Here is a 53,943-nt window from a genome sequence, read left to right on the forward strand (position 1 = left end):
GCTACCGAGGCCGGCGCCCCATCGCCGCCACAACACCCGAAATCACCCAACTCAACCCCACGTGACTCCAATCAGGTTGACAGCTTCCGGTGGACGAAAATCGCAGGTACGCACGGGCCGCTGTGGGGCGCCCGGGCGGCTTTGCCGGCCCCGCCACCGTCATCACCGCATGCTCGCGTGACGTCGCACAGCCGAACTAGCGAGTCCGCTTCATCCCAGACATGCAGATCGCCCCGCCCTTCCAGAGGAAGGGCGGGGCGATCTTTGGTGCGAGTGATCAGATGGCGTGCTCGCCACTGAAGTATTCGAACGTCCACAGCACGACTGCAACGCAGACAAGCGGAGCGGCGATGAACACGATCCACCAGCCGACAGCCATCCCGAACGCGAGCAGCGCAATCGCAGCGGCGAGCCACAGCGGCGTCCACGAGTAGGGCGAGAAGAAGCCCTGCTCGCCGGACACTTCGCTGATCTCGCCCTCGGGGCGGTCGCTCGGGCCCGCACCCAGCTTGCGGTCGGTGACCGCGAAGTAACCGGCGATCATGAGGCCGAAGCCGGTGCTGAGCGCGAGGCCGACGACACCCACTGGCTCGTCCCAGTGGCTGAAGTGACCGTAGATGAAGATCAGCGGCAAGTAGAAGAGGCCGAGCACGAGGAAGAGCTTGTATGACGTCTTCATGCGGTGTGAGCCTTTCCACCCAGCTGGTCAACCGTGTCCTGCGCCGGCAGGACGGAGAAGACCCCGACCTCCGGGTGGTGCAGGTCGAACGCGGGGCGCTCGGAACGGATGCGCGGGATGCTGTTGAAGTTGTGACGCGGCGGCGGGCAGGACGTCGCCCACTCGAGCGAGGCCCCGAAGCCCCACGGGTCGTCCTCCGTGACGAGCGGCGCCTTCTTCCACGTGATGTACACGTTGTAGAGGAACGGCAGCATCGAGGCACCCAGCAGGAACGAGCCAACGGTCGAGACCTGGTTCAAGGACTGGAACCCGTCCTCCGGGAGGTAGTCGGCGTAACGACGGGGCATGCCCTCGACACCCAGCACGTGCTGAACGAGGAACGTCAGGTGGAAGCCGACGAACAGCAGCCAGAAATGGATCTTGCCGATCGTCTCGTTCAGCATGCGGCCGGTGAACTTCGGCCACCAGAAGTAATACCCCGCGAACATCGCGAACACGACGGTGCCGAAGACGACGTAGTGGAAGTGCGCCACGACGAAGTAAGAGTCGGACAGGTGCAGGTCGAGCGCCGGGCTGGCGAGGATGACACCCGTCAGACCACCGAAGAGGAAGGTCGCGAGGAAGCCGAGCGCCCACAGCATCGGAGTCTCGAAGGTGAGCGAGCCACCCCACATGGTGCCGATCCAGTTGAAGAACTTCACGCCGGTCGGGACGGCGATGAGCATCGTCATGACGGCGAAGAAGGGCAGGAGCACCTGGCCGGTCGCGTACATGTGGTGAGCCCACACCGAGACCGACAGCGCGCCGATGGCGATCGTCGCGAAGACCAGTGTCTTGTAACCGAAGATCGGCTTGCGCGAGAAGACCGGCAGGACCTCGGAGATGATGCCGAAGAACGGCAGCGCGATGATGTACACCTCGGGGTGCCCGAAGAACCAGAACATGTGCTGCCAGAGCATGGCTCCGGCCGTTTCCGAGTCGAACACGTGCGCATTCATCGTGCGGTCGAGGCCGAGGCCGAACAGCGCAGCGGCGAGGACCGGGAAGACGAGCAGCACGAGGATCGAGGTGATGAGCACTGTCCACGTGAAGATCGACGTGCGGAACATTGTCATGCCGGGAGCGCGCATGCAGACGATCGTCGTGACGAAGTTGACCGCACCCATGATCGAGGCGAAACCGGTCAGCGCGAGGCCGTAGACCCACAGGTTGCCGCCGAGACCGGGGCTGTAGGTGGTGCTCGACAGCGGCGCGTACGCGAACCAACCGAACGAGGCCGCACCCTGCGGCGTCAGGAAGCCGGCCACTGCGATGAGGCTGCCGAAGAGGTAGAGCCAGTAGGCGAACATGTTGAGTCGCGGGAAGGCGACGTCGGGCGCGCCGATCTGCAGCGGCATGAGCGCGTTCGCGAAGCCCGAGAACAGCGGCGTCGCGAACATCAGGAGCATCACCGTGCCGTGCATGGTGAACAGCTGGTTGAACTGCTCCGGGTTGTCGACGATTTGCAGGCCGGGCGACCACAGCTCGGCACGGATGACCAGAGCCATCGCACCACCGAGCAGGAAGAAGATGAACGACGTGATGAAGTACAGGTTGCCGATGACCTTGTGGTCGGTCGTCGTCAACCACTTGACGATGGTTCGGCCCGCGTTGAAGTCCTCAGGACGCCGTGCCTCGGGGCGCTGCTGAAGGCCTGCGGCGGGAGTCGTAGCCGTAGCCATTACTTACCCTCCTTGACGATGTCCGACGCGCCGACACCCTCGGGCAGGTACTGCTGGTCCTGCGGGGCGACGCTGGAACGGTTGAGGGAGTTCGACAGGAAGCCGGACTTGCCCTGCTTGCGCAGGTCGTCCATGTGCTTGTCGTACTCCGCCTGCGAGACGACCTTCACGTTGAAGAGCATCTGAGAGTGGTACGCACCGCACAGCTCGGCGCACTTGCCCTTGAAGGTGCCCTCTTGCGTCGTGTCGACGGCGAACTTGTTCACCTTGCTCGGGATCATGTCGAGCTTCTGCAGGAACTGCGGCACCCAGAACGTGTGGATGACGTCGCGCGTCGTCAGCACGAACTCGACGCGCTTGTTCACGGGCAGGTACAGCGTCGGCAGTCCGGCCTCGGCGCCCGGCTTGCCGGCCTTCATGTCACCCATGACGCCGGTGTCGTAGGTCTTGGCGTCGACGTAGTTGAAGTCCCAACTCCACTGCTTGCCGACGACGTTGATCGTCACGTCGGGCTTCGGCTTGGTGTCGAGCAGCTTGTTCTCCAGCCCGACCGTCTTGCCGAACAGCACGGCGACCATGAAGATCGGCACGACCGTGTAGAGGATCTCCATCGGCACGTTGTACTGCATCTGCGCCGGGAAGCCCGTGTCGCTCTTGCGACGGCGGTAGCGCAGGATGCACCAGAGCATGAGGCCCCAGACGAGCACGCCGACGGCGAGCGCCCAGTACCAGGTGTCCACCCAGAAATCGATCACATGGTGGGAGTTCTCGGTGACGCCCTCGGGCAGCCAGCCGCGGCTGACCTCTCCGGAGCACGCGGTCAGCGGCAGTACCGCTCCACCGACACCGACAGCAGCAATTCGACGACGCCACGAGGGGCTCGTCTTCCGTAAGGGCCGACGCACAGCGTCCACCTTCCTCAGATCCATACCAGGCACATTCAAACCTTATCCCAGGCTCAGACTTCGCCAAGGGTCGGGGGGTATCTCCTGGCTCTAACGATTGCCTAACGGCACCCGCGCGCCCGGCACCAGACCGGTGATCGGCGGCGAGGTGACGAGGTGCGCGACGGCGTCGCGGTACGCCGAACGCTCCATGGTGGTGATGCCCAGGCTCGCGAGGTGGTCCGTGCGCCACTGCACGTCGATCAGACGCGGCCCGGGCTCGGCGAACACGACCTCGCTCAGCGCCCACAGCGCCACCTTCGATGCGTCAGTCGCGACGTGGAACTTCGACTCGCCGGCGAACAACCCACCGAGCGCGAGCCCATAGAGGCCGCCGACGAGTTCGCCGTCCTGTCTCACCTCGATCGAGTGCGCCACCCCGAGGCGGTGGAGTGCGCCGTAGGCCGAGGCGACGGCGGGGGTGATCCACGCGCCGTCACGGCTCGGGTCGGCGCAGGCGGCGACAACGTCGTCGAACGCGGTGTCGATGCTCACCTCCATCGTCCGGCCCGAGCGACGCAGGCTGCGGGAGACGTGGAAGTCACCGCGACGCAGGACGCCGCGCTCCAGCGGCGACCACCAGCCGAGCGGTTCGCCGCCGCCCTCCCCCAGACCCATCGGGAAGACGCCCTGGGAGTACGCCCCGACGATCGTCGCCGGTTCGAGGTCGGCGCCGAGGGCGACGAGGTCGTCATCGGCGTCGAAGTCGGCGTCGGCGAAGTTCCACCGGCACTCGAGCTCGAGCGGGTTCACGACCGCCGATCACGCAGGCGCGCCGCCACCTCGCCTGCCGCGGCGTCACCGTAAGCCGCGCGGAAGCGGTCGAGGAAGGCGGGCGCCTTCAGCACGTACTCCTGGGTGCCGACGGTCTCGATGACGTGAGCGGCGAGCACCGAACCCAGCTGGGCGCAGCGCTCCAGCTCGAGCTGCCACGACAACCCGGCCAGGAATCCAGCGCGGAAGGCGTCGCCGACGCCCGTCGGGTCGACCGCCTGCGCGATCTGGGCGACGGGCACGTCGATCGTCGGCTCACCGCGGCGGTGGATGCTCGCGCCGTCCTTGCCGCGGGTGATGACACGTACCCCGACGCGGTCGAGGATCTCGTCGGCGCTCCAGCCCGTCTTCTGCTCCGTGAGGTGCGATTCGTACTCGTTGGTGAACAGGTACTGCGCGCCGTCGATGATGTCGCGGATGAACGCGCCGTCGCCGAAGGCCAGCTGCTGGGAGGGGTCCGCGACGAACGGGATGCCCCGACGCCGGCACTCCTGCGTGTTGCGACGCATGCCCTCCGGGTCGTGCGCGCCGATGAGGACGAGGTCGAAACCCCCGTGGCGCTCGGCGATCGGGCCGAGTTCGACCTCGCGCCCCTCCGACATCGCACCCGGGTAGAACGACGCCATCTGCGCCATGTCGTTGTCGGTCGTGCAGACGAAACGCGCGGTGTGCTGCGTCTGCGAGATGCGCACCTCAGAGGTGTCGACGCCATGACGCTCCAACCAGGAGCCGTAGTCGGCGAAATCGGCGCCCACGCACCCGATGAGGATCGGGCGCAGGCCGAGGTTGCCGAGGCCGAACGCGATGTTGCCCGCCACGCCTCCGCGGCGGATCTGCAGGTCGTTCACGAGGAACGAGACCGAGATCTTGTCGAGCTGCTCGACGACGAGCGAATCGGCGAAACGCCCGTCGAACGTCATGAGATGGTCGGTTGCGATGGAACCCGTCACTGCGATCTTCACCGCATCAACCTACCGTGAAACGCGTTCGGCGCCCACGCTGCCATCGCAGCAGTGGGCGCCGAGGCGGAGCCGATCGGATCAGCTGAAGCTGTCACCGCATGCGCAGGAGCTGCCCGCGTTCGGGTTGTCGATCGTGAAGCCCTGCTTCTCGATCGTGTCGGCGAAGTCGATGGAGGCGCCGTCGAGGTACGGCGCGCTCATGCGGTCGACCACGACCTCGACGCCACCGAAGTCGCGCACGAGGTCACCGTCGAGGGTGCGCTCGTCGAAGTAGAGCTGGTAGATGAGGCCCGAGCAGCCGCCCGGCTGCACGCCGACGCGCAGGCGAAGGTCGTCACGGCCCTCCTGCTCGAGCAGGCTCTTCACCTTGGCTGCGGCGACGTCCGTCAGAATGACGCCGTGGGTGGCCGTCTCGGCCTGGGTGTTCGTCTCCACCGTCATCGTGGATCGATCCTCTCTCACGTCTTCGGTCCTGGTGGTCTCCAGGCCGTTCTTCGTGCAACACCGCGGCGGCCCGCCGTGTTCCCGCCCCACCTTACGCGCCGCCGAGGCGCGCCAGTGACGAGCGGACCGGCTCGAGCACTCCGACGACGGCGGCAGCCGCCGTCAGGCACGCAATGGCGGCGAGCAAGAACACGAACCGCCAGACGAACGCAGGGACGTGACCGACGCGCGCGAGCTCCATCGCGTCGTCACGCCCGACGTGGGGGCGGAACAGCTCGAGCGCGGAGCGCAGCCCGCCGACGAGCAGGAACCACGACGCGCTCGCCACGACGACGTTCGTGACGGGATCGGAGGCCCAACGTAGCGTCGCGACGAGCAACGCCCCGACGCACGCGATGACGACGACGCCGAACGCGTTGCGCAGGAGCAGTGCCATGAGTGCGACGACAACGGCGCCGGCGACGAGCCAGATCCGCGCCTGGTCTGCGCGCAGGGCGACCAGACCCCCGAGCCCGACGATCCCGGGCGCCGGGTACCCGGCCAGGAGGGTCAGCACGACGCCGAGCCCACCCTGTCGGCCGACGCTTACCGCCTCACCTGACGAATCACGGTTGAGCCGCACCGAGCGGACGCTGCGCCCCGCGAGAAGAGCGACGAGGGTGTGCCCCGCCTCGTGGACCGCGGTCACGGCATGACGCAACGGGCCGAACAACCAGCCTGCCAGCGCGCACACGGCACCGACGACGGCGCTCAGCAGCATGAGGTCGTCATTCATGTCCCGACATCGCCCCCTCGGGATGGATGAGGCTCTTGACCCCGGCCTTCACCACAGGCACCCGACAGCGGGTGAGGCCACGCGCCATCACGCAGGCCTCACCCGTCGTCGTCGAGCGCCCAGTGTCACGCGCCGTCCGAGGCCTTCGCGACGCGCTGCAGGAGAACCGCCTCGGCGAGGCAGACCTTCGCGAACTCGCCGAGGTGCAGCGATTCGTTCGCGCCGTGCGCGCGGGTGTCGGGGTCTTCGACACCGGTGACGAGCAGCGCAGCGTTGGGCATCATCTCCGCGAACAAGGAGACGAACGGGATCGAGCCGCCGATGCCGACGTCGACGGGGTCGCTGCCCCAGGCGTCACGGAAGGCGGCGCGGGCCTCGTCGTAGAGCGGGCCGGTGGCGTCGGCGTCGAAACCGGAACCGATCTCCTCGAGCTCCACCTCCACCTGCGCACCCCACGGTGCGTGGGAGCGCAGGTGCTCGGCGAGCGCCTCGTAGGCGGCCTGCGGGTCCTGCCCGGGGGCGACGCGCAGCGACAGCTTGGCTCGCGAACTCGCCGCGAGCGTGTTGCTCGCGACGTCGACGCCCGTCGCGTCGAGCCCGATGACGGTGATGCTCGGCCCACGCCACAACCGCGCGGTCAGCGGGCCCGTGCCGATGAGCTGCGTGCCCTCGAGCATGCCGGCGTCGCGGCGCAGCTCCTCGGGCGTGTAGTCGATGTCGACGTTCTCGTCGGAGTCCAGCCCGGCGACGGCGACGCTGCCCGCGTCGTCATGAAGCGTTGCGAGCAGGCGGCACAGCGTCGTCAGCGAGTCGGGGACGGCGCCCCCGAACATGCCCGAGTGCACCGAGTGCGCCAGGGTGCGGACGGTGACGACGGCGCGGACGGTGCCGCGCAGGGTCGTCGTCAGCGCCGGCGTGCCGACGGCCCAGTTCGCTGAGTCGGCGAGCACGAGGACGTCGGACGTCAGCTCGTCCGCGTACGTGCGCAGCAGTGCGGGCAGGGAGTCGGAGGCGATCTCCTCCTCCCCCTCGATGAAGAGGGTGACGGTGCAGGGCAGGTCGTCGCCCCAGGCGCGGATCGCGGCGATGTGCGCCATGACACCGGCCTTGTCGTCGGCCGCGCCGCGGCCGTAGAGGCGACCGTCGCGCTCGGTCGGTTCGAACGGCGGGCTCTGCCAGTCGGCGTCGTCACCGGGGGGCTGGACGTCGTGGTGGGCGTACATGAGGACACGCGGCGACCCTGCGGGTCCTTCCTTGTGCGCGATGACGGCCGGGCGGCCGCCCTCGGAGACGACCTTGACGTCCATCCCCTCGGCCTCGAGCAGCTTCGCGACGGCGCGCGCGGAGTCGTCGACGTGCTGTTGGTCGAACGATCCGAGGGAGACGCTGGGGATGCGCGTGAGGGCCTTGAGGTCCTCGACGACGCCGGGCATGAGGGTGGCGATGCGCTGGCGGAGATCCTCCGGGGCGCCCGCGTTCACGGTGGCAGTCACAGCCGCCACGGTATCCCCCGCGCGCCCGTGTCGGGGATGGGAGGCGCGCGGGCGTGACGTAAAATGGCGCGGGTGCGAGCAGTGAAGAAGAAGACGAGCAGCGGCGCCACCGCCGTCGGAGCCACCGCGGTCGAGAAGGATGCGACGCGCGAGCCGGCCGCCCCGACGAATGATGCGGCGCACACTCCGCGCCCCGGTGCGAAGAACCGCCCGACGCCTAAGCGCAGGGACCAGGAGGCCGCTCGTCGGCGCCCCCTCGTCGAGACCGACCGCAAGGCAGCCAAGGCGGCAGAGAAGGAGCGCGCACGCGAGGCGCGCGCCCAGCAGCGCGCAGCCGCCGATCGTGGCGAGGAATCCGCGCTGCCGCTGCGCGACCGCGGCCCCGAGAAGCGCTACATCCGTGACCGCGTCGACGCCCGCCTCAGCCTGGGCGAGGTCGCGATGCCGCTCATGTTCATCCTGATCTTCTCGTGGTTCCTGCTGCCCAAGCTGGCCGCCATCACCCTGGCGCTCGTGTGGGTCATCGTCCTCGCGGGCCTCATCGACTCTGCCCTGCTGTGGCGCGGCATCAAGAAGGACCTCATCGCCAAGTTCGGTGCCGTGCCGCGCGGCGGCGCCCTCTATGCGGTGACGCGCTCGATGCAGATGCGCCGCCTGCGCTTCCCCCGTCCGACGGTGAAGCGGGGCGACACGGTCGCCTGACGCGCCTCACCTCGGCACGTCCAGAACGAACGCATGACGAAGGGGGTCGCACCATCCGGTGCGACCCCCTTCGTCATGTCGTCAGAGGAGACGCCGCCGAGGCGGGAGGCGCTCATCGCGTCAGCTGCTGCGCGTCTGCACCTCGACGAACGGCGGCTTCGTGACGACGGCCTCGAGCATGCGACCACGCACGTCGACGACGACCTGGTCGCCCTCGGCGAGCATCGGCGAGACGAGCGCGAGCGCGACGCCCATGCCGAGGGTCGGCGAGAACGTCCCGGACGTCACCTCGCCGAGTTCAGCGCCCTCGGCGTCACGCACGATGCAGTGCGCGCGCGGGATGCCGCGGCCGGTGAGCTTGAGGCCACGCGAGATGCGACGCGGGCCCTCGGCCTTCTCCTTGGTCAGGGCGTCCTTTCCCCAGAACGCGTCCTTCTTCCAGCCGACGGCCCAGCCGGAGCGCGCCTGCACGGGCGTGATGTCGAGCGAGAGATCCTGCCCGTGCAGGGGGTATCCCATCTCGGTGCGCAGGGTGTCGCGCGCCCCGAGGCCGCAGGGCAGACCCTCGTAGGGGGCCGCGGCCTCGACGAGGGCGTCCCACAGCGCGAGGGCGTCGTCCCAGCGGCAGACGAGTTCGTAGCCGCGCTCACCGGTGTAGCCGGTGCGGCACACGGTGACGGGGCGGCCCTGCCAGTCGGCCTCGTCGAAGCTCATGTAGTCGTGGTCGACGGGCAGAGCGAGTGCGGAGACGACCTCGTCGGACTTGGGACCCTGGACGGCGAGCACGGCGTATTCCTCGTGCGCGTCGGCGACCTCGATACCCTCCGGCGCGGCCTCCTCGAGGCGGCGCACGACCTCGGCCGTGTTCGCGGCGTTGGGGATGAGGAACAGATCGTCCTCGGCCTTGACGTAGACGATCAGGTCGTCGACGACCCCGCCGCTCTCGTCGCAGCACATCGTGTACTGGGCCTGGCCGGGCCCGATCTTGCGCAGGTCGTTCGTCAGGCACGAGTTGACGAAGTCGAGCGCGCCGGCACCCTTCACCGTCGCCTTGCCCAGGTGGCTCACGTCGAAGATGCCGACGCGCTCACGCACCGCTGTGTGCTCGCGCACGACACCTCCGCCCGGATACTCGATGGGCATGTCCCATCCTCCGAAGTCGGCCATCTTCGCCCCGAGGGCGCGGTGACGCTCGTCGAGGGGCGAGAGCTTGTTCTCAGTCATGCCTCGAACCTACCGCGCCCACCACGTCCTACGGGCCGTTAAGCTCGCCCCAGCAGCACGCACGCCGATGACCTCGGCATCACCCACGAAAGGGGCCCCACATGGTCGACATCACCCTCAGCGACAAGAGCGCGGACGCCATCGCAGCCGACGCCACCGTCGTCCTCACCGCACCGACGAAGGACGGCGCCCGCGTCATCGACCCCGTCGGAGTCTCCCCCGCCGCCGTCAAGGCGCTCAACGAGGCTCTCGCGACGCTCGAGGCGAAGGGTCGCGCCGACGAGGTGCTGCGCCTGTCGGGTGCCGGCGACCTGAGCGGCCTCGTCATCGCCGTCGGCTCGGGCGTCGACGCCGAGCAGGCGCCGACGAAGGCCTCCGCGCTGCGTGACGCCGCCGGCGCCGCCGCGCGTTCGCTCACGGGCACCTCGAGCGCCGTCTTCGCCTTCCCCGCGGTCGCCGACGACCTCGTCCAGGCCATCTGCGAGGGCATCGCCCTCGGCGCGTACGCCTACACCGCGTACAAGAGCAAGCCGAAGGACGCCCTCGCCAAGGCAACGCTGCTCGTCACCGACGCGAAGTCCTCCGGCGCCCTCGCGGGCGTCGAGACCGCGGCGGCCGTCGTGACCGCGCAGAACTGGGCGCGCGACCTCGTCAACATGCCGCCGCTCGACCTCAACCCCGCCTCGTTCGCCGACATCGTCCGCAAGCGCATGTCGGGCACCAAGGTCAAGGTCGACATCATGGACGAGAAGGCCCTCGCCAAGGCCGAGTGCGGCGGCCTCATCGGCGTCGGCCGCGGCTCGGCGCGTCCGCCGCGCCTCGTGACGCTGACGTACAAGCCCGCGAAGGCGACGAAGCACATCTCCATCGTCGGCAAGGGCATCACGTTCGACTCCGGCGGCCTGTGCATCAAGCCCGCCAACGGCATGGCGACGATGAAGTGCGACATGGCCGGCGCCGCCGCCGTCGCGGCCTTCCTCGAGGCCGTCGCCGCGCTCGAGCTGCCGGTCGCCGTCACGGGCTACCTGTGCCTCGCCGAGAACATGACGGGCGCCGACGCGCAGCGTCCCGGCGACGTCATCCGCATGCACGACGGCACGACCGTCGAGATCGACAACACCGACGCCGAGGGGCGCCTCGTCATGGCTGACGGCCTGTGCTACGCCACCGAGGAGGAGCCCGATCTCATCATCGACATCGCGACGCTCACCGGCGCGGCCGTGCTCGCGCTCGGCAACCGCACGGCGGCGATCGTCGGCAACAACGACGAGGTGCGCGACGAACTGATCGCGGCCTCCGAGCGCGTCGACGAGCACATGTGGCCGATGCCGCTGCTCGAGCACCTGCGCCCGAGCATCGACTCCGAGGTGGCCGATCTCAAGCACACCGGCGAGCGCATGGGTGGGCTCATCACCGCGGCGATGTTCCTCAAGGAGTTCGTCGGCGAGAAGAACGGCGAGCAGATCGACTGGATCCACATGGACATCGCGGCGCCCGCGTTCAACGAGGGCAGCCCCTACGGCGTCAACCCCAAGGGCGGCACCGGTTTCGCCGTCCGCACCCTCGTCGAGCTGGCTCGCGCCTGATCGAGCAGGCCCGCGGGTGGGCACAGCCGCTTTCCTACCCGCGGGTATTCGGGGCGGGTTTCCGCAACCCCGTCCGCGAGTGACAAGATGGCCTTGATCGGGGAGATCCGCTCGCTGCGAAGTGCCCCGGAGTTCACAACTTCATCCGCGAAACCAAAGTGAATTTTGGATTGAGGAGACCTCCACCCATGTCTGACCGCGTGACCATGCCGGCCCTCGGCGAGTCGGTGACCGAAGGCACCGTGACCCGCTGGCTGAAGAACGTCGGCGACACCGTCGCCGTTGACGAGCCGCTGCTGGAGGTCTCCACGGACAAGGTCGACACGGAGATTCCGTCGCCGATCGCCGGAACGCTGCAGGAGATCCTCGTCGAAGAGGATGAAACGGTGCCGGTCGGCGCCGACCTCGCCGTCATCGGTGACGGCGACGCTCCCGCGTCGTCCGACTCCGGTTCCGACTCCTCCTCGGACGACTCGCAGGAGGCCGAGCCGCAGGCCGAGGCCGACGAGAAGAAGGACGAGGCCGCCGAGAGCGCGTCGCAGGCGTCCGAGAGCTCGAACTCCTCGAACGACTCCGCCGGTGAGGTCTCCGGCGGCGAGAAGGTGACGATGCCCGCGCTCGGCGAGTCCGTCACCGAGGGCACGATCACGCGCTGGCTCAAGTCCGAGGGCGACGACGTCGCCGTTGACGAGCCCCTGCTCGAGGTCTCCACGGACAAGGTCGACACCGAGGTTCCCTCCCCCGTCGCGGGCAAGCTGACGAAGATCCTCGTCGCCGAGGACGAGACGGTTCCGGTCGGCGCCGACCTCGCCGTCATCGGCGGCTCGGCCGGCTCGAGCTCCTCCGACGACTCGGCCGAGGCCGAGAAGGCGGAGAAGAACCAGGACGAGGTCGACTCGAAGAAGCAGGACGAGGCCGTCGAGGCCGCGGAGTCGAAGAACGAGACGCCGGCCCCGGTCAAGGACGACGAGGCCGCCGAGAAGGAAGCCCCGAAGGCCGAGTCGTCGGCGAGCGAGGCGCCGAAGGACGAGGCCCCCAAGGCCGGCGCCGGCTCCGACAAGCAGCAGGAGACGTCGACGAAGGTTGACAACTCCGGCACCTACGTCACGCCTCTCGTGCGCAAGATCGCGGCCGAGAACAACATCGACCTGTCGACGATCACGGGCACCGGCGTCGGTGGCCGCATCCGCAAGCAGGACGTCCTCGACGCTGCGAAGAAGGCCCAGGAGCCGAAGCAGGAGGCCGCCCCGGCTGCGTCCGCCGCGGCTCCGGCAGCATCCTCCACCCCGGCCGCGTCGACGACGACGCCGCAGCCGTCCGCCGAGGCTCAGGCCAAGCGCGGCACGACGGAGAAGATGTCGCGTCTGCGCAAGGTCATCGCGCAGCGCATGGTCGAGTCGCTCGCCGTCTCCGCGCAGCTGACGGCCGTCGTCGAGGTCGACCTGACGAAGGTCGCGAGTATCCGTGCGCGCAACAAGGAGAGCTTCAAGTCTCGCGAGGGCGTCAACCTCTCCTACCTGCCGTTCATCACGACGGCTGTCGTCGAGGCGCTCAAGGCGTTCCCGCAGGTCAACTCCTCGGTCGACGGTGACAACATCGTCTACCACAACGCCGAGCACATCGGCATCGCGGTCGACACGCCGCGCGGCCTGCTCGTGCCCGTCATCAAGGACGCGGGTGACCTGTCGATCGCCGGCATCGCGAAGAAGATCGCCGACCTCGCCGCTCGCACGCGTGACAACAAGGTGACGCCGGACGAGCTGGGTGGCGGCACGTTCACGATCTCGAACATCGGCTCGAACGGTTCGCTCATCGACACCCCGATCATCAACCAGCCGCAGGTCGCCATCCTCGGCACCGGCGCGATGGTCAAGCGTCCCGTCGTCGTCACCGATGAGTTCGGCAACGACTCGATCGCGATCCGTCAGATGATGAACCTCGTCCTCACCTACGACCACCGCGTGGTCGACGGCGCCGACGCCGGTCGCTTCCTCTCGGCCATCAAGGCTCGCCTGGAAGAGGGCGCCTTCGAGGTGTGATCGTCGCGGGCTAGTCTGACCGCATGACTGGACAGCGCATCGCCATCACCGGTTCCTCCGGAGTGATCGGCGGTGCGCTGTCATCATGTCTGCGTCGCCGCGGCGACACCGTCATCCGGATCGTCCGACGACCGGCGGTCGCACCGGGCGAGGTGACGCTGCCCGAGGCCCGCAGCTCGAACAGCCGATTCGTCGAGACGCTCGTCACCGTCGATGCGGTCGTCAACCTGGCCGGGGCGGGCGCCGGCGATCATCGGTGGAGCCGCGCGTACAAGGACACGATTCGCGAGTCGCGGATCGAGACGACGTCGACGCTCGCCGACGCGCTGGCGGAGGTGCCCCAACGGATTCGTCTCGTCTCGGGTTCGGCGATCGGCTTCTACGGCGATCGCGGTGACGAGGTGCTCGACGAGACGAGCGCACCCGGGGAAGACTTCCTCGCTCGCGTCTGCATCGAGTGGGAAGCTGCGGCGATGAGGGCTGCGAAGCGCCACGACGTCGCCCTCGCGCGCACCGGTCTCGTCATGACGGGCGAGGGCGGAGCGTTCGCTCCCTTACTCACGACGACGCGGCTGTGCGCAGGGGGCCCATTGGGTTCGGGGCGGCAGTGGTGGAGCTGGATCACGCTGCGTGACGAGGTGCGCGCGCTGATGTTTCTCCTCGACCACCCCGACGTCGTCGGGCCCGTCAACCTCGTCGCACCGCGCGCGAGTCGGCAGGCCGATCTCGCGCAGGCACTCGCGCGCTCGCTGCGGCGCCCCGCTGCCCTGCGCGTACCGAAGAGTGCATTGCGCTTCGTCCTCGGTGAGATGGCCGACCAGGTGACCGCGTCGACGCGGGTACGCCCCCACGTGCTCGAAGCTGCCGGGTTCGACTGGCAGGACGAGAACCAGGACCAGGCGCTCGACCGGCTCGTCGCGTCGGCGCTCTGACCGGCGCGCGTCGGGAGGCTGACCGGGCGCGTGGCGCGCTCTCGTCCGGTTCGTGACGTAGACATGATGCGCCTCAGCCCGCTGACCAGGACGCGATGCGCCAGCCCCTGCCGTCGTGGCTGACGACGAGCCGGACGTCATCGTGACGCGCAGCAACACGCTCGCTCGCGGTCTTGGTGCGGACGTCGTACCCCGACGTCGTGATTCGGCTCGTCAGGCACACCTGGCCACCGCTGCATGACGCCGGCGTCAGCGCGCCGATCGCGTAGCCGAGGCCGTCGTACGACGCGCCCTGCGCGCTCGCCCGCGTGAAGGCCTGCAGGTCGTGCGTGTGAGCAGCCGAGCCCGGCACGAGGCACCGGCCCAGGCCTTCTCGATCCAACGTCGACCAGGCCTTGGCCCGGCAGTCGAGCAGCGCGACGACCTCCTGACGCGTCGGAGCCGTCATCGTGGGCGTCTTCGCACCGGACGCGGGCACCGCCGTCCCCGCCTCCGGGTTGGTCGAGGGCGACACCGCGTTCGGCATCGCCTTCGACGGCGGTGCGGGCGTCACCGTCGTCGAGGACGACGCCGAGTTCGCCGGTGTCACACCAGGGTTGGCGCGCGCGTAGGCCGCGCTCGTCGAAGATCCGGCGTCATCCGCCGAGTCTCCGCCTGCGTGAACGGGCCACATCGCTGCTGCTGCGACGACGCACGCCCCCAGCAGCGCCGCGGGCACCCAGCGACCAACTCTCCAGCGCGCGCCCGCCGCGTCAGCACGTCGCCCAGCGTCGACGGCCCCTGGACGCCACGTCCGTCTTCCCCCGACCTCGCCGCGGGTTTCAGCGCCACGACGCCCCCGTCGCCCACGACGTCCGCCCCTGAGTGACGACCCATGGCGCTCCGCGTCGGCCGGCTCGAGGAACTGCCGCCGCTGCGCCTCGTCCCGCAGTCGTCGCGTGATCGACTCACCAACGGCAGGGGTGTCACTCCCCTCGCCAATCGGCACGGCGGTCGGCACGGGCACCGGGCGTGCGGTGGCGACACCGCGCAGCCGGGTCGCCAGCTCCGCGGCGTGCGGGCGCGACGACGGCGTCTGTGCGAGGCACGCCGTGATGAGGTCGACGAGCGCGTCCGGCGCGTCGGGCAGGACGTCGACGAGGTGCGGCCGCAGCGCTGCGACGGGCGGCGGCGTCCCCAGGAGACAGAACCAGGCGAGCGCCCCGAAGGAGTACACGTCGGCCGCAGCGCTGGGCGGTTCGCCGTCGACGATCTCGGGAGCGACGAACCCGTAGGTGGCCCAGTCGGCCCCGTCGGCGCGTGCCGCGACACGCGTGGCCCCCAGGTCTGCGATCGCAGGGCGTCCCTGGTGGTCGAAGAGAATGTTGGACGGGGTGAGGTCGGCGTGCACGCATCCTCGGTCGTGGAAACCCGCCATGGTCGCCGCGACCGGAGCGAGCGCCGTCACGCACTCGCCGACGGTGAGTCCGCCGCGTCCTCGCACGACGTCGTCGAGCCTGCCGCCGGCCATGTACTCGAGCACGAGCGCGCTGTGGCCCTCGGCGCTCGTCGTGAGATCGAGGGCCTCGACGACGTGGGGCCCCGCGTGGCGCCGCAGCATCCGCCATTCCGAACGCGCGGTGATCGCGGGTTCCGTGCCGACCTTGATCGCGACGGTGCCCTGCGGCCCGGTGGCGCGCCACACCGACGAGCTGCCGCCCTGCCCGATGCGCGCTTCGATGGTGTATCCGGCGATCGTGGGTGCGGTGGCGTCGGGCATGGTGACTCCTGGGTTCGGCGTGCGAGGGGCGCCGCGGTCGGCGTCACTGGTTCCACTGTCGCCCAGGAGGGCCGAAGCGTGCGTCGAGTTATCCACAGGCAGGCCGGCGGCCGTCGCGGCGTGTCGGAGAGTAGGCTCGGGGGATGCGTATCCAGCACCTCGGCTTCGCCCCTGACTTCGTCGACTACGAGCAGGCGTGGGAGGTGCAGCGTCAGGTCCACGCCGACGTCGTCGCGGGCGGCGAGGACACGGTTCTGCTGCTCGAGCACTCCCCCGTCTACACGGCGGGCAAGCGCACCGAGGCGCACGAGCGTCCCTTCGACGGCACGCCCGTCGTCGACGTCGACCGCGGCGGCAAGATCACGTGGCACGGTCCGGGTCAGCTCGTGGGCTACCCGATCATGGCGCTGCCCATCCCCATCGATGTCGTCGCGCACGTGCGTCGCCTCGAGCAGCTCATGATCGACGTGTGCGCCGAGTTCGGCGTCGACGCCGACCGCGTGGAGGGACGTTCCGGCACCTGGGTGCTCGCCGACGACAAGGGCCCCGACCGCAAGATCGGCGCCATCGGCGTGCGCGTCTCGAAGCGCGCGACGATGCACGGTTTCTCGCTCAACTGCGACTGCGACCTGTCGTGGACGCAGACGATCGTGCCCTGCGGCATCGCCGATGCCGGGGTGACGACACTGAGCCGCGAGGTCGGTCGTGACGTCACCGTCGCCGAGGTGCTCCCGGTCGTGGAGCGTCACCTGTCGGCGATCGTCGCCCCGTCGAAGGCGGCATGAGCGCCGTCCGCGTACTCGCCGGGAAGTTTTCACCCGCGTACGCTGTTGTTCTGAGCGCTGGCGTGCATCTTCGCGCCGTGTCGCCCTCAATCGCCAAGCCGAGGAGTGCTTTTCTGTGACCGTCGCGCCCGAAGGCCGTCGACTGCTGCGCGTGGAAGCGCGCAACGCCGAAACGCCCATCGAACGAAAGCCGAGCTGGATCCGCACCACGGCGAAGATGGGCCCGGAGTACAACTCGCTGCAGAATCTCGTCAAGGGTGGCGGCCTGCACACCGTGTGCCAGGAGGCCGGCTGTCCCAACATCTTCGAGTGCTGGGAGGACCGTGAGGCCACGTTCCTCATCGGCGGCGACACCTGCACGCGACGCTGCGACTTCTGCGACATCGCGAGCGGCAAGCCGTCCGCCCTCGACCTCGACGAGCCGCGCCGCGTCGCCGAGTCCGTCCGTGAGATGGGCCTGCGCTACGCCACCGTCACCGGCGTCGCGCGCGACGACCTGCCCGACGGTGCCGCGCAGCTGTACGCCGACACCGTGCGCCTCATCCACGAACTCAACCCGAACACGGGTGTCGAGATCCTGCCGCCCGACTTCGGCGCCGTCCCCGAGCTCGTCGGCAAGGTCTTTGACGCCCGCCCCGAGGTGTTCGCCCACAACCTGGAGACGGTACCGCGCATCTTCCGACGCATCCGCCCGGCGTTCACGTACGAGAAGTCGCTCAAGGTGCTGACGATGGCGCGCGAACAGGAGCTCGTGACGAAGTCGAACCTCATCCTCGGCATGGGTGAGGAGGAGCACGAGATCGACCAGGCGCTCGTCGACCTGCACGAGGCCGGCTGCGACATCATCACGATCACGCAGTACCTGCGCCCCTCGAAGCTGCACCACCCGATCGACCGGTGGGTCAAGCCGGAGGAGTTCGTGCACTGGTCCGAGCGTGCCGAGGAGATCGGTTTCTCCGGCGTCATGGCGGGTCCGCTCGTGCGTTCCTCCTACCGAGCCGGCCGTCTGTACGCCCAGGTCATGGCCAAGCGCGGCCAGGAGCTGCCGGAGAACCTGCTGCACCTCGCGGAGGCGGCGTCGTCGCCGGCGCGTCAGGAAGCTGCGTCTTTGGTGGCCCGCGCCGAGACCCGCGTATCCTGACCCCATGGCATCAACCTCCCCCACCAACGAGCCCAAGAAGTCGCGGTTCCGCCACGGTTCGAGCGGCGGCGCCACGAAGGCCGACGGTGCGTCGAGCACGAGAGGCGAGGCCAAGGAGCCGGGCCGCTCCGCTCAGTTCCGTCAGGTGTTCGAGACGGCGCGCGCCAACGACCCCGCGCTGCTGGCGTGGATGATCGGTGCGTTCGCGCTCGTGTTCGTGCTGCTGCTCATCATCGGCTTCAGCATCGGCCACCCGATCTACCTCGGCATCATCGGCGTGCTGCTGGGTGTGCTCGCCGCACTGCTCGTGCTCGCCCGCCGCGCGAACACCGCGATCTACAAGTCGATCTCGGGTCAGCCGGGCGCGAGCGTCGCCGTCATGTCGTCGCTGCGCAAGGGTTGGTTCGTCGAGCAGGAGCCCGTCGGCGTCGACATGGGCCGCAACCGCCAGGTGCGCGACCTCTCGGGTGCCGCGATGGTGTACCGCGCCGTCGGCAAGCCGGGCGTCGTGCTCGTCGCGGAAGGCCCCAAGGGCATGGCCGAGCGTCTGCTCGCCAGTGAGAACAAGCGCACGACGCGGGTGCTCGGCCCCGAGGTTCCGGTGCACACGCTGCGCGTCGGCACCGACGAGGGCTCCGTCCCCGTCGAGCGCCTGCAGAAGGACATGCAGAAGATGCCCAAGGTGCTTACCGACGACGAGGCCGCTCGCATCACCAAGCGCTTGCGCGCCCTTGGGTCGGGCCGCCCCGCAGCTCCGGCCGGTATCGACCCCACGAAGGCACGCGTCAACCGCGCCGCGATGCGTGGCCGCTGAGCCTCCACGCACGAACATGAGAGCCCGCCACCTCGAGTTGGCGGGCTCTCGTGTGTTCTGGGGCTTGTCACTTGTTCCCGCGCCCATGTGCTGCGACGTGGCGATGCGTGTCGTCCCATCCGGTTGACGGGGCGTGAGGCGGGGCAACCCGCATGGGTCGTGCCGTGAAGGTCATGCTGCCTGGGGCGTGCGCGCGGCGAGCGTCAGTGTCGCATCGAGTTCAGCGCGTACGGACGATGACGGTGCCGGCGAGCTTGTCGTGCAGCCCGCGTCCGCTCGAGTCGGTGACGACGGCGGGGATCGCGAGGCAGAGCAGCACGGTGCGGACGGCGCCGGCGAGCAGACCGGGGGCAGCGCCGTCGCTGACGCGCTGCACCTGCATCCCCATGATGCGGTGCCCGAGCGTCATCCCGAGGGTGCTGACGAGCAGGAGGTTCTCGACGGCGAAGACGGCGAGCGGTTTGAAGCCCTCGGCGCCGCTCCCGCCCCAGCGGTAGCCCAGCAACCCCATGGCGATGACGGAGCAGAGCGCCCAGTCGATGAGCAGCGCGACGGCGCGCGGGGCCAGCCGCGCGATGGAGCCGGGGCCCTCGACGGGGCGGTTCTCGGCGGGGTCGGCATCGGCGAGGGGGGCAGCTGGGGGCACGTTCGTTTCCGTTCGGTGGTGTCTCGCACTGTGAGTCGTAGCGCGCCCTCCAAGACTAGAGGTGAGGTGCCTGGATAGGTTGGAGAGGTGGTCGCGCGCCGTGCGCCGACCGGCGTGAACTGTTCACATGTTTCGTAACACCGACGAAACATGAGGGCCATGCCCGGGTAATCGGGGGGTCCTAGCATCGTGGGCAACACGTGGTGTGGTGTCGACCGGCATCGCACACCCCAGTCAGGAGGATCCATGTTCAAGACCGCTGAAGAGGTCGTGAAGTTCATCGAGGATGAGGACGTCAAATTCGTCGACATCCGCTTCTGCGACCTGCCGGGCGTCATGCAACACTTCAACATCCCGGCCGAGAGCTTCGACGCTGAGGCGATCGAGACCGGCCAGATGTTCGACGGCTCGTCCATTCGCGGTTTCCAGGCCATCCACGAGTCCGACATGAAGCTCATCCCGGACCTGCAGACGGCCTACCTGGACCCGTTCCGTGAGTACAAGACGCTCATCATCAACTTCTCGATCGTCGACCCGTTCACGGGCGAGCAGTACTCGCGCGACCCGCGCAATATCGCGGCGAAGGCCGAGGCGTACCTGAAGTCGACGGGGATCGCCGACACGGCGTTCTTCGGCGCCGAGGCCGAGTTCTACGTCTTCGACGACGTGCGTTTCGAGACGAAGCAGAACGCCGGCTACTACTACATCGACTCGATCGAGGCGGCCTGGAACACGGGCCGCGTCGAAGAGGGCGGCAACCTGGGGTACAAGACCCGGTACAAGGGAGGCTACTTCCCCGTCCCGCCCGTCGACCACTTCGCCGACCTGCGCGACGAGATGGTGCTGAAGCTGCACGAGGTCGGCCTCGAGGTCGAGCGCAGCCACCACGAGGTCGGCACGGCCGGTCAGATGGAGATCAACTACAAGTTCAACACCCTGCTGCAGTCGGGTGATGACGTCATGAAGTTCAAGTACGTCATCAAGAACGTCGCGTTCCAGAACGGACGCTCGGCGACGTTCATGCCGAAGCCGCTGTTCGGCGACAACGGTTCGGGTATGCACACGCACCAGTCGTTGTGGAAGGACGGCGAGCCGCTGTTCTACGACGAGCGTGGTTACGGTGGCCTGTCGGACATCGCTCGCTGGTACATCGGTGGTCTGCTCAAGCACGCGCCGTCGCTGCTCGCGTTCACGAACCCGACGGTCAACTCCTACCACCGTCTCGTACCGGGTTACGAGGCGCCGGTGAACCTCGTGTACTCCGCGCGCAACCGTTCCGCGTGCGTGCGTATCCCGATCACGGGCACGTCGCCGAAGGCGAAGCGTGTCGAGTTCCGTGTCCCGGACCCGTCGGCGAACCCGTACCTGTGCTTCGCGGCGCAGCTGATGGCGGGCCTCGACGGCATCAAGAACCGCATCGAGCCGCCGGAGCCGGTCGACAAGGACCTGTACGAGCTGCCGCCCGAGGAGCACGAGGCCATTCAGCAGGTTCCGGGTTCGCTCGGAGACGTGCTCGACGCGCTCGAGGCCGACCACGAGTATCTGCTCGAGGGTGACGTGTTCACGGAGGACCTCATCGAGACGTGGATCGAGTACAAGCGTCTGAACGAGATCGACCCGATTCGTTTCCGTCCGCACCCGCACGAGTTCGAGATGTACTACGACATCTGAGCCTGGGAGGCAAAGGCCGAGCGGGTTCAGATGTCGGAGAAAAAATGGTCATCTGAACCACCTCTGCATCTGGAGGCGAGGGTTGAGGGCCCGAGGCGGGCAGCGAGCGTGAGCGAGCTGCCCCCCCCGGGCCCTCTGTCGTGGCCGAGCGGGTTCAGATGCCGGAGAAAAAATGGTCATCTGAACCGATCTTCAACGCCAGCCCCGCCGTAGCCGAGGAGGATGACCAACGGCCAGCTACGGTGGGCGTCATGGCTGACAACCTCGAATCTGAGATCTTCATCGCTGCTCCCCCGGAGCAGGTGTGGCCGCTCGTCAGTGACCTGCGGCGGATGCCGCAGTGGTCACCGCAGTGTCGCAAGGTGATTGCGCGGGGCCCGATCCGCCGTGGCACGTTCATGCTCAACGTCAATCGTGACGGCAATCTGTGGTGGCCGACGCGTGCCAAGGTGACTGATTTTCACGACCTGCAGCGCGTCGCTTTCCGGGTGCTCGACAACGGCACGACGTGGAGCTTCACGCTCACGCCGCAGGACGGCGGCACCGTGCTGACGCAGCGACGTGACGTGCCGCCGAGCGGTACGTCGAAGGTGTCGGCGCTGCTCGTCGACAAGGTGCTCGGCGGTGAGGACCACTTCGAGGCCAACCTCGTCGCTGGCATGAACACGACGCTGCAGCGCATCCGCGCAGCCGTCGAGGCGCGCTCAGCTCAGGAGTGATAGCCGACGGCTTGGCGCAGCGGGCCCGTCCTCGACCTGAGCCGGCGCCACTCGCGTCGTGCCCAAGAGATGCAGCCCCCGTTCTTGCGCCCAAGTGCACCCGGGTGCACTTGGGCGCAAGAACGGGGTTCACTTCCCCAGGGTGCCGGTTTCTCAGGGCGTGAGTCAGACGTTGGCGGACGCCGGGTGCACGATCTCGGACGCGTCGAGACGGTCGAGAATCCACGCGGTCTCGAACGCCGCTTCCTTCCACGCCTCGTACCGCCCGCTGACGCCGCCGTGGCCCGCGACCATCTCGGTCTTGAGCAGAATCGGTCGCTCGTTCTGGTCACTCGTGACGGTGCGGCGCAGCATCTGCACCCACTTCGCGGGTTCGACGTAGAACACGCGCGTGTCGTTGAGGCTCGTCGTCGCGAGCACCGACGGGTAGTCGACGTCGCGGACGTTCTCGTACGGCGTGTAACTCTTCATGTACGCGTACACGTCCGGGTCGGCGAGCGGGTTGCCCCATTCCTCCCACTCCCCCTGCGTCAGCGGCAGGGACGGGTCGAGCGTCGTCGTCAGAGCGTCGACGAACGGCACCTGCGCGTGCACGGCGCAGAACAGCTCAGGCGACTCGTTGAGCGCCGCGCCGATGAGGAGGCCACCGGCCGAACCCCCCTCGGCCGCAAGGCGATCGGGGGCCGCCCACCCCGTCTCGACGAGGTGACGCCCCGCCGCGACGAAGTCGGTGAACGTGTTCTTCTTGTGCTCGAGCCGCCCGTCGAGATACCAGGATCGGCCCATCTCACCGCCACCGCGCACGTGCGCGATGGCGAACACGACGCCGCGCTGCAGCAGGCTGAGCCGCAGGACGGAGAAATACGGGTCGATCGACGACTCGTACGAGCCGTACCCATACAGCAGCACGGGGTTCGTCCCGTCGGGCGTGACGTCGCGGTGCGCCACGAGCGAGACCGGCACCTGGGCGCCGTCGGGAGCCGTCACCCACAGACGGTGCTGCTGGTAGTCGGCCGGGTCGTGGCCGCCCAGCACCTCGCGACGCTTGAGCAGCGTCACCTCGTCCGTCGTCGTGTCCCAGTCGTAGATGGCGCGCGGCTCGATGAACGACTCTTTTGCGACCATGAGCGTCGTCGCCTCGTACGTCGGGTTCGCCCCGACACCGACGACGGTGAGCTCTCCCGCGAACGGCAGCTCGCGCGCCGCCCCGAAACCGTCGCCCTCCTTGGGCAGAAGCCGCACGGTCGGCAGGCCGCCGGCGCGCAGCCCGACGAGCATGAAGTCGCGGTAGGCGGAGACCCCGAGGATGCGCTCGCCATCGGCGCCCACGAGCAACGGCTGCCAGTTGTCGACGCCGGGGTCGGCGAGCGGCGCCACGGCCACGTCGAAGTCGACGCGGTCACGGTTGTGCACGATGTAGAGCCGGTCCCCGTCGATCTCGATGTCGTAGTCGAGCCCTTCGGTGCGCGGCTGGACGACGCGCCAGCCGGCGGCCTCGTCGTGCAGATCCATGAGGTGGAACTCGGAGGTGTTCTTCGACCCCATCGACAGGATGAGCCACCGATCGTCATGCGTGCCGCCGATGCCGAGCCAGTAGGCCGCGTCGTCCTCCTGGTAGAGCAGCACGTCCTCGCTCGGGTCGGTGCCGACGACGTGACGCCACACCTGGTGCGGGCGCCACGACTCGTCGACGCGCGTGTAGAAGTACGCACCCCCCGCAGCCGACCACACGAGGCCGTACCCGACGTCGGTGACGCTCTCCTCGATCGTCTCGCCCGTTGCGATGTCGCGCACCGTGACGGCGTAGCGCTCGTCGCCCGCGAAGTCCATGAGCGCGGCGAGCCGGTTCTGGTCGGGCGTCAGCGCGAGTGCGCCGACCGAGTAGAACTCCTTGCCCTCAGCCTCGACGTTGCCGTCGAGCAGCACCTGCTCCCCCGCGAGCGCCTCCCCCGGCCGCGGCGTCGGACGGGCTTCACCGTCACGGTACGGTGCGCGGCAGCTGATGCCGTACTGCTTTCCCTCGAGGGTGCGCGTGTAGTACCACCAGTCCTTGTCGCGCACCGGGATCGACAGATCGGTCTCCTTCGTGCGCGACTTGATCTCGTCGAAGAGACGCTCGCGCAGCGGCTCCTGCGCGGCGAGCACGGCGTCGGTGTAGGCGTTCTCCGCGTTCAGATGCGCGATGACGTCGGGGTTGCTCTTGTCGCGCAGCCACTCGTAGTCGTCGACGAAGACGTCCCCGTGGTGGATGCGCTCCACCGGCACGCGACGGGCGATCGGCGGCGTCGGCGGGTTCGGCTGAGTCGCCGTGGTGTCGGTCATGGGTGTTCCTTCCGAACGATCGTCGTGCGTCAGCCGAGGCACGAGGGGCCCAGGAGGGCCTTGAGGTCACCGAACAGCGCGGGCGTCGCGTTGACGCGCAGGCTGTCGTCGAGCTTGACGGTGAGGGTGCGCCCCGGCCGCGAGAGCTTGAGGTGCACCTCGGTGATGCCGGGGTGCTCCCCCAGCACCTCCTTGAGCCGCTCGGCCAACCCCTGCGTCGCCCGCGCGTACGGCAGGTGCAGCAGCACCGGGCCGCGTGGGCCGTCCGTCAGCTCGGGCAGCGTCAGCTCCATCGCGTTGAGCGCGACCGACTCGTCACGACGGTTGACGCGCCCCTTGACGGCGCACACGACGTCCTGGCTCAGCATCGTCGAAACCGTCGCGTACGTCGAGGGGAAGAACAGGCACTCGATCGCGCCGTCCATGTCCTCGACGGTCGCGATGGCCCACAGATCGCCCTTCTTCGTGCGCTTGATCTGCAGGCCCGTGATGAGCCCGGCGATCGTCACCGTCGCGCCGTCTGGCAGCGCGTCCTCGGCGAGCAGACGCGCGACCGACGTGTCGGAGAACTGCGCGAGCGCCGCCTCGATGCCGAACAGCGGGTGGTCGGAGACGTACAGGCCGAGCATCTCGCGCTCGAACGCGAGCTTCGTCTGCTTGTCCCACTCGATCGGCGGAATCTGCGGTAGCGCGGCGAACTCGATGCCCGGCGCGTCGTCACCGAAACCGGCGAACAGCGAATCCTGCCCGTGCTCCTCCTTGCGCTTCTCGTCGATGAGCGCATCGACGTACGACTCATGGATCTGCACGAGCCCCTGACGCTGGTGGCCGAGGTCGTCGAACGCGCCCGCCTTGACGAGTGACTCGACCGTGCGCTTGTTGAGCACCGTCGCGGGGCACTTGCGCAGGAAGTCCTCGAACGAGGTGAAGCGGCCCTTCTCCTCACGCGCCGCGATGATCGCCGCGACGACGTTGGAACCGACGTTGCGGATCGCCTCGAGCCCGAAACGGATGTCCTCGCCGACGGCCGCGAAGTTGCCGATCGACTCGTTGACGTCGGGCGGCAGCACCTTGATGCCCATGTGGCGGCACTCGTTGAGGTACAGCGCCGACTTGTCCTTGTCGTCACGCACCGAGGTGAGGAGCGCCGCCATGTACTCGGCCGGGTAGTTCGCCTTGAGATAGCCCGTCCAGTACGACACGAGCCCGTACGCCGCGGTGTGCGCCTTGTTGAACGCGTAGTCGGAGAACGGCAGCAGGATGCTCCACAGCGTCTGCACCGACTCCTTCGAGAAGCCGTTGTCGAGCATGCCCTTCTCGAAGTTGACGTACTCGGCGTCGAGCACCTCCTTCTTTTTCTTGCCCATCGCGCGCCGCAGCAGGTCGGCGTTGCCGAGTGTGTACCCGGCGAGCTTCTGCGCGATCTCCATGACCTGCTCCTGATAGATGATCAGGCCGTACGTCATGTTGAGGATCGGCTCGAGCGCCTCGGTCAGCTCGGGGTGGATGTAGTCGATCTGCTGCTTGCCGTTCTTGCGCAGCGCGAAGTTGGTGTGCGCGTTGGCGCCCATCGGGCCGGGACGGTACAGCGCGAGAGCGGCGGAGATGTCCTCGAAGTTGTCGGGCTGCATGAGACGCAGTAGCTGGCGCATGCCGCCGCCGTCGAGCTGGAACACGCCGAGCGTGTCACCTCGGGCGAGCAGGTCGTACGTCTTCGCGTCCGTCATGTCCTTGCTCAGCGCGTCGAGGTCGATGTCCTCGTCACGGTTGGCCTGGATGTTCTTGAGCGCGTCGTCGAGGATCGTCAGGTTGCGCAGACCGAGGAAGTCCATCTTGACGAGGCCGAGCGTCTCGCAGCTCGGGTAGTCGAACTGCGTGATGACGGCGCCGTCCTGCAGGCGACGCATGATCGGGATGATGTCGATGAGCGGTTCGCTCGACATGATGACGCCGGCCGCGTGCACGCCCCACTGACGTTTCAGCCCCTCGAGGCCGACGCCCGCGTCGAAGATGTTCTTGAACGTCGGGTCGGAGGCGATGAGCTCACGGAACTCGCCGCCCTCGGCGTAGCGCGGGTGGCTCTCGTCGTACATCTTCGCCAGCGGCACGCCCTTGCCCATGACGTCGGCCGGCATCGCCTTCGTCATCTGCTCGCCGACGGCGAACGGGAAGTCCATGACGCGCGAGGCGTCCTTGACGGCCTGCTTCGCCTTGATCGTGCCGTACGTGACGATGTACGACACGCGATCCTCGCCGTACTTGTCGACGACGTACCGGATGACCTCCGAGCGCCGACGCTCGTCGAAGTCGACGTCGAAGTCGGGCATCGACTGACGTTCGGGGTTGAGGAAGCGCTCGAAGATCAGACCATGCGGGACGGGGTCGAGGTCGGTGATGCCCATCGCGTACGCGCACATCGAACCGGCACCCGAACCACGCCCCGGCCCGACGCGGATGCCGTTGCGCTTCGCCCAGTTGATGAAGTCGGCGACGACGAGGAAGTAGCCCGGGTAGCCCTTGCCGATGATGACGTCCTGCTCGTACTTCGCCTGCTTCACGGCGTAGTCCGGCACACCCTCGGGGAAGCGACGGCGCAGCCCCGTCTCGACCTCCTTGATGAACCAGGACGTCTCGTCCTCACCCTCGGGGCAGGGGAAGCGCGGCATGTAGCGCCCTTCGCCCTCGGTGAAGGACACCTCGCACTGCTCGGCGATGAGCAGGCTGTTGTCGCACGCGTCCGGGTGGTCGCGGAAGAGGTGGCGCATCTCGTCGGCCGACTTGAGGTAGAACTCGTGGCTGCCGAACTTGAAGCGGTTGGGGTCGGTCAGGCGCGAACCCGAGTTGATGCACAGCAGCGCATCGTGGTGGACCGCGTCCTCCTTGTTCGTGTAATGCAGGTCGTTCGTCGCGAGCAGCGGCAGGTTGAGGTCCTTCGCCAGCTTGAGCAGGTCACTGCGCACGCGCCGCTCGATGTCGACGTCGAGGTCGTGCTCCATCAGCTCGCAGTAGAAGTTGCCGTCACCGAAGATGTCGCGGAACTCCGCCGCGGCCTCGCGCGCCTTGTCGTACTGCCCCAGACGAAGGCGCGTCTGGATCTCCCCCGATGGGCACCCCGTCGTGCCGATGATGCCCGTGCCGTACGCGTTGAGCAGCTCTCGGTCGAGTCGCGGATACTTCGAGTACACCTGGTCGAGCGAGGCCTGCGAGCCCATGCGGAAGAGGTTGTGCATGCCCTCGTTGTTCTTCGCGAGCAGCGTCATGTGCGTGTAGAGACCCCGGTTGGAGACGTCGTCGGCCTCCTGGCCGCGCTCGCCCCACGTCGTGCGCGTCTTGTCGGTGCGGTGCGTGCCCGGCGTCATGTACGCCTCGAGGCCGATGATCGGCTTCACGTCATACTTGCGCGACTTCGACCAGAACTCGTAGGCACCGAACAGGTACCCGTGGTCGGTGGTCGCGATCGCGGGCATGCCGAACTCCTGCGCACGCGCGAACATGTCATCGATACGGGCTGCACCGTCGAGCATCGAGTACTCGGTGTGGTTGTGCAGATGGACGAAGCTCTTCGACTGACTGGACATCGCCCAGAAGTCTACGACCGGCCACCGACAACCCCGCCGGATGCGCGACGCCCGGCTCCCGGGGCGAGCGGGGAGCCGGGCGGAACGTCGCGGAATTCCGCGTCAGGCGCTGATGCGATCGAGCGCGCGCTGCAGGTCGGCCGGGTACGGCGAGGTGAACGTCACACGTTCGCCGCTACCGGGGTGGTCGAATCCGAGCTCGACGGCGTGCAGCCACTGACGCTCCAGCCCGAGCTTCTTCGCGAGCGTCGGGTCGGAGCCGTACAGCGGGTCGCCGACGCACGGATGATGCATCGCTGAGACGTGGACACGGATCTGGTGGGTGCGCCCCGTCTCGAGATGGATCTCGAGCAGCGACGCCGACCGGAACGCCTCGAGCAGTTCGTAGTGCGTTACCGACGCGCGGCCGGAATCCATGACGGCGAACTTGTAGTCGTGGTTGGGATGGCGCCCGATCGGCGCGTCGATCGTGCCCTCGATCGGGTCGGGCAGGCCCTGCACGAGCGCGTGATACGTCTTGTCGACCGTGCGGTCACGGAATGCCTGCTTGAGCAGGGTGTACGCACGCTCGCTCTTGGCGACGACCATGAGACCGCTCGTGCCGACGTCGAGGCGCTGCACGATGCCCTGACGCTCCGGTGCGCCCGAGGTGGAGATGCGGTACCCCGCAGCGGCGAGGCCGCCGACGACATCCGGGCCGTCCCAGCCGACGCTCGGGTGCGCGGCGACGCCGGCCGGCTTGTCGACGACGACGATCTCGGTGTCGTCGTGCACGATGTTCATGCCGGGCACGGGTTCGACGCGGGGCGTCGCCTCACGCGGCCCGGTACGCTCCGGCATCGCGACCTCGAGCCACGCGCCGGCGCTCACGCGCTCGGACTTCGCGACCCGCTTGCCGTCGACGCTGACGGCGCCCTCGGCCGCGAGTTCGGCGGCGCGGGTGCGGGAGAAACCCAGCAGGCGGGCGATGGCCGCGTCGACGCGCTCCCCCTCGAGCCCTTCGGGGACGAACAACGACTTGACCTCGCTCATCGCTGAGCCTCCTCGGTGGTGGGCGACGCGCCATCATCTGCGCCGTCGTGGGCGCCCTCGCGCGTTCCGTCGAGACCGATGCCGCGGAAGGTCAGCAACACGACGAGGGCCGCGGCGACGCAGATCGCCGAATCGGCCAGGTTGAAGATCGGCCAGTGCGGCAGCTCGAAAAAGTCCACGACGTGGCCACGCCCCCCACCCGGCTCACGAAAGAACCTGTCGATCAGATTGCCAACGGCTCCTCCGATGATCAGCCCGAAGGCGAGGGCCCACGGGAGGCTACGCAGCTTGCGCGCGGTCACGGCGAGCACGACGACCACGACCACCGCGATCGCGGTGATGAAGAGCGTCGAATTCGTGCCGAGGCTGAACGCGGCGCCGGGGTTGTACGTCAACCGCAGCCGCAGGAACGAGCCGAGCAGATCACGCGGGCGGCCGTCACTCAGGGCGTCCTGCGCCCATTGCTTGCTGGCCTGGTCGGCCGCGATGACGCCGAGCGCCGCCACGGCGACGAGCGCGAGAGGGCGCCCCGAGACGCGGGACGGGGGGACGGTGGGTGTGGCGCCCGAGTTCAGCGGCGCTCCTGCTTCTTCTTGCATGTCATGCATAGGGTCGCACGAGGGAAGGCCTGGAGTCGAAGTTTGCCGATCGGGCCGCCGCACGATTCGCATACGCCGTACGTGCCGTCGTCCATCCGCCCGAGGGCGCGTTCGCTCTGACGCAGCACCTCCGCGGACTTGCGGGCCAACGAGATCTCGTGCTCGCGCTCGAAGTTCGCGTTGCCGACGTCGGCCTGGTCGTCGCCCGCCCCGTCGCCCGGGTTGCGCAGCAGCCCCTCGAAGTCCGTGGCGAGTTCGTCGAGCTCGGCGCGCACGCGGGCCACGTCGGCCTCGAGCTCGGCCCGCACCTCGGCGAGTTCGGCGTCGCCCCACGGCTCCTCGGCGCCGCCGACGGCCAGGTCGCTCGCGGCGGTCTTCTGTGTCGCCATGGTGGTCACTCCAGTCTCCCAGCGGCGCCCGCTCGGCGCGCACGATGATGCGGATATTACGCAGAGGATAGGCCACATCAGGCGGGTCGAGGCGAACAACAGATGAAGTTTTACGTACCCGCTAGTAGGACCAGCAAAGGGACGCACGAAGCGGGCTCGTGGACGACAGATCGTGCACGAGCCCGCTTGGTGACGGCCATGAGGCCGCGGTCATCACGCTTTGGTGTCGGGCGTCTGCTGCTTCTCGTCGAGCTTGCGCAGCTGCTCGCTCAGGTAACCCTTGAGGTTCGAGCGGTAGTCGGTCTCGAAGCCCTTGAGCCGCTCGATCTCGGCTTGCAGCGCCGTGCGTCGCGTCTCGAGGTCGGACAGGATGCTCGTGCGACGCTGCTCGGCCTCGGTCACGAGCGCGGCCGACTTCTCGGTACCCGTGCGCACGAGCTTGTCGTGCTGGCTCTGCCCGCTCGAGACGAGTTCGTCGTGCTTGGCCTGAGCCTTCTTGACGAGGTCGTCGTGCTCGCTCTGGCCGCGCTTGACGAGGTCGTCGTAGGTCGACTGGCCTGTCGTCAGCAGTTCGTCGTGGCGCTGCTTGGCGCTCGACAGCAACTTCTCGCTCTTCGCGTTCGCCTCCGTGACCACCTTGTCGCGGTGCGCGGTGGCTTCGCCGACGAGACGATCACGCTCGGTCTCGCCGTCACGCACGTGCTGGTCGTGCAGACGCTGTGCGAGGGCGATGACGCCCGCCGCGTCGGTGCCGGCGTTGGTCTCGTTCGCGGCCGGCTGCGTCGACGTCGCCGAGGCGGCCTCACGGGCCTGCTTCAGCTCGTTCTCCAGCTGCGTGATGCGCGCGTCGGCCTCGGCCAGCTTCGCCTGCGCGTTCTTGGCCTCCTCGCGGGCTGTCTGGAGGTCGCGACGGGCGCTCGTGAGGTCGGCGCTCGCCGCGTCCTGACCTGCGTCGGCAGCCTCGTTCGCCTTGGGGGCACGCGCCTTGTCGAGTTCGGTGCGCGACGTTTCCAGTTCCTTCTTGAGGCGCGCGATCTCCGCCTTGTCCTCGTCGCTCGAGCCACTCGCGGCTGGAGCCGCAGCGTTGTTCACCGGCGTGAGGGCCGGGACGGCCGTCGTCTTCGACTGGCCCGCCATCGTCGCGTCGCCGTCTCCGCCGTGGCTGCGGCGGCAGTCGTCGAGCTTGTCGCTCAGCGAGTCGTTCTCGGCGTTCAGCCGGCGCAGCTCGACGACGATCTCGTCGAGGAAGTCGTCGACCTGAATCTCGTCATATCCGTTGCGCCCGAACCCCTTCGGCTTCGAGAACTCCTTCTTGACGACGTCTTCCGGCGTCAGCGCCATGTATTCACCTCAGTAACGCTCGAAGCCGAGGCGGGGCCTCGGCAAATCCGTTTCGTGCACGCCGATGCGGGCACGCTCAAAAATTTCCCAACTTCACCTTAGGAGATTAGCCGCGACTTGCACAGCCAGCGCCACGATCAAGAACGCCAGGTCGATGCCGACGCCGCCGAGGCGCAGGGGCGGAACGACGCGGCGCACCGCCTTGATCGGCGGGTCGGTGACGGTGTAGACCGCCTCCGCGACGACGAGCACGACGCCACGCGGCGTCCACTGCCGCGCGAACACCTGGATCCAGTCGAAGACGAGGCGCGCGATGAGCACGACGAAGAACACGTCGAGCACGGTCGCGAGCGCCGTTCTGACGCCGTTCATCGAGTCTCCTTCATCACCATGACGCCATTCTCCCACGCATGGGCGCGGCCGCCGTCATCCAGGGGACAACGGCGGCCGCGGCCCGAGCGCGAGGCGACGATTCAGCTCTGGTTGAACAGCCCGCGCGTCGCCTTGGCGACCTCGGGCCCGCTCGTGGAGACCTCGACGTTCTCGGGCGAGAGGAGGAAGACCTTGCTCGTCACGCGCTCGATGGAGCCGTGCAGACCGAAGACGAGACCGGCGGCGAAGTCGACGAGACGCTTGGCGTCCGTGTCGTCCATGTCGGACAGGTTCATGATGACGGGGACGTTGTCGCGGAAGGCCTCACCGATCTCCTTGGCCTCGTTGTACGTCCGAGGGTGGATGGTCGTGATGCGACTCATGGTCGAGGCCTCCGTGTCGGAAAAGTCGTGGTGGGTCACCTCGGGGCGCAGCGGCGTGACCTCGGCAGGGGCGCGACGCTCGTACGCGTCATAGTCGTCGTGACGCTCGTCGTCGTAGGCGACCTCGTACTCCTCGACGTACTGCTCGCTCGCGCGCGGCGCGTGCGTGTCCACGTCGGACAGTCCGAGGTATTCCATCGTCTTGCGCAGTGCGCTCATTCTTCCTGCTCCTGTGTCCGCCTGGCCCCTCGCGGAAAGGGCACCACATAGCTCGTCGGTGTCAGGCTCGAAGTTACCCGGCGAGCGGACGCGAACCGAGTATTGCGCTTCCGACACGCAGGTGTGTCGCGCCGATCTTCACCGCGTCCTCGAGATCGCCCGACATCCCCGCCGACAACGACGTGGCCTGCGGGAAGTTTGCGAGGAAACCTTGACGGACCTGCGCGAGACGCGAGAACGCGGCGGCCGGCTCCTCTCCGAGCGGCGCGACCGCCATGAGCCCGCACAACCGTAGGTGCGGCGCCTGCTCGACCGCCGCGGCCACCTCGTGCAGCTCGGTCTCCTGCGCGCCACCGCGCCCCGAACCGTCACGCTCGAGAGCGACCTGCACGAAGATGTCGAGGGGGTTCTCGCGATCCGCGGCGCCGGCGTCGAGCAGCGGGACGAGCTTGAGCCGGTCGAGCGACTGCACGACGTCCGCGTGCCGCGCGATGCGGCGCGCCTTCTTGCTCTGGATCTGGCCGATGAAGTGCCGACGCGGTGAGGCGATGAGATCCGGACGCTCGGCGCGCAGCGCATCGACCTTCTCGACGAGCTCCTGCTCGCGGTTCTCCCCCACGTCGCCCACCCCGAGGTCGGCGAGCGCGACGAGGTCGGTGACGGGGAAGAACTTCGTGACGACGACGAGCGTCGGGGCGTCGTCACGTCCGGCCGCGCTCGTGGCGGCGGCGATGCGGTCGCGCACGCGCTCCAGGTTGGCCTGCAACTCGGCGCGACGCGCGGGCGAGGCGTCGAGACCACGGCGACTGGGGTCGGAATCGGCGGTGCGTGACGGCGTCGGAGGCTGCATCACGACACCGCCGCCTTGCGGACGATGAGCCCGGCGAAGCGGCCTGTCGCGCCGTCACGACGATACGAGTACAGGCGAGGCTCCTCACGCGTGCATCCCGGCACCCATTCGAGCGGGACACCGGCGTCCACGAGCTGCGACGCGACGCCCGCCGCGACGTCGATCGCCGGCGTGCCCGTCCTCGTGATGGCGGCGCTGGCCGGGTGGGCCTGACGCGCGGCGTCATGCATCTCGCGCGGCACCTCGTAGCAGCGCCCGCAGATCGACGGGCCCAGCACTGCGCTGATGTCGCGCGCTCCGAGGTGGCGCATCGCCTCGAGCGCCGCCGGCACGACGCCCGCGAGCATGCCGGGGCGCCCGGCGTGCGCGACGCCGATGACGCCGGCCGCGTCATCACTCAGGAGAACCGGCGTGCAGTCTGCCACCATGACGCCGAGCGCGAGGCCGCTGTCACGGCTGACCATCGCGTCAGCGCTCGGTCCGGCCTGACCGGAGGCGACGTCGGCGAGGGTGACCTCCGCGACGCTCGCGCCGTGGACCTGATCCATCCAGGCGATAGGGACGCCACCCAGCTGCGCGGAGACCCGCTCCCTGTTCGCGCGCACCGCACGCTCGTCGTCACCGACGTGCAGCCCGAGGTTCAACGCCGAGAACGGCGCCTCACTGACCCCGTCGAGGGAATCGGTGAAGCACCGTTCGAGCGAGCCGCTCGGCGACTCACGCCGGTCGTGCCAGAAGAACATCGACCGGGCTCCAGATCACTTGAGGAAGTCGGGGACGTCCAGGTCGTCACGATCCTCGAACGTGACCTCCTTGGGCGGACGCACGACCTCGGGAGCCTGCTGACCGCCCTGCTGCGACTGCCCTTGCTGTGCCTGGCCCTGCTGAGCGTCCTGGGCGTGCTGCTGCTCACCCTGACCCGGCTGGACGCGGGCCGGCGGCGCGGAGACGCGCGTCGGGCCGGCGGTCGTCCCGGGAACGGTGACGGGCTTGATCGTCGTCGGTGCGGCAGCCTGCGGCTGGTAGGGCTGCTGCGCCTGCTTGGACGGCATCTGCGCGGACGTCTGCTGCTGCGCGGGACGCTGCTGAGCGCCACCCTGCTGAGCAGGACGCTCGTCGTTGCGCTTCTGCGGCGCACCACCGTCAAAACCGGCGGCGATGACGGTGACGCGCACCTCGTCGCCCAGGGCGTCGTCGATGACGGCACCGAAGATGATGTTGGCCTCGGGGTGCGCCGCCTCTTGCACGAGGCGAGCGGCCTCGTTGATCTCGAACAGACCGAGGTCGGAACCGCCCTGGACCGACAGCAGGACGCCGTGGGCGCCGTCGATGCTCGCCTCGAGCAGCGGGCTCGAGATAGCGAGTTCGGCGGCCTGCACCGCGCGGTCCTCGCCACGGGCCGAACCGATGCCCATGAGCGCCGAGCCGGCACCCTGCATGACGGACTTGACGTCGGCGAAGTCGAGGTTGATCAGACCTGGGGTCGTGATGAGGTCGGTGATGCCCTGGACACCGGACAGGAGCACCTGGTCGGCCGAGCGGAAGGCGTCGAGCATCGAGACCGCGCGGTCGCTGATCGACAGCAGCCGGTCGTTCGGGATGACGATGAGCGTGTCGACCTCTTCGCGCAGCGCGGAGATGCCGAGCTCGGCCTGGTTCGCGCGACGACGGCCCTCGAAGGTGAACGGGCGGGTCACGACACCGATCGTCAGAGCACCGAGGCCGCGGGCGATCTTCGCGACGACGGGCGCACCACCCGTGCCCGTGCCACCACCCTCACCGGCGGTGACGAACACCATGTCGGCGCCCTTGAGGACCTCTTCGATCTCCTCGGCGTGATCCTCCGCCGCCTGACGACCGACCTCGGGGTCGGCGCCGGCACCGAGACCGCGCGTCAGCTCACGGCCCACGTCGAGCTTGACGTCGGCGTCACTCATGAGCAGGGCCTGGGCGTCGGTGTTGATCGCGATGAACTCCACACCCTTGAGGCCGACCTCGATCATCCGGTTGATGGCGTTGACGCCACCGCCGCCGATACCGACGACCTTGATGACGGCCAGGTAGTTCTGGGGAGTTGCCACGAGAAGAGGCCTTTCGAAAGCGGGTGCGAGTATGCAGAGCCGATGCTACGCGACCGGATGCCCGGACGCGAACATCTCGACGTCAACTCGAACGTGACCCCGTCAGGCACGTGGCCCGCCGACCCGAGCACCACCGCACCCCCTCGGCGACCCGGGACCCCCGAGGCAACGGAAGACCCCCGGCATTCAGCAGAATCCCGGGGGTCTTGGCCGCCGAAAAGACTAACCTTCCACTTCACCTTCACGCGTCTTGAGACCAGTGAGGATGCGCGGGCCGAGGTGCGTGACATCGCCCGCGCCGACGGTCACGACGAGGTCGCCCGGGCGAGCCACGTCGAGCACGCGAGCCAGCGCCTCGTCGGCCGTGGGGGTGAACTCGCCGCGTCCGGACGTCATGCGATCGGTGATCAGCGCGCCGCTCACCCCGGCGACGGGCTGCTCGCGCGCGCCGTACACGTCGAGGACGAAGGCGTGGTCGGCGCCATCGAGCGCCGCGGCGAGACCGGTCGCCGCGTGCTGCGTACGCGAGTACAGGTGGGGCTGGAAGATGACGATGAGTTCGCCGTCGTCCTTGAGCCCGGCCGCCGTACGCACGAGGGCGTCGAGCTTGCCGGGGTTGTGGGCGTAGTCGTCGACGACGCGGACGCCGCCCGCCTCACCACGCGGCTCGAACCGACGCGAGGTGCCGCGGAAGGCCCCGAGCCCGCGCGCGACATCGGCCGGCGCAAGACCGAAACCGTGGACGAGGGCGGTGTAGACGCCCGCCGCGTTGAGCAGGTTGTGAGCACCCGGCACATGCAGCGCGACGTCGTGGACGGCGTCCCCGTCGCGGAGGCTCATGCGCCAGTCGAAACCCTCCCCGCTCTCCGCGACGATACGCACGTCTGCGTCGATGTTGCGCCCGTACGTCAGGACGCGCGCGCCCGCGGCGCGACGGCGCTGGGCCAGGGCCAGCGAGCCCTCGTCGTCAGCGCAGGCGACGAGCAGACCCTGCGGCGCGATCGTCGCCGCGAAGGTCTCGTAGGCACGAGCAAGGTTGGTCGACGCGCCGTAGAAGTCGAGGTGATCGTCCTTGATGTTCGTGACGATCGCGACCTGCGGGTGGTAGACGACGAACGAGCCGTCGCTCTCGTCGGCCTCGACGACGAAGATGTCGCCCTCGCCCGGTGCCGCGTTGACACCGAGCCCCGCGACGTCGGCGCCGATCGCGAACGACGGCTTCTCCCCCGTCGCGACGAGGGCGGCCGTCGCCATTCCGCTCGTCGTCGTCTTGCCGTTGGCGCCCGCGACGGCGAGCCCGCGACCCGCGCGCATGAGCATCGCGAGGCCCTGGCTGCGGTGCAGCACCGGCAGACCGCGCCGTCTGACCTCGACGAGTTCGGGGTTGGCCTCGTTGATGGCGCTGGAGATGACGACGACGGCGCCGTCCGGCACGTCGGCAACGTTCGCGGCGTCGTACCCGAGCTCGATGCGTGCTCCCTGGGCACGAAGGTCGTCGAGTACCGGCAGGTCGACGTTGTCGGAGCCGCTCAGGGTGACGCCCGCGGCGAGGAACAACCGCGCGACGCCGGACATGCCTGAGCCGCCGACCGCGATCATGTGCACGTGTGGCACGTCCGCGAGAGCGGGCAGCGGCGCGGCGAAGTCGAACCGCTCGTTCACACCGTTGCTCATGCCCGGCCCCCAGTCGCTGCAGCGTCCTCGACGAGGTCGACGAGGCGTGCGGCGCCATCCGCGTGCCCGCGGCTGCCGGCTGCCGCACGCATGCGGGCCAGCTCGTCGGCGTCCGTCACGAGCGGGATGACGACGCGCTCCACCCACGTCGCGTCGACGTCCCCGTTGTCGACGAGCAATGCTCCCCCGGCCTCGACGACGTCCGTCGCGTTGAGTCGCTGCTCGCCGTTGCCGATGGGCAGCGGCACGTAGATCGCGGGGATCGCGAGCGTGGACAGTTCGCTCACCATGCCGGCGCCGCTTCGCGTGACGACGAGGTCGGCAACCGCGTAGGCGAGGTCCATACGGTCGCAGTACTCCTCGACGACGTAGCGCGGCCCCGAGGCGGTGGCCGGGGCCTCGAACCCCTTGCCCCGCCCGGTGATGTGCAGCACCTGGACTCCGGCCACACGCAGCGCCGGCGCGGCCGCGGCGAAGGCCTCGTTGAGACTCGCTGCACCGAGCGAGCCACCGGTGATGACGAGCGTCGGGCGTCCGGGTTCGAGCCCGAAGTACGTCATCGCCTCGGCGCGCAGCATCGCCGGGCGAAGCTCTCGGATCTCGCGTCGCAGCGGCATCCCGACGACCTCGGCGCCCGCCAGCGGGGTGCCGGGGAACGTCGTCGCCGTGTGCGCGGCCCATCGCACGCCGAGCTTGTTCGCCAGCCCCGGCCGGGCGTTCTGCTCGTGGATGACGATGGGGATCCCGGCCTTGCGCGCCGCAAGGTAGATGGGCGTCGAGACATACCCGCCGAAGCCGACGACGACCTGCGGGCGGCGTTCGGCAACGAGCGCCTCCGCCTGGCGCAGCGCCCCCCGGAACGCGGCGGGAAACCTCAGCGCGGCGATGTTCGGCCGACGCGGGAAGGCGACCTTCGGCACGTAAGACAGCGTGAAACCGCGCTCGGGCACCAGTCGCTCCTCGATGCCGTCAGGGGAACCGACGACCGTGATGACGGCGTCGGTGTGGCGGTCGTTGATCTCCTGCGCCGTCGCGAGCAACGGCAGGACGTGGCCGGCCGTTCCTCCTCCGGCGAGCAGAACGCGCTCGAGCGTCATGTCAGTCAGCCTTTCCGTCGGGGGAGCACGGCGAGTGTGCGCGCCACGCGGCGCGGTTTGAGGGTGAGAGCTTCGGCGGCACCTGGTTCCTGCCTGGCGAAGGCCAACAGGATGCCGATGCCGAACAGTGTCATGACGAGCGCCGACCCGCCATAGGAGACCAGCGGGAGCGGCACACCGACGATCGGGAAGATGCCCAGGACCGAGCCGATGTTGACCATTGCTTGGAAACAGATCCACACCATGATGCCGGCACTCGCGACGCGGACGAACATGTCACGCGTCTGCGCGATGAGCCGGTAGCACGCGTAGGCGAGCACGACGTACAACGCGAGCACCGTGAGGGCACCCGGCAGACCGAGCTCCTCGCCGATGACGGCGAAGATGAAGTCGTTGTGAGCCTCCGGCAACCACTGCCACTTCTCACGCGAGGCGCCCGGCCCGAGGCCCCACACTCCGCCCCCGGCGAGAGCGTACATACCGTGCACCTTCTGGTAGCACCCGTCGAGGTCGACGTTGTCGCACCCGCCGAGCCAGGCCTGGATGCGCGAGGTCCGGTTACCACTCGTCCAGATCGCGATGGGCAACGTGACGAGGGCGAGGGCCGCCAGCCAACCGAACAACGCCTTGCGCGCGCCGGCACACCACAACATGCCGAGGTAGATGACCGCGACGACCATCGTCGTCCCGAGATCCTTGCCGAGCATGATCAGCCCGATGAGCAGGACGACATAGGGCACGGTGGGCAGGATCGAGCGACGGGGGTCGTGCAGGTAGGCCTGTCGGTTGGACAGGACGAGCGCCACCATGAGGATCAGCGCCACCTTGCCGATCTCGGACGGCTGGATCTGCAGCCCGCCCACTCGGATCCAGTTGCGGTTGCCGAGTACCTCCACACCGATCCCGGGCACCATGACGAGCACCTGCAGGAAGAGTGCGGCGAGCATGAGAGGAAAGGCCATCACCTTGAACACCCGGATCGGCAGACGACTCGTCACGGTAGCCACGATGACACCGACCACGGCGAATACCGCCTGCTTCGTGAAGTCCGAATACGGCGACTGCGTATCCATGTACGACGTCACGCTCGAGGCGGACAACACCATGACGAGTCCGAGTCCGACGAGCATGCCCGCCGAGCCGAGGATCAGGTAATACGTGGCCAGCGGCGACTCGAGCCACTTCAGGCGCCCTCTGAGCTGACGCGAGGCCCCCTGCACCGCAGGCGAATCCCGCCATGACAGGCGCGTCGCCGTCATGCCCCGGATCCGCTGAGTGCCGCGACCGCGTCGGCGAACGCGTCACCGCGCGCGCCGTAGGAGGCGTACATGTCGAGACTCGCCGCTGCCGGTGCGAGCAGCACGGTGTCGCCGCGCTGGGCGGCTGCATTCGCCGCCGCGACGGCCTCACGCATCGCCTCGTCGGCATCGCTCGTCTCGATGACGGTGACGGGCACCTGCGGCGCGTGGGCCGCGAGAGCGTCGGCGATGATGCCCCGGTCACGACCGAGCAGCACCACGGCGCGCAGCCGCGAGGCGTTCGCGCGCACGAGATCATCGACCTCGGCGCCCTTGAGCAATCCGCCGGCGATCCAGACGACGGGGTCGAACGCCTGCAGCGACGCCTGGGCCGCGGGCGGGTTCGTCGCCTTCGAGTCGTCGACCCAGCGCACGCCGCCGACCTCGGCAACGCTCGCCATCCGGTGCGGCTGGGGCGTGTAGTCGACCAGGCCCTGACGGACCGCGGCGAGCGTCACGCCGTAGCTGCGGGCGAGCGCGGCCGCGGCGAGCGCGTCGGCGACGTAGTGCGGTGCGGAAGCGTTCGGGCCGAGGTCACTCAGGATGGCGAGTTCGGCTGCGCTGGTGCGTCGTTCGGCGATGAAGGCACGGTCGGCGAGGACGTCGTCGACGATGCCGACCATCGACGGCCCCGGCGTGCCGAGCGTGAACCCGATCGCGCGACAGCCGTCGACGACCTCGGCGTCCTCGACCATCGCCTCGGTCGCGGGATCGTCGACGTTGTAGACGCACGCGACCTGGGTGCGCTCGTACACCCGCCCCTTCTGACGCTTGTACTCCTCGTAGGAGCCATGCCAGTCGATGTGGTCGGGGGCGACGTTGAGGCAGCAGGACGCGTACGGCGACACCGTGCGCGACCAGTGCAGCTGGAACGACGACAGCTCGACCGCGATGACGTCGTACGGCTGCGGGTGCAGTACTGCCTCGAGCAGCGGCATGCCAACATTGCCGGCGGCCACCGCGCGCAGCCCCTGCGCCTTGAGCATCGACTCGAGCATCGTGACGGCCGTCGTCTTGCCGTTGGTCCCGGTGATCGTCAGCCACGGCGCACCGCCCTCGCGCGGGCGCATGCGCCACGCGAGCTCGACCTCACCCCAGACGGGAATGCCGCGCGACATGGCGTCCTGCATGATCGGCGCGCTCGGCGCCACGCCCGGCGAGGTGACGATGAGATGCGTACCCTCCGGCGCCGCGTCCATGTGCTCGGCGCCGAACGCGACGTCGGCGCCGAGGACGTCGAGGATCTGCGCGCGTTCGGCCATGACGTCGCTGTGGTCGCGCGAGACGACGCGCACGCGGGCGCCGCGCTCGAGGAGCGCGTCGGCGGCCGCGAACCCGGACACGCCGAGCCCGATGACGAGCACCGACAACCCGGACCAGTCGGCGTCGCGGTGCGTGAGGTCACGCTCCCCCGCGAACGGTTCGTAAGAAGGGTCGAGGGCCCACAGGTCGTGCTGGCTCACTGGCTGACGTTCCATTCCGCGTAGAAGATGCCCAGACCGAACGCGACGCACAGCCCCGCGATGATCCAGAACCTGATGACGACGGTGATCTCGTTCCAACCCACCATCTCGAAGTGGTGGTGCAGCGGCGCCATCCGGAAGATGCGCTTGCGTCGGGCCTTGAACGAGCCGACCTGGAGGATGACCGAGAGCGTCTCGATGACGAACAGCCCGGCGAGGATGACGACGAGGAACTCGGTGCGCGTCGTGATGGCGAGGCCCGCGAGCGCGCCGCCGAGGGCGAGCGAACCGGTGTCACCCATGAAGATCTTGGCCGGCGTCGCGTTCCACCACAGGAAGCCGAAGCAGGCACCCATGAGCGCCGCGGCGACGACGGCGAGGTCGTGAGGGTCGCGCACGTCATAGCACTTGGCGGCGTGCGTCATCATCTCCGAGTACTGGCAGTTCTGGTTGAACTGCCAGATCGAGATGAGCACGTACGCGCCGAACACCATGACGCACGCGCCGGTGGCGAGCCCGTCGAGACCGTCGGTGAGGTTGACGCCGTTCGAGGTACCCGCGATGAGCAGGTTCGCCCAGATGACGAACAGCAGCAGGCTGACGACGGTGCCGCCGACCGCGAGCGACAGGCTCGAGTCGCGCACGAACGAGATGGCGTAGCTCGCGGGTGTGAGGCCGTTGGAGTTCTCGAACTGCAGTGCGAGCACTGCGAAGATGACGGCGACGAGCGTCTGCCCCCCGAGCTTCTGCAGTGACGTCAGCCCGAGCGATCGCTGCTTCGTGATCTTGATGGCGTCGTCGGCGAACCCGACGAGCCCCAGCCCGGCCATGAGGAACATGACGAGTAGGCCGCTCGCGCTCATCGGCGTCATCGTGAACAGGTGGGCGCAGCCGTACGCGAGCAGGCTCGCCGCGATGATGACGGCGCCACCCATCGTCGGCGTGCCGCGCTTGGTGTGGTGCGTCGTGGGGCCGTCGTCGCGGATGAACTGCCCGTATCCCTTGCGCACCAGGAACTTGATGAACATGGGGGTGCCGAACAGAGCGGCGATCAGCGACACGATGGCCGCGATGAGCACGCCCTTCATGAGGTCACCTCCGTGACAGGAAATGCGGGTGTACCGGATTCTTCGACCAACCTATCCCCCAGCATGCGAAGACCCGAGTCACGACTCGACTTGAACAGCACGACATCCCCCGGTGCGATCTGCTCGACGAGCACGTCGTGTGCCGCGTCGATGTCGTCGACCGTGGTGACGGCGTCCGCCGTCATGCCCGCCGTGCGCGCCCCCTGCGCGATGGCCTGCGCGCCCGCGCCGACGACGACGAGGCGGTCGATGCCGAGTTCGGCGGCGAGCTGCCCGACGGCGGTGTGCTCGTCATGCGAGGCCTCGCCCAGTTCGCGCATCTCACCGAGCGCGGCGATGCTGCGGCGTGAGGTACCCATGTGGGCGAGGGCTCGCAGCGCGGCACGCATCGAGTCGGGGTTGGCGTTGTACGCGTCGTTGACGAGCGTCACGCCGCCGCCGACCTCGCTGACCTCCATGCGCCAGCGCGACGCGGCCCCGGCTCCGGCGACGGCCTCGACGACGTCGCCGAGCGCGAGTCCGAGGCTGGTCGCGGCGGCGATGACGCTGAGCGAGTTGCCGACCTGGTGCTCGCCGACGAGGGCGAGACGCACGTCTGCCTCCCCGAGGGGGCAGGTGAGGTGATAGCTCGGGCGACCGGCCTCGTCGATGCTCACGTCGGTGGCACGGTAGTCGGCGTCCTCGCCGAGCCCCACGAGGATGACCTTCGCCTGCGTGCGGCTCGCCATCGCGCGCACCCGCGAGTCGTCGACGTTGAGGATCGCGACGCCGTCCTGCGGCAGCGCCTCCACGAGCTCACCCTTCGTCCGGGCGATTGCCTCGACGGAGCCGAACTCGCCCATGTGCGCCTGTCCGACGTTGAGTACGATGCCGATGCTCGGCGGCGCGATCTTCGTCAGGTACGCGATGTGCCCCACCCCCGAGGCGCCCATCTCGGCGACGAGGTAGCGCGTCGCCTCGTCGATGCGGCAGACCGTCAGCGGGACCCCGACCTCGCTGTTGAGCGAGCCGTAGGGGGCGATCGTCGGCGCGAACCGCGCGAGCACCGCACCGAGCAGATCCTTCGTCGACGTCTTGCCCGACGAGCCGGTGATGCCCACGATCTGCAGGTTGGGTGCACGGTCGACGACGGCGCGCGCCACCTCGGCGAAGGCCAGTTCGACGTCGTCGACGACGACGCACGAAGCACCGTCGACCGCTCGCTCGCCGAGAACTCCGGCAGCGCCGACCGCCAGCGCGGCCGGGACGAAGTCGTGCCCGTCCGCGTGCTCACCGACGCGCGCGACGTAGAGCGAGCCGGCGGCGCACTCGCGCGAGTCGGTGACGACGGGACCGGTGATGCGAGCGTCGGGGCCGACCAGGCGTCCCCCGGTGACGGTCGCGATCTCCTCGAGTGATAGTTCGATCACTGGGACGACGACTCCTTCGAACGGTATTCGATCGGATAGGGCAACTTGTCGCTCTTGTTCGGGGGAATCTTACGGTTATGCAGGGCGTACCCCATGACCTTGGAGAACACGGGCGCGGCGAGGTCGCCACCGAAGGTGCCGGACTGCGGCTTCTGCAGCGTCACCGACACGATGAGCTGCGGATCCTTCGCGGGCGCCATGCCGATGAAACCCGCCGTCACGCCGTCGTACGTCTTCTTCTGCGCGTCGTAGCGCTGGGCCGTCGAGGTCTTGCCGGCGACGTCGTACCCGTCGACGGCCGCGAGCGGCGCCGAGCCCTCCTTCGACACGACGCCCTGCATCATGCCGATGAGCTCGCGCGAGGTCTTCTCACTGAACACGCGCGTCGGCGTGCGATCGTCCTGCGGCGCCTTCATCGTCCCGTCGGCGTCCTGCACCTTCGACACGAGGCTGAGCGGCGAGCGCACCCCACCGTTGGCGATGGTCTGGAACAGCGCCGTCTGCTGCACCGCAGAACTCGCGAGGCCCTGACCGAACATCACGGTGTACCACGTGTCCCCCACCCAGTTCTTGACGGGCGGGACGATGCCCGCGGACTCGCCGGGAAAGCCGATTCCGGTCGTCTTGCCGAGCCCGAACTTCATCATGTACGAGTACAACGTCTCCTTGGGCATCTTCTCGCCCGCGAGGATCGTGCCCATGTTCGACGATTGTGCGATGACACCGGCGAGGGTCAGGTACTCGACGCCGTGGAGGTGCGAATCCTGGAACGGGCGCCCGGCGCGCTCCAACTTGGCGGGCACCTCGACGTGCGTCGTGGGCCTCGCGAGGCCCTCCTCGAGGAGCGCGCCCGCCGTCACCATCTTCTGTGTCGAACCGGGTTCGAAGGTGTCGGTGAACGCACGGTTCTGCAAGGCGTCGGACGCGGCCGAACTCATGTCGTTGTTGTCGAAGCTCGGGTAGCTCGCGGTCGCGAGAAGGTGCCCCGCCTTGTCGGCGACGACGATCTCGCCCGACTGCGACTTCGTCTTCTTGACGGCCGCGACGAGTTCGTTCTGCGCGTACCACTGGATGTCGTTGTCGACGGTGAGCTGCACGGCCCGGCCGCTGACGGGCTGCTGGTCGAGGTTGTCCCCCGTCGCGATCGGCTCGCCGTTGCGAGCGCGCTCGATCTGGTGGATGCCGTCCTTGCCGCGCAGCTGCGCGTCGAGCATCTGCTCCACCCCGCCGCCAGGCACGCCGGCCGAGTTCACCCAGCCGACGAGCGGGGCGACGGAGGTGCGCTGCGGGTATTCACGCTTCTGACGCAGTTCCGAGGAGATGCCGGGCAGCTCCAGCGCCTTGAGCTGGCTCCACTGCGCCGGCGTGATGTCCTTCGCGAGGTACACGAAGCGGCTCTTTCGCTTGCTCGCCTCGTCGAGCTTGCTCGCGTAGTCGCTCGCGTCGCCGCCGAGCACCTGGGCGAGTTGTGCGCCCACGCCGTCGATGCCCTTGGGCGACCTCTTCGAGTTCTTGCGGTACTGCGAGGCCGCAACAGGGTCTCCCGCGATGTCGCGGCGTTCGACGCTGCGGGCGAGGACCGCACCGTTCTCGTCGGTGATGGTGCCGCGCGCGGCCGGCACGTTGGTGCGCGTGAGCCGCTGCGTCAGCGCCTGCTGGGACAGCTCGTCCGCGTTCCACCACTGCACGCTGAACAGTTCGTAGGCGAAGATCGCGAACACGAGCGTGAATGCCATGAGCATGAGTCGCGAACGTCGGCGCGGGTGCCCGACGGCCGCGAGACGTGCCCGGGCGGGTTCGTTCCAGCGCACCGGGCGGCCCTGGCCGTCGCTGTTCTGACGAACGCCTCGCGCACCACCACCCGCAGCCGGCCGTTCGCGAGGCCGATCCTGACCCTGGGGTCGTCCCTGTCGCCGGTTCTGCGCCGGAACCCGACCGCGAGATCCAGGACGCTGGGAGCCGTCGGGACGGGGGCGGCGAGGCTGGCCGGGCTGAGAGCGCCGGGGTCGATCCACGTCAGCTCTCCTCGTCCCGCTCGTCCACGTCGTGCTCGCTCTACGTCTTACTTGCTCGTCTTCTTCGCCGCCTCGGCCTTCTTGGCCGCCTCGGCCTTGGCCGCAGCAGCGTCGGCCGCTGCCTTCTCCTTGGCTCGAGCCTGCGCCTGCGCCACCGGGTCGGTGATGTGCAGACCGACGGTGCCGCTGGCGATCACCTCGCCGGCCGCCTTGCTGGCGGGGGTGCTCGGGAGCGTGTTCACACTAAGCGCCGTGCCCGCCTGGCTCGGGTGTGCCACGCCGAGCTTCTTGCCCGTGTCCCGACTCACATAGGTGATCGACGCCGGCTTGACCATGCCGTAGCTCTCGGCCTTCAGCGTGAGCTCCTCGGGCGCGGACACGGCCGAGATCTCGCTGTCGAGCGCCTGCTCTCGCTCGTTGAGCGTGGAGACGTCACTGCGCAGCGTCGAGAGGGTGAACGACTGCTCGGCGCGCATCGTGTTGAGGAACAACAGCGCAAGCGCCGAGGCCATCGCGACGAGGACGGCGAGCGCCATGAAGCGAGTGTGCCCGGCGCGCTCGGCGGTGGCGACCTGAGTCGCTGGCCGAGCCGGACGCGCACCGGAACGGGCCGAGGTGACGCGGGGGCGACTCGTCGTCACTCGACGAGGGGCGCGGGTGGGGGCGGCCAGCTGGGTCATGACTGGCTTCCTTTCGCTCGGGTGCGTTCGATGACTCGTAATCTGACGGAGGCACTGCGGGGGTTGCGCTCGAGTTCGTCCTCGCTCGGGACGGCGGCGCCCCGGGTGACGAGCGCGAACTCGGGACGGTGCTGGGGTAGTTCCACCGGTAGACCGGGCGGCGCGGTCGAGGCGGACGCGGTTGCGAAAGCGCGCTTCGTGATGCGGTCCTCCAGCGAGTGGAACGACAGCACGGCGAGGCGTCCGCCGACGGCCAGCGAGTCGAGCGCCGACGTCACAGCCTGCTCCCAGCCGCGCAGTTCGTCGTTGACCTCGATGCGCAGGGCCTGGAAGGTGCGCTTGGCCGGGTGGCCGCTCTGACGCTGCGAAGCGAGCGGGATGACCGAGCGCAACATCTCGACGAGCCGACCCGACGTCGTCCACGGCTGCTTCTCTCGCTCCTTGACGACGGCGTGCGCGATCTTGCGGGCGAAGCGCTCCTCGCCGTACGTCTTGAGGATGCGCTCCAACTCGTCCTGGCTGGCGGTGTTGAGGACGTCGGCGGCCGTGGGCCCGTCGCTCGTCTGGTCCATCCGCATGTCGAGTGGCGCGTCGGCGCGGTAACTGAAGCCGCGGTCGAGCTCATCGAGCTGCAGGCTGGAGACGCCGAGGTCGAACAGCATCGCGTCCGCGGGGCGGGGCAGGACGTCGGCGACCTCGGTGTTGACGGCGTGCACGCCTTCGAAGCGGTCACCGAAGCGGGCGAGGCGTTCACCGGCCAGACGCACGGCCTCGGTGTCACGGTCGATCCCGATGGCGCGGGCCTTGCCGAAGCGCTCGAGCACGGCCTCGGTGTGGCCACCCATGCCGAGGGTGGCGTCGACGTAGAGAGCGCCGGAGCGCGCGAGCGAGGGGGCGAGAGCGTCGAGGATCTCGGTGAGCATGACGGGCACGTGACGATCGGCTGCGAGGCCGCGTGACATCTCCATCGGTGCTCCGTCGCTCGAATCGGGGTGGGCGGCATTCGGCCGGCGGCGCTGCTGTCGCCAGGGCCCCCGCCGCTGGGCTTCCGGCACCGGGGAAGGTGTGTCGGACTCTCAGCGGCCGGAGACCTCGCGACAGCAGGGCTACAGCAAACCGGGAACGACTTCTTCGGCCTGCTCGGAGAACGGCTGTTCCGCGCCGGCGAGGTAGTCGTTCCACGCCTGCGTGTCCCAGATCTCGACGCGGTTACCCGCACCGATCACCGTGCATTCCTTCGAAAGACCCGCGTACTCGCGCAGCAGCGGCGGGATCGTCACACGGCCCTGCTTGTCGGGGATCTCGTCGGAGGCCCCCGAGAGCAGGACGCGCTGATAATCACGCACCGCACGCGAGGTGACGGGTGTCGTGTTCATCGCGGCAGCGATGCGCTCGAACTCGTTCATCGGAAAGACGTACAGGCAGCGTTCCTGCCCACGCGTCATGACGAGGCCCGCAGCGAACTTCTCGCGAAACTTCGCGGGAAGGATCATGCGGCCCTTGTCGTCGAGACGCGGCGTGTGGGTACCCAGAAACACGGCTGGGCACCTCCCGTCACCAATCTCGCTCCGATGACCCCCACTCTACTCCACTTCACCCCACCATGTCGCCCCACCATGTCTGATCTCGTGATCTGGGCAGAGCGATTTCCGCGTCATTGCAGGGCTGACGGCGGGTGGGGCGCGGTGGAGGGAAAAAACCGCCGTTCCCCGAGCGTGGGGGCGCGGGTCCGGCTCGGTCGACGGCTTCACGGCCACGGCACCTCGTCGAGAGCGCAGGTGGAGCGATGTGGAGGAACCCGGTGGAGCGCAGTGGAGGGCGTGCGTGGAGCGCGGTGGAGGGCGATGCGCTCGTCGGCCAGGCGGGTGACGACGCATCCAAGCCCGCGGGGCGAACTGTGGCCGGGGAGGGAAGTTTGGCAAGATCGTGAGTCATGGAACGCCGCAGCCCCGAGCCTTACCCCGCGACCACCGACGTCCTCGGCCTCGCCGACGCCGTGCGCCGCAACGTCGCCCTCGTCGTCGAGGGCAAGGACGACGTCGTGCTCACGGCCGTCACCGTGCTGTTCGCGGGCGGTCACCTGCTCGTCGAGGACGTGCCGGGCGTCGGCAAGACCGTGCTCGCCAAGGCCCTGGCCCGTTCGGTCGACGCGACGATGCGACGCATCCAATTCACGCCCGACCTGCTCCCGAGCGACATCACCGGTGTCAACGTCTACGACCAGGGCAAGGGTGACTTCACGTTCCGTCCGGGCGCGGTGTTCGCGAACATCGTCATCGGTGACGAGATCAACCGCGCCTCTCCGAAGACGCAGTCGGCGCTGCTCGAAGCGATGGAGGAGCACCAGGTGAGCATGGACGGGCGCACCATGCCGCTGCCGCGCCCCTTCATGGTCGTCGCGACACAGAACCCCGTCGAGATGGACGGCACCTTCCCCCTGCCCGAGGCGCAGCGCGACCGTTTCATGGCGCAGATCAGCATGGGTTACCCCTCTGCGCGCGCCGAGCTCGACATGCTTCTGCACCACGGTGAGAAGGACCCGCTCGACACGCTGCGTCCCGTCGCCAGCGCCGACGACGTCGAGCACGCGATCGATGCCATCGCGTCGCTGCACACGAGTGACGCGCTGCGTCAGTACGTCGTCGACCTCGTCGCCGCGACGCGCAGCCACCCCAACCTGCGTCTCGGCGCGAGCCCGCGCTCCTCGCTGCAGCTGCTGCGCGCGGCGCGCGCCCACGCCGCCATCGCGGGGCGCGACCACGCGCTGCCGGAGGACGTCGCCGCCATGGCGCCCGCCGTCCTGTCGCACCGTGTCCTCATGAACCGCGCCCAGCGCGACGAGACGCCCGGTGACGTCGTGCGCCACCTCGTCGAGACCGTGGCTGTGCCGTCGGCGTCGCGATGAGCGCGCTGCCGCGCCTCACCCGTCGTGGCCTGCTGCTCGCGGGAGCGGGCGTCTCCCTCGTGCTCATCGGCGCGTTCTCGGGTTTCACCGACCTCGTGCGAGCCGGAATCTTCGCGTTGCTGCTCCTCGTCCTCAGCGTGCTGACGCTGTTCGTCGCGACACGCGCGTCGGCGCAGGTGCGTCACGTCGGCCCGCGGTTGCCGCTCGAACCCGGTGACCGCGAGCGTGTCGCCGTCCACGCCGAGCTGTCGCTGTCGGCGCGCTTCTCGGGTGCCACCCTCCAGGAACCGCACACGTTCGGCGGCCCGACGCCGTCGTGGCCGGTCGAGGGGCGCCACTTCGACGGCGAATACGCGGTGAGCGCACCTCACCGCGGCCGCTTCGTCACCGGTCCGACGCGCCTGGTCGTGCGTGACCCGTTCGGCCTCGCGCACCTGACGCGGGACGTCGCCGCGCGCCGTGAGATCCGCGTGTGGCCCCGCCAAGACGTCGCGCTCACGCCGCAGCGCGAGCGCAGCCTCGTCGGCGACTCGAGCATCGAATCGCACCTCGCCTTCGGCGGCGAGGTCGGGGCGAGCGTGCGCCAGTACGTGCGCGGTGACGACATGCGCCTCGTGCACTGGCCCGCCACCGCTCGCCGCGGTGAACTCATCGTCCGCCAGCTCGACCCACCGACCGACGAGACCGCCCGTGCCCGGCTCGTCGGGCACGTCGAGACCCCGGGTGTCGACGCCGGATGGGAAGGCCTCGTCGAAGCCTGCGCCTCGTGGCTGAGTGCACGCGCCCGCGCGCACCAGCCGTTCGCGCTGCGGGTCGGCGCCGAGACCTACCGCGATCTCCACGACGCGATGGACGCCCTCGCCGTCGCGGGTGATTGCCCCCTCGTCGACGACGCCGCGTCCGCGCACGTCGTCTTCGTCCACGCCGACACCGCGGGCTCACTGGGGCCGGCGCCGTCCGGGGGTGAGGCGTTCGTCGCCGGATCACCCGATGCCGTGACGTCGATGCGCGCCCGCCTCGACGCCGACGGGTGGAGCACACACACGGTTCCCGAGGCGCGCCCCGTCACCACCGCCCCCGCCGAAGGAGCTCGATGACCACCCGCCGCATCCTCGCCGAGGTCGCCCTGGGGCTGCTGTGCCTGAGCGCCTGCTGGCCGCTCGTCGAGTTGTCGAAGGCCGGCAGCGTCGGCGTGCCAATCGTCGTGGCCGCGCTCGTCGTGTGGGCGATCGGCGCCGGGCTGCGACGCGTGGGTGCACGTTCCTGGCTCATCGTGCTCGCGCAGGCGGCGGCCGTCATGGTCTCGCCACTCGCGGCGCTCGCCGCGCACGGGGTCTCCCCGACCCCGTCCGCTCTGCGGGACGCCGGCCACGAGGCGCAGAAGGTCGCGAACTCCTCCGTCGCTCCCCTGCCGGCCGTCGCCGGCGTCATCGCCGCGCTGACGCTCGGCGCCGCGCTCGTCGCCCTCGTCGTCGACTACGTCGGGGGCACCTCGAAGCTGCCGGCCGCCACCGTGCTGCCCGTCGCGGCGCCGTTCGTGCTCGCGACGACCGCGCTCGGTCAGACGTTGCCGCTGCCCTACTTCGCTGCTGCCGCAGCCGCGTGGGCGCTCCTGATGTGGTTGAGCACGAGTCGTTCCCGCACGTTGACGGGTGCGCCCGTCTTCGCCGCCGTGACGGTGCTGGCCGTGGCCGGCGCCGCCGCCCTGTCGGGGCACGTGCCGACCCGCGCGACTCCGGCTCTCGCCGAGGGTGGGGCCCGGGGCGTCGACACGAGCGTGGACTTCTCGACATCGCTCGAACTGACCAAGGATCTGTCCTCGCGCAACGCGGCGCCCGTCCTCACCTACACGACCGAGGACTCACAGCCCGGCCCGCTCCGGGTGACGACGAGCTCGACGTACGCGGACGGCCAGTGGCGCGCCCGCACGAACGAGCCGACGACGAAGGTGAAGGCCAACAGCGAGTTCCCGGCGCTCGGCTACGACCCGGCCGTGCCGACGACGAGCTCGCAGGCCACCGTCACGCTCAACGCGATGAAGCCGCCGTTCATCGCCGCGCCGACGACGCTGCGCGCCGCCGCTTTCGGCCAGGGCCACGACACCTTCGACGTCGGAACGACGACCGGCGTGCCGCACCTCGCCGCTCAAGTGCCCGCGTACGCCGTCATCTTCCGGACGTTCACGGCGGCAGCGCGCCCCGTCGACGACTCGGCCGTCAGCGCCGGAACCGGTGGGGTGACGCAGGACGACCTCGACGTCGCCTCGCTGCCGCCGGCGGCCCGCACGCGGATCGACGCGCTGCTCACCGCCTCCGGCGCCGGGGATGCGACCTCGCGTTTCGACAAGGCCGTCGCCATCCAGAACCACCTGCGCACCGACCCGTCCTACACGTACTCGCTGACGCTCGCCCCGACCCGCACCGTCGACGGCGCGCAGCTCGACCCCCTGTCCAACTTCCTCGAGACGAAGCAGGGTTACTGCACCCAGTACGCCACCGCGATGGTGATGAGCGCGCGCTCGCTCGGCATCCCGGCGCGCGTCGCGATCGGATTCCTTCCCGGCACGAAGCGGGGCAACGAGTACGAGGTCCGCGCCGCGGACGCGCACGCCTGGCCGGAGCTGTACTTCCCCGGCATGGGGTGGACGCGGTTCGAGCCGACGCCCGGTTCGCGCTCGGGCGCGGCCCCGGCCTACGCACGGACGAGCCCGTCGGCGACGAAGTCGTCGTCGAGCGCCCCGACGACGAGCTCGAGCGCGCCCGTGCCGTCCACTCGTTCGGTTGCCCCGTCGACGACGCAGACGTCGAGGTCGACCTCGCACGGCGCGCCGGTGACGCCCCACGACGACGGCGTTCTTGGTCGCGTCCTGCTGACGCTGCTCGGCGCACTGGCCGTCATCGCCCTGCTCGGCGCATTGCCGCTGCTCGGTTGGTGGCGACGCAACCGCCCGGTGCGTCAGGCACGTGAGCCCCGCGAGCGTGACGAGGCGCTGTGGCACCGCATGGTGTGGAACCTGCGCGACCTCGGGTACGTCATCACGACCGAGCGATCCCCACAGGAAGCGGCCGGCCGGTTCGCCGACGACAACCCGCGCGCGTCGACGCACCTCGTCCAAGCCGTCGAACGCGCGGCACACTCGATCGAGAACTCGCGCTACGCTCCGACGCCTGCGCGGGGCATGGCTGCCACGACCGAACGCGTGACGCGCGCAGCACGCTCCGACGCCTCCGTCGGCGCTCGCCTGCGGGCGTGGCTGCTGCCCCGCTCAGCGTTCGGGGCACGGAGCTGACGTCGCCGCGGGGCCCTTCGAGCGTGGGTCCCGCGGTGCGTCAGACGTTCTGGCTCGTCCGGTGTGCCGGATGGTCGGGCGTTCGACCCGTTAAGGTCGCGGATATCTGCGTTTTCCCTACGCCCAGACTTCTTGAACGAGGGCCCTCTAACACGGCATACACGCCACTGGCCCACATCCACTCGAGTGGATGTGGGCCAGTGGCGTCGTGCGCGAGGCTGCGAACGCCTCGCGCCTCGTCCACGACTCTCAGTCGAGGATTCTCAGTCGAGGTAGTTGCGCACTAAGAACGCGTTAGCGCTGTGCGGATTTCAGGTGGTGGCGCGGTGATTGAGCGTCAGGCAAAGCGCTGTGCCGCGTAATACCCCCGACTAAGTGGAGACCCCGCGAGGTTGCAGCCTCCGGGGTCGTGACGAACAGCATGGGAGTGCTGAACGTGAACCCGATTCTAGATGTGTGGTGCGCCCTATGCGACCACCTCGCACCCTTCGCGGCTATGGCCGTGGTGCCGCTGCTGCTGTGGGTGCACCACTTCGAGACGATGCCGCCGGCGGCTATTCACGAATCCGGTAGTACGGAACCCGTAACAGCGGCGTGCTCGTCGGTGACGTAGCCACTGGTGAGGTCATCGACCTTCCCTCTGACAGCGGAAAGGTCGTCGCCACTACCGACGCCCCTGAGGGGTGGGCCGCATGAGCGCCGCGCAGGACGCCGCGCGCCTCGTGAGCCTCGCCGTGGCGCACAACGACGCCACCGAGACGCTGCTCGAGCGCACCATCGCAGGCACCGCGAGCCCGTGGGACGCCCGCGCCGTCACTGCCGCGTTCGATGCGATGGACGCCACCCGCCACGCGCTCAAGATCGCGCACTTCCCCGACGCTCGCGCCGTGTTCGTCGACCTCGGCCGCGTCATCGTCGAACACCGCGACGGACGCTTCGAGCGCGTCGCCACCGACGAAGAAGCCTGAACGCGCAGGTGTAACAAACGTGACACCTGAGCCCACCCCCCACCGAAAGGCACGACCATGACGACCACCACCACGACGTTCGAGGACGTGCGCGCCTGCCGAGTGCCCTGGTGCCAGGAACACACCGCGCCGCTCGAGGCCGCCCACGACCTCGGCGACGGATGGATACGCGACCCCAATGAGCCCGGCCTTGTACGCATGCACGTGCGCCCCGGCCGCTTCTTCGACCTGCAGCAGTTCGAGGACTACGCGGACGTCTCGCACGTCATGTCGGCGCCGACCGTCGATGCTGTCGAGCGCATGGTCACCGACACCGTGGACGACATGCGAGCGTGCGCCGCCGAACTGCTCGAGTTCGCGGACATCGCCGCAGAGAGTCGGATCGACCCGGCGTGAACGCCTCCCGGCGCTGGGGCTCGAACCTTGGGAGCTGTGGCTCCCAAGGTCTGCCGTCACCCGGCGCCGGGGCTTCCGGTCGATCGCGATTGAGACTCCATCGCCATGTACTCGCACGCTAGGACGAGGTCACACCTGCTCGTGCAAGCGCACCTGCGCACGCGAAACCAAAGTTTGTGCCGTACAAGCTTTGCCCCCGACGAGCATGGCACCTGAGCGCACGTGGGGCCTTCTTCGCTTCGAGGAAGAGTGAAGCGCCCTGGGTTTCGTTCCGCGCTTATGTGGTGACGAGGGTGCTCGTGTGGGATTGATCGTAAGCCGCTTCGACCTCGACTGGGGTGCGGTAGCCGAGGGCTTCGTGCAGGCGCTGGTGGTTCCACCAGCTCACCCACTCCAACGTCGCCAACTCAACCGCCGACGTCGACGGCCACGTCGTGCGCGAGTAGATCAGCTCGGCCTTGTACAAGCCGTTCACCGTCTCAGCCAAGGCGTTATCGTACGAATCGCCCACTGTCCCAACGGAAGGCGCAACGCCGTGCTCGGCCAACGTGTCGGTGTACGCCAGCGAAACGTACTGGGCAGGTTCAACCAGTCGTTGCAACACCGGTTTGTTCGAGTGATCGTAGTTGCTCGTCGAAGACCTCTGCGGGGGTTCGCCAGCCGAGGACTTTGCGTGGCCGGTTGT

The 53,943-nt window shown here is 68.8% G+C and carries 46 protein-coding genes and 1 pseudogene; 14 read left to right on the forward strand and 33 right to left on the reverse strand.

The genetic code is table 11. The features are described from left to right. Positions 1-277: 277 nt before the first annotated feature. The 8 genes from AC1RS9_RS12470 to AC1RS9_RS12505 form a co-directional block, all read right to left on the reverse strand. Positions 278-679, reverse strand: coding sequence for a cytochrome c oxidase subunit 4 (locus AC1RS9_RS12470; protein WP_062258761.1), 402 nt, complete (start codon positions 677-679; stop codon positions 278-280). Beyond that, complete coding sequence (gene ctaD, locus AC1RS9_RS12475; RefSeq protein ID WP_062258759.1) at positions 676-2,400, reverse strand: aa3-type cytochrome oxidase subunit I; 1,725 nt, start codon at positions 2,398-2,400, stop codon at positions 676-678. The genes AC1RS9_RS12470 and ctaD overlap by 4 nt, the downstream gene beginning before the upstream one ends. Beyond that, on the reverse strand, positions 2,400-3,329 hold the full coding sequence (ctaC, locus tag AC1RS9_RS12480; protein ID WP_074045449.1) for an aa3-type cytochrome oxidase subunit II: 930 nt from the start codon (positions 3,327-3,329) through the stop codon (positions 2,400-2,402). The genes ctaD and ctaC overlap by 1 nt, the downstream gene beginning before the upstream one ends. Before the next feature lie 66 nt (positions 3,330-3,395). Next, on the reverse strand, positions 3,396-4,097 hold the full coding sequence (aat, locus tag AC1RS9_RS12485; RefSeq protein ID WP_338813097.1) for a leucyl/phenylalanyl-tRNA--protein transferase: 702 nt from the start codon (positions 4,095-4,097) through the stop codon (positions 3,396-3,398). Continuing rightward, positions 4,094-5,080, reverse strand: coding sequence for a carbohydrate kinase family protein (locus AC1RS9_RS12490; protein ID WP_006946602.1), 987 nt, complete (start codon positions 5,078-5,080; stop codon positions 4,094-4,096). Before AC1RS9_RS12490 ends, aat begins: the two co-directional genes overlap by 4 nt. A 78-nt stretch (positions 5,081-5,158) precedes the next feature. Beyond that, on the reverse strand, positions 5,159-5,521 hold the full coding sequence (locus AC1RS9_RS12495; RefSeq protein ID WP_006946562.1) for a HesB/IscA family protein: 363 nt from the start codon (positions 5,519-5,521) through the stop codon (positions 5,159-5,161). Positions 5,522-5,615: 94 nt separating this feature from the next. Further along, the gene (locus AC1RS9_RS12500) at positions 5,616-6,299 is read right to left on the reverse strand and encodes a M50 family metallopeptidase (protein ID WP_006946591.1); all 684 of its coding nucleotides are present in this window, start codon (positions 6,297-6,299) and stop codon (positions 5,616-5,618) included. 125 nt (positions 6,300-6,424) lie between these two features. After that, positions 6,425-7,792 carry a dipeptidase gene (locus AC1RS9_RS12505; RefSeq protein WP_006946573.1) on the reverse strand — a complete coding sequence of 456 codons (1,368 nt, stop codon included), beginning with the start codon at positions 7,790-7,792 and terminating at the stop codon, positions 6,425-6,427. A 63-nt stretch (positions 7,793-7,855) separates the two neighbouring features. On the opposite strand from AC1RS9_RS12505, the gene AC1RS9_RS12510 reads away from it, so the two are divergent. Beyond that, complete coding sequence (locus AC1RS9_RS12510; RefSeq protein WP_492921709.1) at positions 7,856-8,494, forward strand: DUF3043 domain-containing protein; 639 nt, start codon at positions 7,856-7,858, stop codon at positions 8,492-8,494. Between the two features lie 120 nt (positions 8,495-8,614). Here AC1RS9_RS12510 and gcvT read toward each other — a convergent pair whose 3' ends face one another. Beyond that, a complete protein-coding gene (gcvT, locus tag AC1RS9_RS12515; RefSeq protein ID WP_062258756.1) occupies positions 8,615-9,718 on the reverse strand; it encodes a glycine cleavage system aminomethyltransferase GcvT in 1,104 nt (367 codons plus the stop codon). Positions 9,719-9,819: 101 nt separating this feature from the next. On the opposite strand from gcvT, the gene AC1RS9_RS12520 reads away from it, so the two are divergent. From AC1RS9_RS12520 to AC1RS9_RS12530, 3 genes are all read left to right on the forward strand, one after another. Next, on the forward strand, positions 9,820-11,304 hold the full coding sequence (locus AC1RS9_RS12520) for a leucyl aminopeptidase (RefSeq protein ID WP_006946582.1): 1,485 nt from the start codon (positions 9,820-9,822) through the stop codon (positions 11,302-11,304). Positions 11,305-11,492: 188 nt separating this feature from the next. Further along, the gene (gene sucB / locus AC1RS9_RS12525; protein ID WP_165584283.1) at positions 11,493-13,343 is read left to right on the forward strand and encodes a 2-oxoglutarate dehydrogenase, E2 component, dihydrolipoamide succinyltransferase; all 1,851 of its coding nucleotides are present in this window, start codon (positions 11,493-11,495) and stop codon (positions 13,341-13,343) included. 23 nt (positions 13,344-13,366) lie between these two features. Beyond that, positions 13,367-14,275, forward strand: coding sequence for a TIGR01777 family oxidoreductase (locus AC1RS9_RS12530; RefSeq protein WP_038567767.1), 909 nt, complete (start codon positions 13,367-13,369; stop codon positions 14,273-14,275). A 73-nt stretch (positions 14,276-14,348) separates the two neighbouring features. Here the strand turns inward: AC1RS9_RS12530 and AC1RS9_RS12535 are convergent, their stop codons facing one another. Continuing rightward, positions 14,349-16,034, reverse strand: coding sequence for a serine/threonine-protein kinase (locus AC1RS9_RS12535; RefSeq protein WP_492921712.1), 1,686 nt, complete (start codon positions 16,032-16,034; stop codon positions 14,349-14,351). A gap of 143 nt (positions 16,035-16,177) precedes the next feature. On the opposite strand from AC1RS9_RS12535, the gene lipB reads away from it, so the two are divergent. From lipB to AC1RS9_RS12550, 3 genes are all read left to right on the forward strand, one after another. Further along, positions 16,178-16,819: a lipoyl(octanoyl) transferase LipB gene (lipB, locus tag AC1RS9_RS12540; RefSeq protein WP_006946636.1), complete on the forward strand. Its 642-nt coding sequence runs from the start codon at positions 16,178-16,180 to the stop codon at positions 16,817-16,819. Between the two features lie 115 nt (positions 16,820-16,934). Next, the gene (gene lipA, locus AC1RS9_RS12545; RefSeq protein WP_006946581.1) at positions 16,935-17,960 is read left to right on the forward strand and encodes a lipoyl synthase; all 1,026 of its coding nucleotides are present in this window, start codon (positions 16,935-16,937) and stop codon (positions 17,958-17,960) included. 4 nt (positions 17,961-17,964) lie between these two features. Then, positions 17,965-18,774 carry a DUF4191 domain-containing protein gene (locus tag AC1RS9_RS12550; RefSeq protein WP_038567763.1) on the forward strand — a complete coding sequence of 270 codons (810 nt, stop codon included), beginning with the start codon at positions 17,965-17,967 and terminating at the stop codon, positions 18,772-18,774. Positions 18,775-18,994: 220 nt separating this feature from the next. Here the strand turns inward: AC1RS9_RS12550 and AC1RS9_RS12555 are convergent, their stop codons facing one another. Then, entirely contained in the window at positions 18,995-19,420 is a 426-nt protein-coding gene (locus tag AC1RS9_RS12555; RefSeq protein ID WP_165584280.1) for an RDD family protein, read from the reverse strand. Positions 19,421-19,666: 246 nt separating this feature from the next. On the opposite strand from AC1RS9_RS12555, the gene glnA reads away from it, so the two are divergent. Then, positions 19,667-21,091, forward strand: a complete 1,425-nt coding sequence (gene glnA / locus AC1RS9_RS12560; protein ID WP_006946569.1) for a type I glutamate--ammonia ligase — start codon at positions 19,667-19,669, stop codon at positions 21,089-21,091. 251 nt (positions 21,092-21,342) lie between these two features. Next, positions 21,343-21,810: an SRPBCC family protein gene (locus AC1RS9_RS12565; RefSeq protein ID WP_062258770.1), complete on the forward strand. Its 468-nt coding sequence runs from the start codon at positions 21,343-21,345 to the stop codon at positions 21,808-21,810. Positions 21,811-21,975: 165 nt separating this feature from the next. On the opposite strand, the gene AC1RS9_RS12570 is transcribed toward AC1RS9_RS12565, so the two are convergent. From AC1RS9_RS12570 to mraZ, 21 genes are all read right to left on the reverse strand, one after another. Further along, the gene (locus AC1RS9_RS12570) at positions 21,976-24,132 is read right to left on the reverse strand and encodes a S9 family peptidase (RefSeq protein ID WP_492921716.1); all 2,157 of its coding nucleotides are present in this window, start codon (positions 24,130-24,132) and stop codon (positions 21,976-21,978) included. Positions 24,133-24,161: 29 nt separating this feature from the next. After that, positions 24,162-27,710: a DNA polymerase III subunit alpha gene (gene dnaE / locus AC1RS9_RS12575; protein ID WP_492921718.1), complete on the reverse strand. Its 3,549-nt coding sequence runs from the start codon at positions 27,708-27,710 to the stop codon at positions 24,162-24,164. Positions 27,711-27,812: 102 nt separating this feature from the next. Beyond that, positions 27,813-28,742, reverse strand: coding sequence for an RluA family pseudouridine synthase (locus AC1RS9_RS12580; RefSeq protein ID WP_006946614.1), 930 nt, complete (start codon positions 28,740-28,742; stop codon positions 27,813-27,815). Next, positions 28,739-29,350: a signal peptidase II gene (lspA, locus tag AC1RS9_RS12585; RefSeq protein ID WP_492921721.1), complete on the reverse strand. Its 612-nt coding sequence runs from the start codon at positions 29,348-29,350 to the stop codon at positions 28,739-28,741. The genes AC1RS9_RS12580 and lspA overlap by 4 nt, the downstream gene beginning before the upstream one ends. Beyond that, positions 29,314-29,730, reverse strand: a complete 417-nt coding sequence (locus AC1RS9_RS12590; protein WP_040014933.1) for a TraR/DksA family transcriptional regulator — start codon at positions 29,728-29,730, stop codon at positions 29,314-29,316. The genes lspA and AC1RS9_RS12590 overlap by 37 nt, the downstream gene beginning before the upstream one ends. 213 nt (positions 29,731-29,943) lie before the next feature. Further along, positions 29,944-31,071, reverse strand: a complete 1,128-nt coding sequence (locus AC1RS9_RS12595; protein ID WP_492921723.1) for a DivIVA domain-containing protein — start codon at positions 31,069-31,071, stop codon at positions 29,944-29,946. A 93-nt stretch (positions 31,072-31,164) separates the two neighbouring features. Continuing rightward, on the reverse strand, positions 31,165-31,443 hold the full coding sequence (locus AC1RS9_RS12600) for a YggT family protein (RefSeq protein ID WP_006946604.1): 279 nt from the start codon (positions 31,441-31,443) through the stop codon (positions 31,165-31,167). 101 nt (positions 31,444-31,544) lie between these two features. Next, positions 31,545-32,045 carry a cell division protein SepF gene (locus AC1RS9_RS12605; protein WP_006946575.1) on the reverse strand — a complete coding sequence of 167 codons (501 nt, stop codon included), beginning with the start codon at positions 32,043-32,045 and terminating at the stop codon, positions 31,545-31,547. A gap of 73 nt (positions 32,046-32,118) precedes the next feature. Further along, positions 32,119-32,898 carry a YggS family pyridoxal phosphate-dependent enzyme gene (locus AC1RS9_RS12610; protein WP_492921726.1) on the reverse strand — a complete coding sequence of 260 codons (780 nt, stop codon included), beginning with the start codon at positions 32,896-32,898 and terminating at the stop codon, positions 32,119-32,121. After that, complete coding sequence (gene pgeF / locus AC1RS9_RS12615) at positions 32,895-33,638, reverse strand: peptidoglycan editing factor PgeF (RefSeq protein WP_474903842.1); 744 nt, start codon at positions 33,636-33,638, stop codon at positions 32,895-32,897. Before pgeF ends, AC1RS9_RS12610 begins: the two co-directional genes overlap by 4 nt. Before the next feature lie 15 nt (positions 33,639-33,653). After that, entirely contained in the window at positions 33,654-34,976 is a 1,323-nt protein-coding gene (ftsZ, locus tag AC1RS9_RS12620; RefSeq protein WP_492921728.1) for a cell division protein FtsZ, read from the reverse strand. A 222-nt stretch (positions 34,977-35,198) separates the two neighbouring features. Beyond that, positions 35,199-36,650: a UDP-N-acetylmuramate--L-alanine ligase gene (gene murC, locus AC1RS9_RS12625; RefSeq protein WP_492921730.1), complete on the reverse strand. Its 1,452-nt coding sequence runs from the start codon at positions 36,648-36,650 to the stop codon at positions 35,199-35,201. Further along, entirely contained in the window at positions 36,647-37,747 is a 1,101-nt protein-coding gene (murG, locus tag AC1RS9_RS12630) for an undecaprenyldiphospho-muramoylpentapeptide beta-N-acetylglucosaminyltransferase (RefSeq protein WP_492921732.1), read from the reverse strand. The genes murC and murG overlap by 4 nt, the downstream gene beginning before the upstream one ends. 5 nt (positions 37,748-37,752) lie before the next feature. Then, positions 37,753-39,006: a putative lipid II flippase FtsW gene (gene ftsW, locus AC1RS9_RS12635; RefSeq protein WP_492921734.1), complete on the reverse strand. Its 1,254-nt coding sequence runs from the start codon at positions 39,004-39,006 to the stop codon at positions 37,753-37,755. Continuing rightward, a complete protein-coding gene (gene murD / locus AC1RS9_RS12640; RefSeq protein ID WP_115296341.1) occupies positions 39,003-40,508 on the reverse strand; it encodes a UDP-N-acetylmuramoyl-L-alanine--D-glutamate ligase in 1,506 nt (501 codons plus the stop codon). The genes ftsW and murD overlap by 4 nt, the downstream gene beginning before the upstream one ends. Further along, the gene (mraY, locus tag AC1RS9_RS12645; RefSeq protein WP_006946613.1) at positions 40,505-41,596 is read right to left on the reverse strand and encodes a phospho-N-acetylmuramoyl-pentapeptide-transferase; all 1,092 of its coding nucleotides are present in this window, start codon (positions 41,594-41,596) and stop codon (positions 40,505-40,507) included. The genes murD and mraY overlap by 4 nt, the downstream gene beginning before the upstream one ends. Beyond that, the gene (locus AC1RS9_RS12650; RefSeq protein ID WP_062258725.1) at positions 41,593-43,005 is read right to left on the reverse strand and encodes a UDP-N-acetylmuramoyl-tripeptide--D-alanyl-D-alanine ligase; all 1,413 of its coding nucleotides are present in this window, start codon (positions 43,003-43,005) and stop codon (positions 41,593-41,595) included. The genes mraY and AC1RS9_RS12650 overlap by 4 nt, the downstream gene beginning before the upstream one ends. Next, positions 43,002-44,741: a peptidoglycan D,D-transpeptidase FtsI family protein gene (locus tag AC1RS9_RS12655; protein ID WP_492921737.1), complete on the reverse strand. Its 1,740-nt coding sequence runs from the start codon at positions 44,739-44,741 to the stop codon at positions 43,002-43,004. The genes AC1RS9_RS12650 and AC1RS9_RS12655 overlap by 4 nt, the downstream gene beginning before the upstream one ends. A gap of 326 nt (positions 44,742-45,067) precedes the next feature. Next, a complete protein-coding gene (ftsL, locus tag AC1RS9_RS12660) occupies positions 45,068-45,700 on the reverse strand; it encodes a cell division protein FtsL (RefSeq protein ID WP_131940831.1) in 633 nt (210 codons plus the stop codon). After that, complete coding sequence (rsmH, locus tag AC1RS9_RS12665; protein ID WP_131940829.1) at positions 45,697-46,668, reverse strand: 16S rRNA (cytosine(1402)-N(4))-methyltransferase RsmH; 972 nt, start codon at positions 46,666-46,668, stop codon at positions 45,697-45,699. The genes ftsL and rsmH overlap by 4 nt, the downstream gene beginning before the upstream one ends. Positions 46,669-46,806: 138 nt before the next feature. Continuing rightward, positions 46,807-47,238 (reverse strand): division/cell wall cluster transcriptional repressor MraZ, encoded by a 432-nt coding sequence (gene mraZ / locus AC1RS9_RS12670; protein WP_006946550.1) that lies wholly within the window; start codon positions 47,236-47,238, stop codon positions 46,807-46,809. 395 nt (positions 47,239-47,633) lie between these two features. Between mraZ and AC1RS9_RS12675 the strand changes: the two genes are divergently transcribed. From AC1RS9_RS12675 to AC1RS9_RS12695, 5 genes are all read left to right on the forward strand, one after another. Next, complete coding sequence (locus AC1RS9_RS12675) at positions 47,634-48,605, forward strand: AAA family ATPase (protein ID WP_074045462.1); 972 nt, start codon at positions 47,634-47,636, stop codon at positions 48,603-48,605. After that, positions 48,602-49,702, forward strand: a complete 1,101-nt coding sequence (locus AC1RS9_RS12680) for a DUF58 domain-containing protein (RefSeq protein WP_131940827.1) — start codon at positions 48,602-48,604, stop codon at positions 49,700-49,702. Before AC1RS9_RS12675 ends, AC1RS9_RS12680 begins: the two co-directional genes overlap by 4 nt. Next, positions 49,699-51,894, forward strand: a complete 2,196-nt coding sequence (locus AC1RS9_RS12685; RefSeq protein WP_131940824.1) for a transglutaminase TgpA family protein — start codon at positions 49,699-49,701, stop codon at positions 51,892-51,894. Before AC1RS9_RS12680 ends, AC1RS9_RS12685 begins: the two co-directional genes overlap by 4 nt. 692 nt (positions 51,895-52,586) lie before the next feature. Beyond that, the gene (locus tag AC1RS9_RS12690; protein ID WP_062256358.1) at positions 52,587-52,862 is read left to right on the forward strand and encodes a hypothetical protein; all 276 of its coding nucleotides are present in this window, start codon (positions 52,587-52,589) and stop codon (positions 52,860-52,862) included. Between the two features lie 57 nt (positions 52,863-52,919). After that, the gene (locus tag AC1RS9_RS12695; RefSeq protein ID WP_136788338.1) at positions 52,920-53,258 is read left to right on the forward strand and encodes a hypothetical protein; all 339 of its coding nucleotides are present in this window, start codon (positions 52,920-52,922) and stop codon (positions 53,256-53,258) included. 277 nt (positions 53,259-53,535) lie between these two features. On the opposite strand, the pseudogene AC1RS9_RS12700 reads toward AC1RS9_RS12695, so the two are convergent. After that, a pseudogene (locus AC1RS9_RS12700) lies at positions 53,536-53,838 on the reverse strand (integrase core domain-containing protein); the annotation flags it as partial. Positions 53,839-53,943 lie beyond the last annotated feature (105 nt).

It is taken from the genome of Dermacoccus sp. MPR-E5 (assembly GCF_058809565.1).

Excerpts from the sequence above, each read along its gene's own strand:
- AC1RS9_RS12470 (WP_062258761.1), bottom strand. The coding sequence starts at position 679 with ATGAAGACGTCATACAAGCTCTTCCTCGTGCTCGGCCTCTTCTACTTG.
- ctaD (WP_062258759.1), bottom strand. The coding sequence starts at position 2,400 with ATGGCTACGGCTACGACTCCCGCCGCAGGCCTTCAGCAGCGCCCCGAG.
- ctaC (WP_074045449.1), bottom strand. The coding sequence starts at position 3,329 with ATGGATCTGAGGAAGGTGGACGCTGTGCGTCGGCCCTTACGGAAGACG.
- AC1RS9_RS12495 (WP_006946562.1), bottom strand. The coding sequence starts at position 5,521 with ATGACGGTGGAGACGAACACCCAGGCCGAGACGGCCACCCACGGCGTC.
- AC1RS9_RS12500 (WP_006946591.1), bottom strand. The coding sequence starts at position 6,299 with ATGAATGACGACCTCATGCTGCTGAGCGCCGTCGTCGGTGCCGTGTGC.
- AC1RS9_RS12510 (WP_492921709.1), top strand. The coding sequence starts at position 7,856 with ATGGCGCGGGTGCGAGCAGTGAAGAAGAAGACGAGCAGCGGCGCCACC.
- gcvT (WP_062258756.1), bottom strand. The coding sequence starts at position 9,718 with ATGACTGAGAACAAGCTCTCGCCCCTCGACGAGCGTCACCGCGCCCTC.
- AC1RS9_RS12520 (WP_006946582.1), top strand. The coding sequence starts at position 9,820 with ATGGTCGACATCACCCTCAGCGACAAGAGCGCGGACGCCATCGCAGCC.
- sucB (WP_165584283.1), top strand. The coding sequence starts at position 11,493 with ATGTCTGACCGCGTGACCATGCCGGCCCTCGGCGAGTCGGTGACCGAA.
- AC1RS9_RS12530 (WP_038567767.1), top strand. The coding sequence starts at position 13,367 with ATGACTGGACAGCGCATCGCCATCACCGGTTCCTCCGGAGTGATCGGC.
- AC1RS9_RS12535 (WP_492921712.1), bottom strand. The coding sequence starts at position 16,034 with ATGCCCGACGCCACCGCACCCACGATCGCCGGATACACCATCGAAGCG.
- lipB (WP_006946636.1), top strand. The coding sequence starts at position 16,178 with ATGCGTATCCAGCACCTCGGCTTCGCCCCTGACTTCGTCGACTACGAG.
- AC1RS9_RS12550 (WP_038567763.1), top strand. The coding sequence starts at position 17,965 with ATGGCATCAACCTCCCCCACCAACGAGCCCAAGAAGTCGCGGTTCCGC.
- glnA (WP_006946569.1), top strand. The coding sequence starts at position 19,667 with ATGTTCAAGACCGCTGAAGAGGTCGTGAAGTTCATCGAGGATGAGGAC.
- AC1RS9_RS12565 (WP_062258770.1), top strand. The coding sequence starts at position 21,343 with ATGGCTGACAACCTCGAATCTGAGATCTTCATCGCTGCTCCCCCGGAG.
- AC1RS9_RS12570 (WP_492921716.1), bottom strand. The coding sequence starts at position 24,132 with ATGACCGACACCACGGCGACTCAGCCGAACCCGCCGACGCCGCCGATC.
- dnaE (WP_492921718.1), bottom strand. The coding sequence starts at position 27,710 with ATGTCCAGTCAGTCGAAGAGCTTCGTCCATCTGCACAACCACACCGAG.
- AC1RS9_RS12580 (WP_006946614.1), bottom strand. The coding sequence starts at position 28,742 with ATGAGCGAGGTCAAGTCGTTGTTCGTCCCCGAAGGGCTCGAGGGGGAG.
- lspA (WP_492921721.1), bottom strand. The coding sequence starts at position 29,350 with ATGCATGACATGCAAGAAGAAGCAGGAGCGCCGCTGAACTCGGGCGCC.
- AC1RS9_RS12590 (WP_040014933.1), bottom strand. The coding sequence starts at position 29,730 with ATGGCGACACAGAAGACCGCCGCGAGCGACCTGGCCGTCGGCGGCGCC.
- AC1RS9_RS12595 (WP_492921723.1), bottom strand. The coding sequence starts at position 31,071 with ATGGCGCTGACGCCGGAAGACGTCGTCAAGAAGGAGTTCTCGAAGCCG.
- AC1RS9_RS12600 (WP_006946604.1), bottom strand. The coding sequence starts at position 31,443 with ATGAACGGCGTCAGAACGGCGCTCGCGACCGTGCTCGACGTGTTCTTC.
- AC1RS9_RS12605 (WP_006946575.1), bottom strand. The coding sequence starts at position 32,045 with ATGAGCGCACTGCGCAAGACGATGGAATACCTCGGACTGTCCGACGTG.
- pgeF (WP_474903842.1), bottom strand. The coding sequence starts at position 33,638 with ATGTTCTTCTGGCACGACCGGCGTGAGTCGCCGAGCGGCTCGCTCGAA.
- murC (WP_492921730.1), bottom strand. The coding sequence starts at position 36,650 with ATGAGCAACGGTGTGAACGAGCGGTTCGACTTCGCCGCGCCGCTGCCC.
- murG (WP_492921732.1), bottom strand. The coding sequence starts at position 37,747 with ATGACGCTCGAGCGCGTTCTGCTCGCCGGAGGAGGAACGGCCGGCCAC.
- ftsW (WP_492921734.1), bottom strand. The coding sequence starts at position 39,006 with ATGACGGCGACGCGCCTGTCATGGCGGGATTCGCCTGCGGTGCAGGGG.
- mraY (WP_006946613.1), bottom strand. The coding sequence starts at position 41,596 with ATGAAGGGCGTGCTCATCGCGGCCATCGTGTCGCTGATCGCCGCTCTG.
- AC1RS9_RS12655 (WP_492921737.1), bottom strand. The coding sequence starts at position 44,741 with ATGGCATTCACGCTCGTGTTCGCGATCTTCGCCTACGAACTGTTCAGC.
- ftsL (WP_131940831.1), bottom strand. The coding sequence starts at position 45,700 with ATGACCCAGCTGGCCGCCCCCACCCGCGCCCCTCGTCGAGTGACGACG.
- rsmH (WP_131940829.1), bottom strand. The coding sequence starts at position 46,668 with ATGGAGATGTCACGCGGCCTCGCAGCCGATCGTCACGTGCCCGTCATG.
- AC1RS9_RS12675 (WP_074045462.1), top strand. The coding sequence starts at position 47,634 with ATGGAACGCCGCAGCCCCGAGCCTTACCCCGCGACCACCGACGTCCTC.
- AC1RS9_RS12680 (WP_131940827.1), top strand. The coding sequence starts at position 48,602 with ATGAGCGCGCTGCCGCGCCTCACCCGTCGTGGCCTGCTGCTCGCGGGA.
- AC1RS9_RS12685 (WP_131940824.1), top strand. The coding sequence starts at position 49,699 with ATGACCACCCGCCGCATCCTCGCCGAGGTCGCCCTGGGGCTGCTGTGC.
- AC1RS9_RS12690 (WP_062256358.1), top strand. The coding sequence starts at position 52,587 with ATGAGCGCCGCGCAGGACGCCGCGCGCCTCGTGAGCCTCGCCGTGGCG.
- AC1RS9_RS12695 (WP_136788338.1), top strand. The coding sequence starts at position 52,920 with ATGACGACCACCACCACGACGTTCGAGGACGTGCGCGCCTGCCGAGTG.